The 55,411-nt window shown below is 63.2% G+C and carries 55 protein-coding genes, 1 other RNA gene and 2 pseudogenes (1 of these 58 cut by a window edge); 37 read left to right on the top strand and 21 right to left on the bottom strand.

The window, feature by feature from the left end:
- Positions 1 to 130: the 3' end of an FAD-binding oxidoreductase gene (locus tag C7I87_RS00280; protein ID WP_149902307.1), read on the top strand. The gene continues 1,289 nt to the left of window position 1, outside the view; the window shows 130 of its 1,419 coding nt (coding positions 1,290–1,419); the start codon falls outside the window, past its left edge; the stop codon is at positions 128 to 130.
- A 186-nt stretch (positions 131 to 316) separates the two neighbouring features.
- Here the strand turns inward: C7I87_RS00280 and C7I87_RS00275 are convergent, their stop codons facing one another.
- Entirely contained in the window at positions 317 to 1,711 is a 1,395-nt protein-coding gene (locus tag C7I87_RS00275) for an FAD-binding oxidoreductase (protein WP_246696115.1), read from the bottom strand.
- Positions 1,712 to 1,831: 120 nt separating this feature from the next.
- On the opposite strand from C7I87_RS00275, the gene C7I87_RS00270 reads away from it, so the two are divergent.
- Entirely contained in the window at positions 1,832 to 2,740 is a 909-nt protein-coding gene (locus C7I87_RS00270; protein WP_149902306.1) for a LysR substrate-binding domain-containing protein, read from the top strand.
- A gap of 154 nt (positions 2,741 to 2,894) precedes the next feature.
- A complete protein-coding gene (locus C7I87_RS00265) occupies positions 2,895 to 3,413 on the top strand; it encodes a hypothetical protein (RefSeq protein ID WP_149902305.1) in 519 nt (172 codons plus the stop codon).
- A gap of 29 nt (positions 3,414 to 3,442) precedes the next feature.
- On the opposite strand, the gene C7I87_RS00260 is transcribed toward C7I87_RS00265, so the two are convergent.
- Positions 3,443 to 4,405: a Dyp-type peroxidase gene (locus tag C7I87_RS00260; protein ID WP_149902304.1), complete on the bottom strand. Its 963-nt coding sequence runs from the start codon at positions 4,403 to 4,405 to the stop codon at positions 3,443 to 3,445.
- Positions 4,406 to 4,538: 133 nt separating this feature from the next.
- Between C7I87_RS00260 and C7I87_RS00255 the strand changes: the two genes are divergently transcribed.
- Complete coding sequence (locus tag C7I87_RS00255) at positions 4,539 to 8,531, top strand: AsmA family protein (protein WP_149902303.1); 3,993 nt, start codon at positions 4,539 to 4,541, stop codon at positions 8,529 to 8,531.
- A 46-nt stretch (positions 8,532 to 8,577) separates the two neighbouring features.
- Here C7I87_RS00255 and C7I87_RS00250 read toward each other — a convergent pair whose 3' ends face one another.
- The 3 genes from C7I87_RS00250 to C7I87_RS00240 all read right to left on the bottom strand — a co-directional run bounded on the left by C7I87_RS00250 (position 8,578) and on the right by C7I87_RS00240 (position 10,333).
- The gene (locus tag C7I87_RS00250; protein WP_149902302.1) at positions 8,578 to 9,459 is read right to left on the bottom strand and encodes a sigma-70 family RNA polymerase sigma factor; all 882 of its coding nucleotides are present in this window, start codon (positions 9,457 to 9,459) and stop codon (positions 8,578 to 8,580) included.
- 33 nt (positions 9,460 to 9,492) lie between these two features.
- On the bottom strand, positions 9,493 to 9,798 hold the full coding sequence (locus tag C7I87_RS00245; RefSeq protein ID WP_149902301.1) for a hypothetical protein: 306 nt from the start codon (positions 9,796 to 9,798) through the stop codon (positions 9,493 to 9,495).
- A 103-nt stretch (positions 9,799 to 9,901) separates the two neighbouring features.
- A complete protein-coding gene (locus C7I87_RS00240; protein WP_188393664.1) occupies positions 9,902 to 10,333 on the bottom strand; it encodes a MarR family winged helix-turn-helix transcriptional regulator in 432 nt (143 codons plus the stop codon).
- Positions 10,334 to 10,497: 164 nt separating this feature from the next.
- On the opposite strand from C7I87_RS00240, the gene C7I87_RS00235 reads away from it, so the two are divergent.
- Positions 10,498 to 12,297, top strand: coding sequence for a chloride channel protein (locus tag C7I87_RS00235; RefSeq protein ID WP_149902300.1), 1,800 nt, complete (start codon positions 10,498 to 10,500; stop codon positions 12,295 to 12,297).
- On the opposite strand, the gene C7I87_RS00230 is transcribed toward C7I87_RS00235, so the two are convergent.
- The 4 genes from C7I87_RS00230 to C7I87_RS00215 all read right to left on the bottom strand — a co-directional run bounded on the left by C7I87_RS00230 (position 12,294) and on the right by C7I87_RS00215 (position 14,096).
- Positions 12,294 to 12,521 carry a ribbon-helix-helix domain-containing protein gene (locus C7I87_RS00230; RefSeq protein WP_149902299.1) on the bottom strand — a complete coding sequence of 76 codons (228 nt, stop codon included), beginning with the start codon at positions 12,519 to 12,521 and terminating at the stop codon, positions 12,294 to 12,296. The two genes, C7I87_RS00235 and C7I87_RS00230, sit on opposite strands and share 4 nt — an antisense overlap.
- Positions 12,518 to 12,715: a DUF4169 family protein gene (locus C7I87_RS00225; RefSeq protein WP_149902298.1), complete on the bottom strand. Its 198-nt coding sequence runs from the start codon at positions 12,713 to 12,715 to the stop codon at positions 12,518 to 12,520. Before C7I87_RS00225 ends, C7I87_RS00230 begins: the two co-directional genes overlap by 4 nt.
- A 10-nt stretch (positions 12,716 to 12,725) precedes the next feature.
- The gene (locus tag C7I87_RS00220; protein ID WP_149902297.1) at positions 12,726 to 13,262 is read right to left on the bottom strand and encodes an SspB family protein; all 537 of its coding nucleotides are present in this window, start codon (positions 13,260 to 13,262) and stop codon (positions 12,726 to 12,728) included.
- A 144-nt stretch (positions 13,263 to 13,406) separates the two neighbouring features.
- Positions 13,407 to 14,096 (bottom strand): TetR/AcrR family transcriptional regulator, encoded by a 690-nt coding sequence (locus C7I87_RS00215; protein ID WP_149902296.1) that lies wholly within the window; start codon positions 14,094 to 14,096, stop codon positions 13,407 to 13,409.
- Between the two features lie 181 nt (positions 14,097 to 14,277).
- On the opposite strand from C7I87_RS00215, the gene C7I87_RS00210 reads away from it, so the two are divergent.
- Complete coding sequence (locus tag C7I87_RS00210) at positions 14,278 to 15,483, top strand: multidrug effflux MFS transporter (protein ID WP_149902295.1); 1,206 nt, start codon at positions 14,278 to 14,280, stop codon at positions 15,481 to 15,483.
- Positions 15,484 to 15,629: 146 nt separating this feature from the next.
- Here the strand turns inward: C7I87_RS00210 and C7I87_RS00205 are convergent, their stop codons facing one another.
- From C7I87_RS00205 to ssrA, 3 genes and pseudogenes are all read right to left on the bottom strand, one after another.
- A complete protein-coding gene (locus C7I87_RS00205) occupies positions 15,630 to 16,067 on the bottom strand; it encodes a VOC family protein (RefSeq protein ID WP_149902294.1) in 438 nt (145 codons plus the stop codon).
- A gap of 100 nt (positions 16,068 to 16,167) precedes the next feature.
- Positions 16,168 to 16,691, bottom strand: a pseudogene (locus C7I87_RS00200) (AAA family ATPase).
- A 110-nt stretch (positions 16,692 to 16,801) separates the two neighbouring features.
- Positions 16,802 to 17,162, bottom strand: a transfer-messenger RNA (tmRNA) gene (ssrA, locus tag C7I87_RS00195).
- A 168-nt stretch (positions 17,163 to 17,330) separates the two neighbouring features.
- Between ssrA and C7I87_RS00190 the strand changes: the two genes are divergently transcribed.
- Positions 17,331 to 17,642, top strand: coding sequence for a DUF2853 family protein (locus C7I87_RS00190; protein WP_149902293.1), 312 nt, complete (start codon positions 17,331 to 17,333; stop codon positions 17,640 to 17,642).
- Between the two features lie 177 nt (positions 17,643 to 17,819).
- Positions 17,820 to 18,614, top strand: a complete 795-nt coding sequence (locus C7I87_RS00185) for a thymidylate synthase (RefSeq protein WP_149902292.1) — start codon at positions 17,820 to 17,822, stop codon at positions 18,612 to 18,614.
- An 11-nt stretch (positions 18,615 to 18,625) separates the two neighbouring features.
- On the opposite strand, the gene C7I87_RS00180 is transcribed toward C7I87_RS00185, so the two are convergent.
- Positions 18,626 to 18,835, bottom strand: coding sequence for a TOBE domain-containing protein (locus C7I87_RS00180; RefSeq protein ID WP_149902291.1), 210 nt, complete (start codon positions 18,833 to 18,835; stop codon positions 18,626 to 18,628).
- Positions 18,836 to 19,001: 166 nt separating this feature from the next.
- On the opposite strand from C7I87_RS00180, the gene modA reads away from it, so the two are divergent.
- The 4 genes from modA to C7I87_RS00160 all read left to right on the top strand — a co-directional run bounded on the left by modA (position 19,002) and on the right by C7I87_RS00160 (position 22,051).
- Positions 19,002 to 19,796 carry a molybdate ABC transporter substrate-binding protein gene (gene modA, locus C7I87_RS00175; RefSeq protein ID WP_149902290.1) on the top strand — a complete coding sequence of 265 codons (795 nt, stop codon included), beginning with the start codon at positions 19,002 to 19,004 and terminating at the stop codon, positions 19,794 to 19,796.
- A gap of 25 nt (positions 19,797 to 19,821) precedes the next feature.
- Positions 19,822 to 20,526, top strand: coding sequence for a molybdate ABC transporter permease subunit (gene modB, locus C7I87_RS00170; RefSeq protein WP_149902289.1), 705 nt, complete (start codon positions 19,822 to 19,824; stop codon positions 20,524 to 20,526).
- A complete protein-coding gene (gene modC / locus C7I87_RS00165) occupies positions 20,523 to 21,635 on the top strand; it encodes a molybdenum ABC transporter ATP-binding protein (RefSeq protein WP_149902288.1) in 1,113 nt (370 codons plus the stop codon). Before modB ends, modC begins: the two co-directional genes overlap by 4 nt.
- A gap of 74 nt (positions 21,636 to 21,709) precedes the next feature.
- Positions 21,710 to 22,051, top strand: coding sequence for a winged helix-turn-helix domain-containing protein (locus tag C7I87_RS00160; protein ID WP_127279684.1), 342 nt, complete (start codon positions 21,710 to 21,712; stop codon positions 22,049 to 22,051).
- A gap of 47 nt (positions 22,052 to 22,098) precedes the next feature.
- Here C7I87_RS00160 and cobF read toward each other — a convergent pair whose 3' ends face one another.
- Positions 22,099 to 22,860 carry a precorrin-6A synthase (deacetylating) gene (gene cobF, locus C7I87_RS00155; RefSeq protein WP_149902287.1) on the bottom strand — a complete coding sequence of 254 codons (762 nt, stop codon included), beginning with the start codon at positions 22,858 to 22,860 and terminating at the stop codon, positions 22,099 to 22,101.
- Between the two features lie 182 nt (positions 22,861 to 23,042).
- On the opposite strand from cobF, the gene C7I87_RS00150 reads away from it, so the two are divergent.
- The 5 genes from C7I87_RS00150 (at position 23,043) to C7I87_RS00130 (ending at position 27,040) form a co-directional block, all read left to right on the top strand.
- Complete coding sequence (locus tag C7I87_RS00150; RefSeq protein ID WP_149902286.1) at positions 23,043 to 24,056, top strand: DUF4424 domain-containing protein; 1,014 nt, start codon at positions 23,043 to 23,045, stop codon at positions 24,054 to 24,056.
- Complete coding sequence (locus tag C7I87_RS00145; protein WP_149902285.1) at positions 24,056 to 24,574, top strand: dihydrofolate reductase; 519 nt, start codon at positions 24,056 to 24,058, stop codon at positions 24,572 to 24,574. Before C7I87_RS00150 ends, C7I87_RS00145 begins: the two co-directional genes overlap by 1 nt.
- A gap of 166 nt (positions 24,575 to 24,740) precedes the next feature.
- Positions 24,741 to 25,856: an FtsH protease activity modulator HflK gene (gene hflK / locus C7I87_RS00140; protein WP_149902284.1), complete on the top strand. Its 1,116-nt coding sequence runs from the start codon at positions 24,741 to 24,743 to the stop codon at positions 25,854 to 25,856.
- Positions 25,856 to 26,845, top strand: coding sequence for a protease modulator HflC (gene hflC, locus C7I87_RS00135; protein ID WP_149902283.1), 990 nt, complete (start codon positions 25,856 to 25,858; stop codon positions 26,843 to 26,845). Before hflK ends, hflC begins: the two co-directional genes overlap by 1 nt.
- Before the next feature lie 6 nt (positions 26,846 to 26,851).
- Positions 26,852 to 27,040 (top strand): DUF2065 domain-containing protein, encoded by a 189-nt coding sequence (locus tag C7I87_RS00130; protein ID WP_149902282.1) that lies wholly within the window; start codon positions 26,852 to 26,854, stop codon positions 27,038 to 27,040.
- 30 nt (positions 27,041 to 27,070) lie between these two features.
- Here the strand turns inward: C7I87_RS00130 and C7I87_RS36350 are convergent, their stop codons facing one another.
- A complete protein-coding gene (locus C7I87_RS36350; RefSeq protein WP_281409033.1) occupies positions 27,071 to 27,196 on the bottom strand; it encodes a hypothetical protein in 126 nt (41 codons plus the stop codon).
- Here C7I87_RS36350 and C7I87_RS00125 point away from each other — a divergent pair.
- Complete coding sequence (locus C7I87_RS00125; RefSeq protein WP_149902281.1) at positions 27,186 to 28,703, top strand: DegQ family serine endoprotease; 1,518 nt, start codon at positions 27,186 to 27,188, stop codon at positions 28,701 to 28,703. The two genes, C7I87_RS36350 and C7I87_RS00125, sit on opposite strands and share 11 nt — an antisense overlap.
- A 45-nt stretch (positions 28,704 to 28,748) precedes the next feature.
- Here the strand turns inward: C7I87_RS00125 and C7I87_RS00120 are convergent, their stop codons facing one another.
- Positions 28,749 to 29,321, bottom strand: coding sequence for a GNAT family N-acetyltransferase (locus C7I87_RS00120; RefSeq protein WP_149902280.1), 573 nt, complete (start codon positions 29,319 to 29,321; stop codon positions 28,749 to 28,751).
- Positions 29,318 to 30,205 carry a phosphoserine phosphatase SerB gene (gene serB, locus C7I87_RS00115; RefSeq protein WP_149902279.1) on the bottom strand — a complete coding sequence of 296 codons (888 nt, stop codon included), beginning with the start codon at positions 30,203 to 30,205 and terminating at the stop codon, positions 29,318 to 29,320. Before serB ends, C7I87_RS00120 begins: the two co-directional genes overlap by 4 nt.
- Here serB and miaA point away from each other — a divergent pair.
- Both miaA and C7I87_RS00105 read left to right on the top strand, forming a co-directional pair.
- Positions 30,195 to 31,160: a tRNA (adenosine(37)-N6)-dimethylallyltransferase MiaA gene (gene miaA / locus C7I87_RS00110; RefSeq protein ID WP_149902278.1), complete on the top strand. Its 966-nt coding sequence runs from the start codon at positions 30,195 to 30,197 to the stop codon at positions 31,158 to 31,160. The genes serB and miaA overlap by 11 nt on opposite strands.
- 103 nt (positions 31,161 to 31,263) lie before the next feature.
- Positions 31,264 to 32,058 carry a GGDEF domain-containing protein gene (locus tag C7I87_RS00105; protein WP_149902277.1) on the top strand — a complete coding sequence of 265 codons (795 nt, stop codon included), beginning with the start codon at positions 31,264 to 31,266 and terminating at the stop codon, positions 32,056 to 32,058.
- A 141-nt stretch (positions 32,059 to 32,199) separates the two neighbouring features.
- Here the strand turns inward: C7I87_RS00105 and C7I87_RS00100 are convergent, their stop codons facing one another.
- Positions 32,200 to 34,032, bottom strand: a complete 1,833-nt coding sequence (locus tag C7I87_RS00100; protein ID WP_149902276.1) for an ATP-binding protein — start codon at positions 34,030 to 34,032, stop codon at positions 32,200 to 32,202.
- A 152-nt stretch (positions 34,033 to 34,184) separates the two neighbouring features.
- On the opposite strand from C7I87_RS00100, the gene C7I87_RS00095 reads away from it, so the two are divergent.
- Genes C7I87_RS00095 through C7I87_RS00085 form a run of 3 tightly spaced genes read left to right on the top strand, consistent with a single transcriptional unit; the run spans position 34,185 to position 35,637 of the window.
- Positions 34,185 to 34,748, top strand: a complete 564-nt coding sequence (locus C7I87_RS00095) for a helix-turn-helix domain-containing protein (RefSeq protein WP_149902275.1) — start codon at positions 34,185 to 34,187, stop codon at positions 34,746 to 34,748.
- 4 nt (positions 34,749 to 34,752) lie between these two features.
- Positions 34,753 to 35,061: a hypothetical protein gene (locus C7I87_RS00090; RefSeq protein ID WP_149902274.1), complete on the top strand. Its 309-nt coding sequence runs from the start codon at positions 34,753 to 34,755 to the stop codon at positions 35,059 to 35,061.
- A gap of 45 nt (positions 35,062 to 35,106) precedes the next feature.
- Positions 35,107 to 35,637 (top strand): GNAT family N-acetyltransferase, encoded by a 531-nt coding sequence (locus tag C7I87_RS00085; RefSeq protein WP_149902273.1) that lies wholly within the window; start codon positions 35,107 to 35,109, stop codon positions 35,635 to 35,637.
- A 6-nt stretch (positions 35,638 to 35,643) separates the two neighbouring features.
- Here the strand turns inward: C7I87_RS00085 and C7I87_RS00080 are convergent, their stop codons facing one another.
- Positions 35,644 to 36,531, bottom strand: coding sequence for a LysR family transcriptional regulator (locus tag C7I87_RS00080; protein WP_149902272.1), 888 nt, complete (start codon positions 36,529 to 36,531; stop codon positions 35,644 to 35,646).
- A gap of 118 nt (positions 36,532 to 36,649) precedes the next feature.
- On the opposite strand from C7I87_RS00080, the gene C7I87_RS00075 reads away from it, so the two are divergent.
- Positions 36,650 to 37,801, top strand: coding sequence for a 2-trimethylaminoethylphosphonate dioxygenase (locus C7I87_RS00075; protein ID WP_149902271.1), 1,152 nt, complete (start codon positions 36,650 to 36,652; stop codon positions 37,799 to 37,801).
- On the top strand, positions 37,798 to 38,382 hold the full coding sequence (locus tag C7I87_RS00070; protein ID WP_149902270.1) for a (R)-1-hydroxy-2-trimethylaminoethylphosphonate oxygenase: 585 nt from the start codon (positions 37,798 to 37,800) through the stop codon (positions 38,380 to 38,382). Before C7I87_RS00075 ends, C7I87_RS00070 begins: the two co-directional genes overlap by 4 nt.
- A 224-nt stretch (positions 38,383 to 38,606) precedes the next feature.
- Here the strand turns inward: C7I87_RS00070 and C7I87_RS35705 are convergent.
- Positions 38,607 to 38,797 (bottom strand): annotated as a pseudogene (locus C7I87_RS35705) (NAD(P)/FAD-dependent oxidoreductase); the annotation flags it as partial.
- Between the two features lie 316 nt (positions 38,798 to 39,113).
- On the opposite strand from C7I87_RS35705, the gene C7I87_RS00065 reads away from it, so the two are divergent.
- The 9 genes from C7I87_RS00065 (at position 39,114) to C7I87_RS00025 (ending at position 49,864) form a co-directional block, all read left to right on the top strand.
- Positions 39,114 to 40,910 (top strand): acetolactate synthase 3 large subunit, encoded by a 1,797-nt coding sequence (locus C7I87_RS00065; protein ID WP_149902269.1) that lies wholly within the window; start codon positions 39,114 to 39,116, stop codon positions 40,908 to 40,910.
- A 76-nt stretch (positions 40,911 to 40,986) separates the two neighbouring features.
- Complete coding sequence (gene ilvN, locus C7I87_RS00060) at positions 40,987 to 41,562, top strand: acetolactate synthase small subunit (protein ID WP_149902268.1); 576 nt, start codon at positions 40,987 to 40,989, stop codon at positions 41,560 to 41,562.
- 119 nt (positions 41,563 to 41,681) lie between these two features.
- Entirely contained in the window at positions 41,682 to 42,278 is a 597-nt protein-coding gene (locus tag C7I87_RS00055; protein ID WP_149902267.1) for a LysE family translocator, read from the top strand.
- Between the two features lie 212 nt (positions 42,279 to 42,490).
- The gene (locus C7I87_RS00050; protein ID WP_149902266.1) at positions 42,491 to 43,750 is read left to right on the top strand and encodes an efflux RND transporter periplasmic adaptor subunit; all 1,260 of its coding nucleotides are present in this window, start codon (positions 42,491 to 42,493) and stop codon (positions 43,748 to 43,750) included.
- Positions 43,747 to 46,908 carry an efflux RND transporter permease subunit gene (locus C7I87_RS00045; RefSeq protein WP_149902265.1) on the top strand — a complete coding sequence of 1,054 codons (3,162 nt, stop codon included), beginning with the start codon at positions 43,747 to 43,749 and terminating at the stop codon, positions 46,906 to 46,908. The genes C7I87_RS00050 and C7I87_RS00045 overlap by 4 nt, the downstream gene beginning before the upstream one ends.
- A gap of 78 nt (positions 46,909 to 46,986) precedes the next feature.
- Positions 46,987 to 47,592 (top strand): nitrile hydratase subunit alpha, encoded by a 606-nt coding sequence (nthA, locus tag C7I87_RS00040; protein ID WP_149902264.1) that lies wholly within the window; start codon positions 46,987 to 46,989, stop codon positions 47,590 to 47,592.
- Positions 47,589 to 48,248, top strand: a complete 660-nt coding sequence (gene nthB / locus C7I87_RS00035; RefSeq protein ID WP_149902263.1) for a nitrile hydratase subunit beta — start codon at positions 47,589 to 47,591, stop codon at positions 48,246 to 48,248. Before nthA ends, nthB begins: the two co-directional genes overlap by 4 nt.
- A complete protein-coding gene (locus tag C7I87_RS00030) occupies positions 48,235 to 48,600 on the top strand; it encodes a nitrile hydratase accessory protein (protein ID WP_149902262.1) in 366 nt (121 codons plus the stop codon). The genes nthB and C7I87_RS00030 overlap by 14 nt, the downstream gene beginning before the upstream one ends.
- A 136-nt stretch (positions 48,601 to 48,736) precedes the next feature.
- The gene (locus C7I87_RS00025; RefSeq protein WP_149902261.1) at positions 48,737 to 49,864 is read left to right on the top strand and encodes an ATP-dependent DNA helicase; all 1,128 of its coding nucleotides are present in this window, start codon (positions 48,737 to 48,739) and stop codon (positions 49,862 to 49,864) included.
- 30 nt (positions 49,865 to 49,894) lie between these two features.
- On the opposite strand, the gene C7I87_RS00020 is transcribed toward C7I87_RS00025, so the two are convergent.
- Positions 49,895 to 50,323, bottom strand: coding sequence for a SpoIIAA family protein (locus C7I87_RS00020; protein WP_149902260.1), 429 nt, complete (start codon positions 50,321 to 50,323; stop codon positions 49,895 to 49,897).
- Between the two features lie 161 nt (positions 50,324 to 50,484).
- Here C7I87_RS00020 and C7I87_RS00015 point away from each other — a divergent pair, with 161 nt between their 5' ends.
- From C7I87_RS00015 to C7I87_RS00005, 3 genes are all read left to right on the top strand, one after another.
- The gene (locus tag C7I87_RS00015; protein ID WP_149902259.1) at positions 50,485 to 51,225 is read left to right on the top strand and encodes a pyridoxine 5'-phosphate synthase; all 741 of its coding nucleotides are present in this window, start codon (positions 50,485 to 50,487) and stop codon (positions 51,223 to 51,225) included.
- Positions 51,226 to 51,322: 97 nt separating this feature from the next.
- A complete protein-coding gene (locus tag C7I87_RS00010) occupies positions 51,323 to 53,236 on the top strand; it encodes a potassium transporter Kup (protein ID WP_149902258.1) in 1,914 nt (637 codons plus the stop codon).
- Between the two features lie 190 nt (positions 53,237 to 53,426).
- Entirely contained in the window at positions 53,427 to 55,346 is a 1,920-nt protein-coding gene (locus tag C7I87_RS00005; protein WP_149902257.1) for a potassium transporter Kup, read from the top strand.
- The last annotated feature ends 65 nt before the right edge of the window (positions 55,347 to 55,411 follow it).

Below are 55,411 nucleotides of genomic sequence, written 5' to 3'. Positions count from 1 at the left end.
CCAGGGCAAGATCGGCTTCCTGCGCCATGAACTCGGCCATGGCGTCGACATCATGCGCACCATCAAACAGGCGCTCGATCCGCTCGATATCATGAACCCCGGCAAGATACTGCCGGGCGCCGGCCATTAAATGCCGACCGCCGAGACATTGCTGCCGATCGACATGCCACCGTCGTCTGCTGGCGCCGCTCCCTCAGGTCTTTGCGGACGAGGCTGCTCATTGCCTATCGTCAGCGCTCCGGATTCATTATTCGACGGCACGATCCGGGCTCGGTTTCACTGATAACAGGCAGCCAGGCTGTCGCCATGCTGACTACTATGGCGCCGGCCTGACGTTCTGGTTCTGTCGGAAGAAATTGGTAGGATCATATTTGTTTTTCAAAGCGGCCAACCTGGGATAGTTCTCACCGTAGGCCGCGAGAACCCGGTCCACTCCTTCCTCGCCGAGGTTGTTGGCATAAACTCCCCCGGTCGAGAACGGTCTCATCGCATCCCATAGGTCCCGCGCCCAACGGATGTGCGTCTCGTCATCGGCCGGATCGTCCCAGATCGAGATCGGGAAGCAATCGTAAAGCGCATCCCTGTTTGCGTAGGGGGTTTCGGTTCTTGGTACACGCGAGATGGCGCCGCCAACCTGTTGAAAGACAAGGAGCGACTCGCTGGGTGCGATCGCGAAAGCCGCGAGCAGCGTATCGATCGCCTGGTCCGTGATTTCGCGCATGAACTGCGCCTTCCAGTAATAGCGCCGCCCGCGCGGAAAGATGCTGTCCCCGGCCGATTGGATTTCAAGATACGAGACGGGAGCAATCCGGTCTTCTACCGGCCTGCCGTAGTCTCTCAACGGTTGGACTATTTGCTCGCCCTCGGCGAGCGGACCAATGTAACACGCCGAGATGCTGAAGAAGCGTTCGCCCGTGGGCGCCGTCACAAGCGCTGCGTCGAGGCTCAGCTCATCGGGAGCTTCGCTTGAAAACGCTCGATAGAAGCGCATGGCTTCACGCGCATCATCGTAGCGGTGCAGCACGGACCCTGCCACAAGCAGGGGGCCGACGGGATGAAGCTTGTATTCGAAAGTTGTAACGATTCCGAAATTGCCCCCGCCGCCCCGGATGCCCCAGAACAAATCCGCGTTTTCGGCTGCGTCTGCTCTGAGCAACCTGCCATCCGCCGTCACGATTTCGACGGCTACGAGATTGTCGCAGCTCAGCCCATATTTTCGGCCAAGCTTGCCGAACCCGCCGCCGAGTGTCAGTCCTGAAATGCCGGTGTCGCCATTCACGCCCATGGTCGTTGCGAGGCCATGGGCTTGTGTGGCAGCGTCGAATTCTCCCAGGTTCATGCCGGCCTCCGCGCGCGCAATCCGGCGCACCGGGTCGACTTCGATCCTCTTCATGCGCGACACATCGATCACCAGACCGCCGTCGCACACCGAACTTCCCGCGACGTTGTGGCCACCGCCGCGAACGGCGACCAGAAGGTTTTGCGATCGGGCAAAGCCGACCGCCGCGACGACGTCGCCGGCTTGGGCGCAGTAGATGACCGCGGCTGGTCGCTTGTCGACCATTCCATTCCAGACCCGGCGTGCCCGGTCATAGCCGGCATCGCCGGGAAGGATCAGATCTCCGCGAATTGCCTGTCTCAGCCGCGCGATTTCCGACGCCTGCAGGACTCGCCCCACCCTCGGATCGTCCGCCAGCATGAGCGTGCTCATCAAAGATCCTCCTTCGTGATCTGGTCTACAGGCTGGATGTGATGATCTCATGAACCCTCGTTTGCCGCAAAATCGAATATCTCAGTCGCCAGATGAGCTGGATTCATCTAGACTGCATGAATGAGAGAGCTTCCGCCGCTTGGATCCCTTCGCGCGTTCGAGGCTGCTGCCAGGCGGATGAGTTTCAGGGAGGCTGCGGCCGAATTGGGCGTGACACCCACAGCCATCAGCCACCAGATTCGAATGCTCGAGGTCATTTGTGGGCAACCGTTGTTTCGGCGGCGCCCCCGGCCGCTCGTGCTTACCAGTGCGGGCGAACGGCTGTTCCCGGGAGTTCGTAACGGCTTTGACACCTTCGCCACCGCAATTGCATCGGCATCGGCACGCGCTAGCCCACGTCCGTTGCGGGTGACGACCCCAAACGCATTTGCCAGCCGGTGGCTGGTGCCGCATCTGCCACATTGGCGAGCGCAGCATCCGGAAATTCCACTGGAGATAGTCGGAACGGACTCAGTGCTCGATCTGCGCTGTGGTACTGCGGACCTAGCGATCCGCTACGCCCGCAGGATGCCTCCGGACCTTGCCGCCCAGGAACTCTTTCGAGACACGTTCTTTCCGGTATGCAGTCCGCAGTTGCTGGCGAAAGACGTCCGACCGATCGAGCGGGCCGCCGATTTGCTGCACTATCCGCTCATCCATTTTGATTGGATGACCCGTGATCGCGAGGCGCCGACCTGGTCGCGATGGCTGGCGATGGCACGCTCTGTCGATCCCGGCATTCCTGATATCAACAGGGCGTGGGATCTAAGCTTTCGCGAAGAACTGCATGCGGTCGATGCGGTCGTGGCGGGCCAGGGTATCGCAATCTGCAGCGACGTCGTCGTCAGCCGCGAGCTCAAAAGCGGGGCGCTGGTCAAGGCACATGGCCTCTCTCTTCCGGGCTACGGCTTTTATCTAGCGTATGTGCCTGATCACCCTTTGCGGGCGCATGTCGAGGCCTTCGCCGCCTGGATGAGGTCGATAGTGTAACGTTTGCAATCAATCATGCCATGTGAGTGATTGGTCCGCCAGTTGTCCGACTGAGGCAGCAACGGAAAATAGCGCGTCTTGACCGCGCGGCCATTCGGGTCGAGGCTCCTGCAGTGGCAAGCTTGGACAGGCGTGCCGGTTGAGGAGGATTTTTATGGCCATTTCACGTAAGGAAGAAGCGCGCGCGCTGAGCGTCGATGAAAAGGAATTGGTGGAGAAATCGCACCACCCGGCGGTGCAGGAGCTTTCCGACTCCGACCTTTCCGGCCTGGTCAAGCTGTTGCGGGAACGGCGCGACAAGGCACAGGCCGAAGCGCATCGCAGGCGGCGCGAGATACGCGGCAAGGGAGCGGCGAAGGGCGCTACGCCGTCAAAGGCCGACGGCGGTTCGCAGCTGAAGCTCGCGGTGCTGGCCATGGCGATGCGGCGGCTGAACGGCGAGGCCGAACGGCGCCGCCAACTGGCGGCCCGTATTTCGCTGGTCGACAATGCGCGCAAGGCTCTGGCCTTGAAGCAGAAAGCCCCTGACGGTCCCACGCACAATTCGCGCACGGCGCACAAGGGGATGCGGGCCGTGGCCAACCAGAAGGTTGCAAGTCTTGTTCGACCGGCTGAACTCGGCCGGCAGCGCAAGGCGGCCAAGGTGGCGCAGGCAAAGCGCGACGCACGTTGAGGGTTCGGCCGTGCAGTGGAAGGCTTCTCTCACTTCGCCTGCACAAGCGTCTGCAGCATGGGGCGGGTCGGGGCGAAGAAGGTCGTGCCGGTCTGCGGCGTCGAGACGTCGAGCAGCCGGTCGTAGGCACCCGGCGGATCGCCGACATACATGCGCTGTAGCATCTTTTCGGTGACCCAGAGATATCTGCTGTAGCCGATGAAGTAGGTGCCGAACTCGTTCTGCCCGGGCCTGCCGAACGGCATGTTGTCGCGCAATATGTCGTATTCGTTGCCGTCGGCATCCTCGATGGTGGCCAGCGACTTGTGCGATTTGCGCGGCGCGTCGTCGTCGTCGATTTCGATATTGTCGATCTTGGTGCGGCCGATGATCGCCTCCTGCTCGGGCGTCGGAATGCGCGCCCAGGCCTGCATGTCGTGCAAATATTTCTGGACCACGACATAGCTGCCGCCGGCAAAGTCGGGATCCTCGTCACCGACCAGCGCCGAGGCGGGCAAGTCAAGGCCGGCCGGGTTGGCGGTGCCGTCGACGAAGCCGAGCAGGTCGCGGGCATCGAAATAGCGAAAGCCCGTCACTTCGTCGACGACGGTCACGCCGGGACCAAGCCTGTCGAGCAGGATACGTTCGAATTCGAAGCACATGTCGGGCCGCTCGGCGCGGATGTGGAACAGCAGGTCGCCCGGTGTCGTTGGCGCCGAATGGACCGCGCCCTTAATCGGCGCGAACGGCTTCAACTCCAGCGGCCGCCGGCCGGGGCTGAGCCGGTCCCAGAGATCGCGGCCGATGCCGGCGATGCAGGACAGGCGCCCGCCAAGGTCGCGGAATCCGACAGTCTTGACCAGATCGTCGAGTTCGCCGAGCACGGAACAAACCCTGGCCAGGGCCGGCTGTTCGCCGGCGACTGTGACGACAAGGAAAATCGCCGACTGCGATAGCGGGGCATCGACGCTCTGCGCATCGATCGGCACTCGATCCCAGTTCTTGCCCGACATCCAAGAATCTCCGCTTGTTCACGGATTTGTTTCAGATCGTCCGACATGACGCAACACCGGATGAATTGCCTCTTTATCGACACGCGGATGCGGGTAGAGTGCGACAGAATTTCAATCAACCTGTTCGGAGCGGATGCTCGCACGCCTGTTCGTGATCTTCGGTGGCCTGTTCGTGCTGGTGCTGCTTGCGGCGCTGGTGGTGCCGTACTTCGTCGACTGGACCGGCTACCGGGCCGAGTTCGAGCGTGAGGCAAGCGCCATCCTCGGCCGCAAGGTGACCGTGCAGGGCGACGCCACCGCAAGGCTGTTGCCGTTCCCCTCCGTGACCTTCTCGAATGTTGCCGTTGCCGGTGGCCCGAACGGCCAGCCGGCCATGACCGTCGAGACGTTTTCGATGGACGCCGAACTGGCGCCCTTCCTCCGCGGCGAGGTGCTGATCTTCGACATGCGGCTGGTGCGACCGAAGGCGACCATCGACATCGCCGCCAATGGTACCGTCGACTGGGCGATGCGTCCGTCCTCGCCCTTCGATCCGGGCCAGATCTCGATCGAGAAGCTGACGGTGACGGAAGGGCAGGTCGAACTGCGCCATGCCGCCGGCGGCCGCAGCCACATCTTTTCCGAGATCAACTCGACCATTTCGGCAAAATCGCTCGCCGGTCCGTGGCGCATGGATGGCACGCTGCGGCTGGACGGGTTGCGCACCACGGTCGCGGTCTCGACCGGCAAGGCCGAACCTTCCGGGCAGTTGCGGCTTCGGGTGAAGGCGGACCCTGATGCCTATCCGTTGGCCATCGAGACCGACGGCAATGCCGGCATCGTCAACGGTGCGGCCGCCTATTCCGGCCAGTTCAAGATTTCGGGTGCCGACAAGAATTCAGCCGAACTGCGCGGCACGGATGGCGAGACGGTGAAGGTCAGCGCCGGCAAGCCCGATCCGGGATTCCGGCTGAACGGCAAGTTCTCGCTCGACCATCAGAAGCTTGGCGTTGACGAATTCCGTTTCGAGACCGGTCCGCTCGACAATCCATACACCGCCGACGGCAAGGCCTCGGTCGATCTCGGCCAGAAACCGAGCTTTGCCATCGAGGCCAATGGCGCGCAGGTGCAGCTAGACGAGGCGGTGGGGGGGCAGGCCGGTGCGGGCCTGACGCTGGACCAGCGTATCGCGGGGCTGGAACAGGCGCTGCTCGATCTGCCGAAGCCGACCATTCCCGGCACGGTCGAGGTCAAGCTGCCGGCGGTGGTGGCCGGCGACACGACGGTGCGCGACGTTCATCTTTCCGCCGAACCGGTCGATGACGGCTGGTCGGTAAAATCGCTCGCCGCGACCTTGCCAGGCCGCACCAAGCTGGAAGCCGATGGCAAGGTCATGCTCAACGTGCAGGGCCATTTCGGCTTCACCGGCTCTTTACTGCTCGCCGTGGCGCAGCCCTCCGGTTTTGCAGCCTGGCTGTCGAAGGATGTCGACGAAGCGATCCGCCGTCTGCCTGCCGCCGGTTTCAAGGCCAAGGTCGATCTCTCGGAAAACCATCAATCCTTCAGCGATCTCGAATTGATCTTGGGCAAGGCGAAGTTTTCCGGCCGCATCGATTCCAGCCAGCCTGACGACGCAAAGCCATCGGTGCTGATGCGGCTCGAGGGCGGTGACCTCGATGTCGACGGGCTGGCGGCCTTCGCCTCGATCTTCGTCAGCGACAAGGGCGCCAACCGTTTTGCCAGCAGCGACCTCGATTTCCAGATCAAGGCCGGCCCGGTCAACGCTGGCGGCTTGACAGCCGATACCGTCGACACCGCGCTCAGGCTGCGGGATGGGCTGCTCGAAATCGACCGGCTGTCGGTCGGCGGACTGGCCGGCGCCTCGATCAGCGCCACCGGCCGGATCAAGGATTTTCCGGCGAGCCCGACCGGCAAGCTCGATGCCTCGGTGGTCGCGGTCGACCTGAAACCACTGATCGACGTCGCCGCGCAGCACTATCCGGACAATGCCGTGCTGAAGGGGCTGGCCGGTCGCGCCGCCGCTTATCCCGACCTGTTCCAGGATGCGCGCATCGACCTCGTGGCCAGTGCCGCCGACAATGGCGACGGCTCCACGGGCCTGGCGGTGAGCGGGCAAGGCAAGGCCGGCGGCTCGTCGTTTTCGGCGTCGCTGTCGGGGAAGGGCGCGGTGGACAAGCTGGCCGACGCGCCGGTGATACTGACTTTCAATGCCAAGAACCCAGACGCAACCGCCTTGCTGGCGCTCTACGGCCTGCCGGCCCTACCGCTCGGCATGCTGGGCGAGGCAAGCACCGATATCCAGGCCAAGGGCACGTTCGGCGGCGGCCTGACGACGAGCTTCAGCCTTGCCGGCAACGACTTCAAGGCCGGCTTCGAGGGAACGGTCGCCGACACGCCGCAAGGTCCGACGGCGAAGGGCAAGGTCAACCTCGACGCCTCCGACATCGAGCCATGGCTGATGACGACGGGCATCGGCCTGCCCGGCATGGGCGCCGGCATGTCGACATCGCTGGCCGCGCAGGCCGACTACGGCAACGGCCTGCTGGTTCTCTCCGGGCTCAGCGGCGCCATCAACGAGGCTGCCGTGTCCGGCGACATCAATCTCGATGTCAAGCAGGGGGTTGACGGCAAGGACGGCGTGCCGCATCTGGCCGGCGCGCTGGCGCTCGACGAACTCGACCTCGATCCGATGGCGGTGGCGCTGTTCGGCGATTCCGCTTTTTTGGTGGACAAGAACGGGGCCGACAAGAGCGACAAGGCCGGCAAGAGTGACAAGGCCAACAGGACCGGTGCGTGGCCGTCGGCGCCGTTCAGCCAGAAGTCCAGCCTGCCGTTCACCGCCGATCTCGACCTGACCACGGCTTCGCTGGCCGCCGGCCCGTTGGCCACCGCCTATGATGCTGCTTTCTCGCTCAAGCTCGACCCGGAAGGCATTCGGGTCGCCGATCTCAAAGCCAAGTTCCTCGGCGGTGCGCTGACCGGCCTGTTCGAATTGAAGAACAATGACGGCACCGGGCTTCTCACCGGACAGATGAAACTGGCGGGCGCCGACCTGGCTGATCTATTGCCGAATGCGGGCATCGGCGGCATTGGCAATTTCTCGACGACGTTGTCGACCAGCGGCAAATCGGTCGATGCGATGGTCGCCGCTTTGTCGGGATCCGGCACGGCGACGCTGAAGGGCTTGCAGATCGCCGGGGTCAATCCTGACGCGTTCGGCGCGTTCCTCGCCAAGGCGGATGCGATCGGCCGCGATATCGACGCCGCCAAGACCGCCAGCTTCGCGCCTGACATCGCCGCCGACGGCAGCTTCGCCGCCGGGAATGCCGAGGTCGCCTTCACGATTGCCGGCGGCACGCTGCGAGCGCCGCCGATCAGTCTTGAAAATCCGGCGGCGACCTTGTCGGCCGGCATCACGGCGGACCTCAACGCCAGCACGGTTTCGGCCAAGGGCGCGGTCACCTATCGGCCCGGCGACGAAGCGCTGGTCGGCTCCGAGCCGGCGGTGAATTTCACCGCCGAGGGGCCGTTCGGCGCTGTGAAACGGCAGTTCGACAGCGAGCCGCTGGCGCAGTTCCTGACCCAGCGCGCGCTGGAAAAAGAACAGCAACGCGTCGAGGCTATGCAGGCCGCACTGCTCGAGAAACAGCGGCTGCGGCGCGAGGTGCGCTATTACGCGGCCCTTCAGGATGCCCGCGATAAGGCCGCGGAAGAACTGCGCCAGCAGGAGGAAGCGGCGCGCCTGAAAGCAGAAGCCGACGCCAAGGCGAAAGCGGAGGCGGACGCTCAGGCCCAGGCTGAAGCGGATGCGAAGGCGAAGGCCGACGCGGCAGCGAAAGCCCAGGCGGATGCAGACGTGAAAGCCAAGGCCGATGCCGAGGCCAAGGCGGCGGCGGAACAGCAGGCGGCGGACGAGGCGGCCAAGGCACAGGCCGAGCAGGAGCGCCAGAAGGCGGAGGCGGCGATGCGCATTGCCTCCCAGGAAAAAGCCAGGCTCGAAGCCGAGCGCAAGGCGGCGGAACAGGCACCCAAGGTCGAGCGGGTGCCCGCCAACGACAATCCGCCTCCGGCCAAGCCGAAAGCCAATCCGTTCACGGTCGACAATCTGTTGAAGTCGCTGCAGTAGGCAGTAGGGTTAGGTTTTCCGGCTGCTCGCCCGACAGGCAATCGTTTCAAAGAACAGACGTTTCGGCGCCGTCAGCGACGTATCTGGCGTGGCGGAAGTCGCGAATGGCGGCAAGCCTGCCGCCCTGCCAATCCAGCAGGATAAAGTATGTCGGTGCTGCCGCAGGGTCATTGGGATCGTGCACGAGGATTGCCGGACGGTCTTCGACGAAACCAGGCTGGAAATACCAGTCCTGCACCCGGGAATAATTGCCGAAATAGGTGGCCACCTCCTTGCGACCGCTGAGCCTTGCCCTGGCCACCAGTTCCAGCCGTACTTCATCGGCCAGCATATCCCGCACCGCGTCGAAATCGCGGGCGTTGAAGCGGTCGACATAGGCGTCGAGCAACAGGCGCTCCGATGCACTCAACCTGGGAACAGGACGATCGTCCTGTTCATTGGCGATCTCGCGCAGCCGGCCACGGCCACGATGCAGCGCGGCCTTGATCGCGGGGATGCTGTTGTCGAGCATGGTGCTGATTTCCTGCAGCGAATAGCCCAGGACATCCATCATGATGACGCTGCTTCGTTGCGCGACGGGAAGGCGCATGAAACTGTGCAATCCCGCCGCCGCGGCCTGCCGGTCGGCGATAGAATTAGCCGGGTCGGCGATCATGTCCGGCTCCTCGTCGGAGAAAGTCTTCTCACGGGCGCGGCGGCGCAGGAAATCGAGCGCCGCATTGTGGGCGATGCGAAACAGCCAGCCTTCGGGATTGGCGATCGGCCCGGCGCCGGGCAAGGCCTCGAATGCCTTGGCCAAGGCCTCCTGCAAGACGTCCTCGCCGTCGACGACCGAGCCTGTCATGCGGGCGCGATAGCGATGCAGTTTCGGACGCAATTCGCCGAACAAGCGATCGAAAGGCTCGCGTATTTCGCCTTGGCTGTTCATGCACCGGCCGTTCTTGACATGGTTCTTTTCAGGCTACTCGTCCAGCATCCGATAATGGCCTACCACGGTCATCGCGTCACGATGCGGAGGGTCGATGCAGCGATCCCTGATGCCATTCTGGAAGGCCTCGAAAGCGGCAAGCCCGGAGATGATGTCGGCATGCTCGTCGGTTTCGGTCTCGACGAGATGGACGAAAGTGCCGTCGCCGGAGCGCCAGGTCATGTAGCGAACGCCTTCCGGCGATTTGCCGCGCAGTTCCTCGAACACAGCCTTGACCAGGCGCTCGTTCTCGTCGGCGCGGTCCGGCTTCGTTTTGTAGCGTATCAAATGGTGTTTCATCGCATCGGCTCCTTGGCTGTCGCGTCTCCAAGACGCCGCGGCCAGGCCAAAGGATTCGGGTTCCGAAAAATAGTTCGGTATCGGCCCGCGCAGACGCCGGGCGTCAGTCTTGGCCCCGATCGAGCAGGCGCCGCAGCATGGGTTCTATGCGCGAGAGCTCGTCGAGATGCGCGGCGGACAACTCGGCAAGGCAATCGTCGGCGCGCTCGGTCAGCCGCAGCAGCACGCGGCGGTGGTCGTCCTTGTCCTGGTCGCGTACGACCAATCCTGCCTCGCCGAGGCGGTTGACCAATTCGACGGCGCTGTGGTGGCGGATGCGCAGGCGTTCTGCCAGGTCGCCCACCGTCACCGGTCCGCCGCCGGGAAATCCCTTGATCGCCAGCAGTGCCTGGTGCTGGCGCGGGGTCAGGCCGGCGTCCTCGGCCTGCACCTGGCTGAACTCGAGGAAGCGGCGGATCAGGTAGCGGAACTCGGACAGCCGCTGGTAGTCGGATCGCCTGATGGCGGGGCGTGGTGTCTTGGGCGGCTGCGTCATATCGGAGATGTCTTCGTTTTCCGGTGAAAGCTCAAACGAAATTTCGAGCAAAACCGGCTTGAATAGATATATCGTGTTACGATACATAGCCAGCCGACAATCGGCTGGCCACTTCGACCGTGCCGCAGAACCAGACACGGCCGCCGCCAGGAAGCAGAGCCACCATGAAGACCCACAACTCCAATCCCGGCCATCTCCGGGATTTCACCACGGATGCCAGAGTGTTGCTCGTCGCCGCGATAGCGGTGGTGGTGGCGACCGCCGGGCTGTTTGCCGGCATCGTGCTTCTGAAGCTGATCCGGCTGGCCACCAACATCGCCTATTTCGGCCAGTTCTCGCTTGCCGAACTGAAGCTGCAGGATGCGCCGCTTGGGCTTGCCGCCGTCATCGTTCCGGTCATCGGCGCGCTGATCATCGGCCTGATGGCGCGCTATGGCAGCGAGAAGATCCGCGGCCACGGCATTCCCGAGGCGATCGAGGCGATCCTGCTCGGGCGCTCCAGACTGGACGCCAAGGTAGCAATCCTGAAGCCGCTGTCGTCGGCGATCTCGATCGGCTCCGGCGGGCCGTTCGGTGCCGAGGGCCCAATTATCATGACCGGCGGCGCCATCGGTTCTCTGATCGCGCAGATGCTGCCGGTCAGCGATACCGAACGCAAGACGCTGTTGGTCGCGGGGGCGGCGGCCGGCATGACCACCGTGTTCGGCACGCCGATCGCCGCCATCATGCTGGCGGTGGAACTGCTTTTGTTCGAATGGACGCCGCGCAGCTTCATTCCCGTGGCGGTGGCGGCCATCGTGGCGGAGGTGGAGCGCACGATGCTGCACATGCCGGGGCCGATCTTTCCGTTCCAGGGCAGCATGGCGGTTTCCTTCCTCGGTCTTGGCGGCTGGGTGCTGGTCGGCATCTGCGCAGGTCTTTTGTCGGGACTGCTGACGCAGATGGTCTATGCCTGCGAGGACGGCTTCCAGAAGCTGCCGATCCACTGGATGTGGTGGCCGATGCTCGGTGGCCTGGTGGTCGGCATAGGCGGCCTGATCGACCCACGGGCGCTTGGTGTCGGCTATGACAACATCGCCGACATGCTGGACGGCCGCACGATCGCCACCGCGGCGCTGCTGCTGCTGGTGGTCAAGGCCGTCATCTGGTCGGTGGCGCTCGGCTCGGGAACCTCGGGCGGCGTGCTGGCGCCGCTGCTGATCATGGGTGGCGCAATGGGCGCGGTGCTTGCCGGAATCCTGCCGGCGGCGGACCCGGGCTTCTGGGCGCTGCTAGCCATGGCCGCCACCATGGGCGGCACCATGCGCGCGCCGCTGACAGCTACTTTCTTCGCCGTCGAGCTGACCGGCAACACACAAGTGCTGGTGCCGCTGATCGCGGCCAGCGCGGCGGCGCATGCGGTCACCGTGCTCCTGATGAAGCGTTCGATCCTGACCGAGAAGATCGCCAGGCGAGGGCACCACCTCGTGCGCGAATATCGCGTCGACCCATTTGCCCTGACCAGGGTGCGCGAGGTGATGACGTCAGAGGTCGAGAGCGTGCCGGCGACGATGACGCTGCATGGCGCGGCCGCCTTCCTGACCGCGCCGGAAACCCGGCATCCTAGCTTTCCCGTCGTCGACGAAAACAGGCAGGTGCTCGGCCTCATTGATCCGCCGGCGATCCTGCGCTGGCGCCGTGCCGGCAAGCACCGGACGACGACGCTCGGCGAGCTGCTGGCCGGAAGCAAGGTGACGCTGGCCTATCCTGACGAATATCTGGAAGGCCTGTCGGACAAGCTCCTGATGGCCAATGTATCGCATCTGCCTGTCGTGGCGCGCGAGGATGGAAGGCTGGTCGGCTATGTCGGCTGGAAGGATCTGATGCGCGTGCGCTCGCGCAAGCAGGCTGAGGAGCGTGAGCGCTCGACCTTGCTCGGCTTCGGCAACAGACGCAAGAATGAGGAAGGCACGGTTTCTTCTTAAGTGTTGCCGGCGCCGCGTTTTGCCCACTCCAGGACATAGAGCCTCAGCGCGGAGGAGAGGTTGGTGTCGCGGGGCCGGGTCTCGTCGATTTCGGCGACAAGGGCGGCGAGCGTCAGTTTTCTCAACGCCGCCATCGCGACGAGATCGTCATAGAAGGGCTTTTCGAGGGAATAGCTGGTGCGATGGCCGCGAATGGTCACCGAGCGTTTTTCGACGGCGCTCATTGGTCGTTAGGTCGGCTGGGCTTTTCGCGGTGATGGCCCGCAACGAACCTTTCGCTCTTCTCGGCGATCAGGCGGTCGCGTTCCTTTTCGGCCTTGGTGCGACCGTGCAAGGCGCGATTCTGGCTGGCAGCTTGTTCCTTGTCGTCCCGCGCCTTCTGCTTGCGAGCCTGGCGGAGATTGACGATGTCGGCCACGGACCGGAGCCTATTTCTTGCGGAAGGCGTCGAGCGAGACCACTTCGGCGCCCTTGGCGCCGGCATCCGCGGCGGCGGGCTTCTTCTCGGCTTCGGCGGCGGCCTTCTTCTCGGCCTTCGGCTTCTTCTCGGCGACGATGGTCAGCGGTTCGGGCGCCGGTGCTGCCGGTTCCTCGTCGGGCTGCGCATCGGTCTTGACATCGAATTCGAGTTCGAAATTGACCGAGGGATCGTAGAAGCCGCGCACGGCCGAGAACGGGATCTCGAGTTTCTCCGGCACGTCGGAGAACGAGAGGCCGACCTCGAAGCCGGTGTCCGTCACCTTCAGGTCCCAATACTGGAACTGGATGACGATGGTCATCTGCTCGGGATAGCGCTCGCGCAGGCGCGACGACACGCGCACGCCCGGCGCGCCGGTCAGGAACGTGATGAAGAAATGATGGTTGCCGGGGAGGCCGGTGCGCGCGACCTCGGCCAGGACCTTGCGCATGACGCCGCGCAACGCCTCCTGGGCCAGAATGTCGTAGCGGATGTGGTCGTCGGCCATGAGGTGGTCGGGTTCCGTTGAATCGTCCGCATATGTAATCAAGCTTGAGGGCGGCGTAAACCTGATATAGATCGCTGCGGCGCCGAAGCGAAGACTATTGCCAACGATTTGATCGGCAAGGAGGCTTCGCCGCAACGCCAAATGTTATGCGTTAGCCAGCGCAGTGTGTTTTTTCACCCCGGCCGGGGAAGGGTGCTTGCCGAAAGCGCGCAGGAAGGTGCGCACGCCGTTCGTCGCCGATTGCACCACCTCGTCCTCACACGGCGTGCCGCCAAGCATGAAGGTGGTCTGCAATTCGGCATTGACGAGGCCGAGGAACTGGCGTGCCGCCACGTCGGGATCGTCGATCGTGAGGTGGCCGCCATAGGCCAGGCGGGCGAAGCGGGCGGCGATTGCCGGCCATGTTCGGCCCGGGCCCTGTTCGCGCCACTCGGCGAAGAGTTCGGGATAGCGCTCGCCCTCGGTCTGGATCAGCTTGCGCAGGAATTTTCCGTCGCGGTTGCAGATGCAGTTCTGATTTAGGCGCACGGCAAAACCGATCAGGTCTGCTTCGAGATCCCCGGGTTGATCGGGGAAGGTGGCAATGGTGGCGAAAATGCCGGCGTTGCAGCGCTCGGTCAGGTCGCGCACGACGGCGATGAACAGTTTTTCCTTGTCGCGATGGTGGTTGTAGACGGTCTGGCGAGACACGCCTGCCTCGGCAGCGATCAAGTCGATATTGGCGCCAGCGAAACCTTCTCGGCAGAACACGCCGGCAGCGGCGTCGACGATCGACAGGCGCTTGGCCTCATGGCCGCGTGGCGGGAAAGTGTCAGGAGAAACGCCCGGTCTCATCAAAATCTATATAGAGGCGATTGACCATTTGGACAAGGGTGTCTAAATTTGTGGACAAGATATAAGGGGATTTCACTCCAGAGGGAAAGTTCGCTCCCGGAGTAGGAACCCCGCGGGATGGAACGTCCTAGGGTCAGACGTCGCCTGGCGGCGCCAACCAGATTCGAAAGAAGCCAATATCATGAGTCCCAAATTCCTCCGCATTGCGGTCGTGCTCGGCCTGTTGTCCGCCATCGGCCCGTTCGCCATCGACATGTATCTGCCCGCGCTGCCGTCCATCGGCGCGGATCTGCAAGCCGGCACCGCCGCCGTGCAGATGAGCCTTTTGATCTTCTTCCTGTCGATGGGCTTCGGCCAGATCGTCGTCGGGCCGATCTCCGACATGGTCGGCCGCAAGCTGCCGCTCTATGGCGGCCTGGCGCTGTTCATGGCCGGCGGCATCGGTTCTGCAATGGCGCCGACCATCGAATGGTTGATCGCCTTCCGCTTCCTGCAGGGGCTTGGCGCCAGCGCCGGCATGGCCATTCCGCGCGCAATCGTGCGCGATCTGCACACCGGCAATGAAGCGGCCAAGCTGATGTCGCTGCTGATGCTGGTGTTTTCGGTGTCGCCGATCCTGGCGCCGCTGACCGGCAGCCAGATCATCGAGAATTTCGGCTGGCGTGCCGTGTTCTGGACGGTGACCGGCGCGGCGGTGCTCGCCACCATTCTGCTCGCCACTTCGCTCAAGGAGACGCGGCCGGCGGAAGAACGTGTCGGTTCCTCCTTCGGCACCGCGCTTGCCGGCTATCGCTTCCTGATGGGCGACCGTAATTTCCTTGGCCTGGTGGCGATCGCCGGCTTCGGCATTGCGAGCTTCTTCGTCTATCTGTCGAGCTCGTCCTTCATCCTGATCGACCACTACGGGCTGTCGCCTTCGGTCTACAGCGTGTTCTTCTCGATCAATGCGGTGGCCTTCATCGGCATGTCGCAACTGACCGGCCTGCTTTCCGAACGGTTCGGGCTGAAGCGCGTGGTGTGGGTGGCAGTGACCGGCTATGCCACGACGATGGTTGTGCTGTTCGCCATCATGGCGACGGGGGTCGATCGGCTCGACGTGATGGCGGCACTGCTGTTCGTCGGCTACGGCTTCCTCGGCCTGGTTATCCCGACCACGTCGGTGCTGGCCATGGAAGAGCATGGCGAGATCGCCGGCACTGCGTCGGCGCTGATGGGCACGCTGCACTTTGCCATCGGCGCACTCGCCATGGGCGTTGCCGGCGTGTTTTTCGACGGCACGCCGTTGCCGATGGTCGCCGGCATCACGCTCTGCGCGGTGATCTCGTTCGCGCTGGCGAAGGTCACGCTTGGCCGCTCGCGGGAAGCCGCCGAAGCGCCGGCGGAATAGGAAATCTTCAATGAACCAGGAAAGGCCGGGTCGATCCCGGCCTTTTTGTGCCGGAGGCATCGCGGACGCAAGCTGCAGTCGTTTATCCCGGCGCAAAGCCGGCGTTTGCTCCCGAGTCCCGACTCCTATCTGGCTGCTGACGGCGCTCAGCTGAGTTCCTGGGCGAGTCCAATGAGAAGCCCTTCAGGCCCACGGATATAGCAGAGCCGATACACGTCCTTGTACTCGACCACTTCGCCCACAAGGTGCGCGCCGCGCGTGCGGAGCCTTTCAAGCGTATGGTCGATGTCGTCCACGGTGAACATGACGCGGAGGTAGCCCAGGGCGTTGACCGGAGCGTTCCGGTGATCCGCGACGACAGGCGGCGTGAGGAAGCGGGAGAGCTCCAGCCGGCTATGGCCGTCCGGTGTGCGCATCATGGCGATTTCGACATGCTGATCGCCCAGCCCGGTGACACGTCCGGCCCATTCTCCCTCGATCGTGGCCCGCCCTTCGAACTCGAGACCGAGTTCGCGAAAGAAATCGATCGCCTCTCCGAGGTCTTCGACGACGATTCCCACATTATCCATCCGCTTGAGCGCCATGTTTCCAATCTCCAAGATGTCGTTTCAATCTACAACAAGCGTCGCCCGGTTCCAAAAACGCACATAAACGCACATGAAAGGTCGGACAGGTCCAGCCTCTTTATGTCCGCGATATCAGTGGCAATCCAGCAGCGTCGAGGAGGAAGCGCACGCGCTCCTCGACTGGCGCGAGCGGCAAGGTCACCAATTCGTAGCCGAGTTCGGCATAGACGCCGGCCACCGATTGGCAAGTGCGCTCGGCCTCGTCGAGCGTTTGCTTGCGTTCTTCGTCCTGGGTGAAGATTTCCGGCCGTGGCCGCACTGGTGAGGTGACTCGGCACCGGCAGTCCGCAGAGCCTGAGATAGCCGATCGTGTCCGGCACGCCGCGATCAAAGAAGACCGGTGCGGCCAGCTCGCGGGCCGCGATACGAGCGCATCTCCCAAGACAGCATCAGTTCGGCGAACAATGCGCGATCGCTCCAGGGCAGGGCGGTTCCGCCAATGGCGGATTGGTCGCGGATGATACTGCGTCCGGCCTCGACGGATGTCGCAAAGCCGGCCTGCCGCAAGGCTTCGATCAAGGTGGTCTTGCCGGAGCCGGGGCCGCCCGTCAGCACGAAGAATCGATCGGAATCGTTTTGCATTTTTGTCCATGGGGAAAGAGGCATGCGACGTAGCGGCTTCGCGGCTTATGGGCCGTGCGAAGTCTGACGGCGGGAGCCGTTGGCGTGACGCAAATGAAGAGAGGAGGAGAAGTGGAGGTTTCTGTTGCCAGGTACCTCCGAACCCCGCCTAGAAGTGCGAACCCCTAGGGCTTGATTTGAAGCTATCGCACTGCATTAAGCAGCGAGACGTGCTTCCGCATAGTTGTCGTTGGCAACTATAAGTTTAGCCCGATGACGGTGGTACAATGCCGGGCAAAAGTACGATCTTTACACCTTCGTCGATCCTATTTCGCCCCCAGCAAAAACCGCTCTGTCGTCAACAGCGGCTTTTGGTGGAGGCGCCGGGTACCGCCCCCGGGTCCGAACGGCTTATTTCATCGCCCATTTATCGCCATAGTCGGTCAAGCCGACAAAACGAATATAAGGGGCGTTTGGCGGAAATGAAAGGCCGCAATGGTGCTTTGTCCCTGTGTCAAATTGCGACGCCAAGGGTTGACTTGGGCGCGGTCTCAACCGAAGCTTTGCGAGCGGTGAGGAGTTACCGACCTAGCGCACAAGTTGCGAAGCGCGCCACAGCCCTCATCGATCGGATCCGTGGCGCCGACGAGGGGAATTCTGATGGCCGACTATCTTGCGGATGTGAAGAAATATGACGCCGCGGCAAACGCCGATGCGGTCGAAAAGATCGTCAAGCATCTGGGCATTGCACTGAGGAACCGCGACTCCTCGCTGGTGTCCTGTACGGATCCGAAGGAATTGGCGCGGGTCAAGGAGAGCTGGGTGGCCAAGAAACTCGGCGTCAGCGACGGGGCGAAGGCCGACGCGGCGATCGAGAAAACCTGCAAGGCGATGCACGCCGACAACACCAAGAACCGCGTGACCTTCTACTATCTGGTGGCCAAGGACCTGGGCAAACTCGGTTCGCTCTAACACCTTTTTTCTCACTGCATTCTGGCGGCCGGCAGGCGATTTTCCGCGCTTCCGGTTCGCCAGCGCGAATTCTGACAGAGGTATATTCCCTGTCTGGGTGGGAAGACTTCAGACAGGCGTGGCGTCGGCGCCTACATGCGCTATGATCCGTGAAGTCTCGAATCGAGCCCGGAACCGATGCGCCAGTATCTCGACCTCTTGCAGCATGTGCTGGAAAACGGCGCCGATCGCGGTGACCGCACCGGCACCGGCACGCGCTCCGTCTTCGGCTACCAGATGCGCTTCGATCTGGCGCGCGGCTTTCCGGTCACCACCACCAAGAAGCTCCACCTGAAGTCGATCATCCATGAACTCCTGTGGTTCCTGGCCGGCGACACCAACATCAAGTACCTGACCGACCACGGCGTTTCGATCTGGGACGAATGGGCCGACGAGAACGGCGACCTCGGCCCGGTCTATGGCAAGCAGTGGCGCTCCTGGCCGGATGGCCACGGCGGCTCGATCGACCAGATCGCGAATCTTCTCAAGGAGATCCGCCGCAATCCTCAATCGCGGCGACTGATCGTCTCTGCCTGGAATCCCGCCGAGGTGGAAGCCATGGCGCTGCCGCCTTGCCACTGCCTGTTCCAGTTCTACGTGTCCGAGGGCCGGCTTTCCTGCCAGCTCTACCAGCGCTCCGCCGACATCTTCCTCGGCGTGCCATTCAATATCGCGTCCTACGCGCTGCTGACGCTGATGGTGGCGCAGGTGACCGGGCTGAAGCCGGGCGATTTCGTCCACACGCTCGGCGACGCGCATCTCTACTCCAACCATTTCGAGCAGGCGCGCGAACAGTTGCAACGCACGCCGAGGGCGTTGCCGACGATGTGGATCAATCCGGAGGTGAAGGACCTGTTCGCCTTCCGCTTCGAGGATTTCCGGCTGGAGAACTACGTCGCCGATGCGTCGATCAAGGCGCCTATCGCCGTCTGAGCCGCGGCTTTTCAGTCGACGCCGACCATCACGTCGGAAGCCTTGACCACGGCATAGGCCTGCTTGCCCTTTTCGAGCTTGAGGTCGGCGACGGCTTCGTTGGTGATCGAGGCGGTGACGATGGCGCCGCTGCCGATGTCGATCCTGACATGCGAGGTGGTAGCCCCCTTGATGATTTCGGTGATCGTTCCCTTGAGGACGTTGCGGGCGCTGATCTTCATTGGAGTTCCTTTCGCAGCGGTCGTCTTATCAGAACAATCACGCAGCGCCACTCACAAGACCAGATGGAGTTTCAGCGGGCCAGGCCTTCCCTTGTTATATCCATGCGGATATATCGGTCTGCAGGCTTCGAGCCGATCGGATTTTGGAACCCCAGGAGAGTTTTCGATGACGCGCAAAGGTTTCGGGTTGAGGGCGATCGCCATTGGCGGTCTTGCGGCGGCGTTGATGGCCGCAACGCCGGCAGCGCACGCGGAAGATAAAGTCGTGGTGTTCGCGGCGGCAAGCCTCAAGGATGCGCTCGACGCGGTGAACAAGGCCTGCGAAGCCGATGTCGGCGAGGCCGCGACCGTTTCCTATGCCGCGAGTTCGGCATTGGCCAAGCAGATCGAGGGCGGGGCACCGGCCGACGTCTTCATCTCCGCCGATCTCGACTGGATGAAATATCTCTTCGACAAGAAGCTGACCAAGCCGGATACTGAAGTGAAGTTGCTCGGCAACGAGATCGTGCTGGTGGCGCCGAAGGATTCGACGGTTGAAGCCAAGATCGAGAAGGGCTTCGACCTTGCCAAGCTGGTCGGCGACGGCAAGCTCGCCATGGGCGACTTCAAGGCGGTGCCGGCCGGCAAATACGGCAAGGCGGCGCTTGAATCGCTCGGCGTCTGGTCCTCGGTCGAGGGCAAGGTGGCGCAGGCCGAGAATGTCCGTGCGGCGCTCAAGCTGGTTTCGACGGGCGAGGCGGCCCTCGGTATCGTCTATGCCACCGACGCGCACGCCGAAAAGGGCGTCAAGGTGGTCGGCACCTTCCCGGAGGATTCGCATCCGCCGATCATCTATCCGGTTGCCCAGACCGCCGATTCGAAGGACAAGAATACGCCGGCTTTCCTGAAGTGCCTGCAATCCGCCAAGGCCGGCGCGCTCTTTAGGGAACAGGGTTTTACCGTGCTCACGCCGAGCAACTGAGTTCGAAAGGCCCCGATACCGCACTATGAACTGGCTGCTGGACCTCACTCCCGACGAATGGAATGCGGTCCGGCTGTCCATCAAGGTGGCGACGGTTGCGATGCTCGCCAGCCTGCCGCCCGGCGTAGCGATCGCGCTGCTGCTTGCCCGTGGCCAATTCTGGGGCAAGACGCTGCTCAACGGGCTGGTGCATCTGCCGCTGGTCCTACCGCCAGTGGTGACCGGTTATCTCTTGCTTTTGACGTTCGGCAAGCGTGGCCCGGCAGGTGCCTTTTTGGCCGAGCATTTTGGCATCGTCTTCTCGTTCCGCTGGACGGGTGCCTCCCTTGCCTGCGGCGTCATGGGCTTCCCCCTGATGGTGCGGGCGATCCGGCTGTCGATCGAGGCGGTGGACCGCAAGATGGAGGCGGCCGCGGGAACGCTCGGCGCCAACCCGGCGTGGGTGTTCAGCACCATCACGCTGCCGCTGATCCTGCCCGGGCTGATCGCCGGCGCCATCCTGTCCTTCGCCAAGGCGATGGGCGAATTCGGCGCGACGATCACTTTTGTCTCCAACATTCCTGGCGAGACGCAGACGCTGCCGTCGGCGATCTACACCTTTACCCAGGTGCCGGGCGGCGATGAAGGGGCGCTGCGGCTGACGCTGATTTCCATCGTCATCTCGATGGCGGCACTGGTCGCCTCGGAAGTGCTTGCGCGGCGGGTCGGCCGGCGGATGGACATCGAATGAGCGTCCTTGTCGACATCAGCCACCGGCTCGGCGATTTCGCCATCGATGCCCGCTTCGAGAGCGCCGGACGGCTGACGGCGCTGTTCGGGCCGTCGGGTTCCGGTAAGACGACGCTCATCAACATGATTGCCGGGCTGATTCGGCCGGACAAGGGGTGCATCGAGATCGATGGCCGCGTGCTGGTCGACACCGGCGCCGGCATTTTCGTGCCAAGGCACAAGCGCCGCATCGGCATGGTGTTCCAGGATGCGCGCCTGTTTCCGCATATGAGCGTGATGAGCAATCTGCGCTACGGCCGTTGGTTCACGCCGGCGGCGGAACGCTACGCGGACATGGACAGTGTGGTCGAACTGCTCGGCATCGGCCCTTTGCTCGGGCGCCGACCGGCAAAGCTCTCGGGCGGCGAGAAACAGCGCGTGGCGATCGGGCGGGCGCTGCTTGCCAGTCCGAGGCTGCTGCTCATGGACGAGCCGCTGGCCTCGCTCGACGAAGCGCGCAAGGCCGAGATCCTGCCCTATATCGAGCGGCTGCGCGACGAAACGAAGATCCCGATCGTCTATGTCAGCCATTCGGTCGCCGAGGTGGCGCGGCTGGCCAGCGACGTGGTGATGCTGGCGCAGGGCAAGGTCACCGCCAGCGGCCCGACCGAGGCTGTCATGCAAAGGCTCGACCTGTTGCCGGCCGAAGAGCGCGGCGAGGGTGGCGCCGTGCTGGACACCAAGGTGCTGCGTCACGACGAGACTTTCGGCATGACCGTGCTCGGCTCCGCCGCCGGCGAGATCCGCGTGCCGCGCCTTGCAATGAAGCCCGGGGCTCCCGTGCGGATCCGCATTCGCGCTCGCGACGTGATGATCGCTACGGAAAAACCGACGGGCCTCAGCGCACTCAACATCCTGCCGGGCACGATCGTCGCGATCAGCCCGGGCGAGGGGGCGACGGTCGAAATCGGCATCGATTGCAACGGCGCAACCGTGCTGGCCCGCATCACGGAACAGTCGCGGCAGGTGCTCAAGCTGCGGCTTGGCGGCAAGGTCTTCGCGGTGGTCAAGACTGTGAGCTTCGACCGGGCGAACACCGGCGCCGGCTTGCCGCTCGAGGTCGACGGCTGACAGCGGTGGTGATAGTCGCTATATTGTTTGGGAATAACGGTCGCCGAAGCTGAAGCGATCGCGGAGGAGCAAAAATGCCGTCGCTGAGCCTGCGGATAAATCTCGATCCGGACGGACGGATAGGCCCTGGCAAGATCGAACTTCTGGAGCACATCGCCACCTTCGGTTCGATCTCGGCCGCCGCGCGCGGCATGGAGATGTCCTACAAGCACGCCTGGGATCTGGTCGAGGACATGAACCGGGTGTTCGGCAAGCCGCTGGTCTCGGCGCAGACCGGAGGCCGCAAGGGCGGCGGCGCGCAACTGACGACGGTCGGCCTAGCGGTGGTCAGCCGTTTTCGCGCCATCGAGCGCGCGGCGTCCGCAGCAGCGGCCACACATATGGATGCGTTGCAGGCAGAGATTGAAGCGGGGTAGTCAGTAGTCAGTAGGGAATTAGGCTGGGCTTCACTACTCACTACTCACTACTCCTGCTTCCTTAGCAAATACGTGTCCATGATCCAGCCTTTTTCCCGGCGGGCTTCCTCGCGGCGCTTTTCGATCTCGGCGCAGACATCGCCAAGGCGGCCGGAGATGATGATCTCGTCCGGCGTGCCGAGATAGGCGCCCCACTGGATGAAAAGGTCCTGGTCGGCCAGCGTGTTGAAGGCGCACTTGCCGTCGAGCATGACGACGGCGCTGCCGGCATTGTCCGGCATGCCTTCCTCGGTCAGGCGGCGGCCGGTGGTGATCAGCACGGGATCGCCGATGCGGTTCAGCGCCGTTTTGTGGCTGGCGGCCAGCGCCTGGATGGCAGTGATACCGGGGATCACTTCCAGGTCGAAGGCGACATTGCCCCTCAGGCGCACTCGCTCGAGGATGCGCAATGCGCTGTCATAGAGCGAGGGATCACCCCAGATCAGGAAGGCGCCGCAGCCATTCCCGGCAATCTCGTCGCGGATCAGTCCCTCGTAGATGGAGGCGATGGCTTCGTGCCAGTCGTCAACGGTCGAGCGATAGGAAGAGGTCGGCTCGGCGCGCATCGGCACGTCGAACTCGACCCGGCGTGAGGTCGGGTTGGTGACGAAGCGGTCGCAGATATGGCGCCGCAGGTTGGCAAGATCGGTCTTGTCGGCGCCCTTGTCGGGAATAAACAGGACGTCCGCCCGGTTCAGGCCGGATATGGCTTGGACAGTCATGTGGTCGGGATTGCCGGCGCCGATGCCGATGACGAGAAGCTTGCGCATGGCGCGAACTCCTGCCCGATCGCAACCTGTTAGTCCAGACCGCACGCGTGTCCAGACCGCGTGCGTGTCCAGACCGCATGCGTCTCCAGACCGGTCACGCACGCCCAGGAAGCGGAAGGGCTTTGAAACGCCGCAGTGAAACGGCTAGGGTCATCAGGGCATTCTCGCCGAGGGGGGCTTTCATGCTGCGATCTGTTCTGACCACCTTGCTGGCCCTGTCGGCGGCGCCTGCATTGGCCAACGATTCGGTGGCCGAGCTTGGCACCGGCGGCCTCATCCTGTCGCGCAACGATGCCGTGGCGATGCAAAGCGAGAACCTCGTCATCTCGCCCGAAAAGGTGACTGTGGATTACGTTTTCCACAACAACACCGACAAGGATGTCGACGCGATCGTCGCCTTCCCCATGCCCGACATTTCCGGCGATCCCGAAGAGATGCCGGCGATCCCCGAAAACCAGAGCGACAATTTCCTCGGCTTCGAGGTGACGATCGAAGGCGCGCCGGCAAAGCCGCAACTCGAGCAGAAGGTGATCGCGCTCGGCATCGACATCAGCGCCGATTTGAAGGCACAGAATGTGCCCTTCTATCCGTTCGGAGACGCCGCCAAGGCGGCGCTGGCGAAGCTGCCGCAAGCGGTGGCCGACGACTGGGTCAACCGCGGCATCATCATCGAGGATCCGGGAGCCGACAGTAGCCAGAAACCCGGCTATTCGCCGTTTTGGCAATTGCGCTCGACCTATTGGTGGCGCTCGACTTTTCCGGCCAACAAGGACGTTCACGTCTCGCACCGCTACAAGCCGAGCGTCGGCGGCACGTCTTCCGTCAGCTTTTTCAATGAAGGCCAGTTCCAGAGCTCATACGCGGCCTACAAGACCCGCTACTGCATGGACGACGCGTTCGAGAATGCGGTGCGCAAGGCGGCGAAGGACAATCCGGACGGCTATCCCAAATTCTACGAAAGCCGCATCGCCTATATCCTGACCACCGGCGGCAACTGGGCGGCGGGCACCATCGGCAAGTTCAAGCTGACCGTCGACAAGGGCAATCCGAAAGCCTTGGTCTCGTTCTGCGGCGACACTGTCAAAAAGGTCGGGCCGACGAGCTTCGAGATGACGGCGGACGATTTCTATCCCGAGCACGATATCGACATCCTCCTGCTCGAACCGGCGGACAACAATGGCGGGGACGCAAACTGATGCATGTTGCGATCTATGTCGCCATCGCCGAGAACGGCGTGATCGGGCGGGACGGCGGGTTGCCCTGGCGGCTCTCCACCGACCTCAAGCGCTTCAAGGCCGACACGATGGGCAAGCCCATCATCATGGGCCGCAAGACCTATGAAGGCATCGGCCGTCCGCTGCCGGGCAGGCTGAACATCGTCGTCACCCGCGACAAGGCGTGGCGCGCCGAGGGCGTAGAGGTGGCGCATACTCTGGAAGCCGCGATCCAGCTGGCGACCGTGCGCGGACGCTGCATGGCAGGCGTCGACGAGGTCTGCGTCATCGGCGGCGGCGAGATCTATGCCCAGGCGCTGCCGCTGGCCGACCGTCTGCATGTCACCCATGTGCTGGCAGCCGTCGACGGCGATGCTCATTTCCCGCCGATCGACTCGAAGTCATGGCACGTGGTCAGTTCGCAGGAGGTTCCATCAGGGGAAAAGGACAGCCATGCGACGCGCTATACGGTTTACGAGCGCCGCCGCGAGATAGTTTGAAGATAAAAACACAATTGTAGGACGACAAAGGGTCGCTACCGACCCAAAACGGATGAAGTCGACGGGCATCGCGTTGAAAGCGTGCCGTGGCGTCCCTATAGAAGAACGACACTGGATTTGCGCCGTCACCGCGGCGCTTGAGGGAATTCCAAGCGAAAGGACATTCATGCCCTGGAACGACAAAGGTGGCGGAGGCGGCGGCCCGTGGGGTGGCGGCGGTAACAATCAGGGACCCTGGGGGCAGGGACCGAAGGGACCGAGCGGCCCGCAGGGGTCGCCTCCCGACCTCGAAGACATCATTCGCCGTGGCCAGGATCGGCTCCGGCGTGCGTTGCCCGGCGGCGGTGGCGCCAGTCCGGCCGTGTTCGGGCTGATCGCCGCGGTGCTGGTTGTTCTGTGGGCCTTCCAGGCGGTCTATACCGTGCAGCCCGACGAGGTCGCGGTCGAACTGCGTTTCGGCAAGCCGAAGGCAGAGCTTTCCCAGCCAGGCCTGCATTTCCACTGGTGGCCGGTTGAAACCGTCGAGACGGCCAAGATTTCAGAGCAGCTCGTCGACATTGGCGGTGGCAACACCAGCGGTAACGGCCTGATGCTCTCGGGCGACCAGAATATCGTCAATGTGCAGTTTTCGGTGGCCTACCAGGTGTCCGATCCCCGCGCTTATCTGTTTGATGTCTCCGATCCGGACGGCATGCTGCGGCAGGTTGCCGAGAGCGCCATGCGCGAAGCCGTCGGCCGCCGTCCGGCGCAGGACATTTTCCGCGACGACCGCCAGGGCATTGCCGCCTCGGTGCGCGAGATCATCCAGACGACGCTGGACGGCTACAAGGCCGGCCTGCAGGTCAATGCCGTCTCCATCGAGGATGCAGCGCCGCCACGCGAGGTTGCAGACGCGTTCGACGAGGTGCAGCGCGCCGAGCAGGACGAGGACAAGTTCGTCGAGCAGGCCAATCAGTATTCCAACCAGAAGCTCGGCCAGGCACGCGGCGAGGCGGCCCAGGTCCGCGAAGACGCGGCGGCGTACAAAAATCGTGTGGTGCAGGAAGCCGAAGGTGAAGCCCAGCGCTTCATCTCCGTCTACGACGAATATGTCAAAGCACCCGACGTCACGCGCAAACGTCTTTATCTGGAAACCATGGAGAGGGTTCTGAAGGACTCGAGCAAGGTCATCGTCGAGCAGGGCAACGGACAGGGTGTCGTGCCCTATCTGCCGCTGCCCGCGTTGCTACCGAAACCGCCGGCACCGGCAGCGCCCGCCGCGAAAACGGGAGGTACCCAGTGATGGCCAACCGTCTTCCCATCGTCGTCGTCGTTGCGGCGGTCATCCTGTTCCTGATCTATTCCTCGGTCTTCGTGGTCAATGCGCGTCAGCAGGCGCTGGTGCTCCGCTTCGGCGAGATCGTCGACGTCAAGAGCGAGCCGGGCATCTACTTCAAGGCGCCGTTCTCGTTCTTCGATGCCGACACGGTGCAACTGATCGAGAACAGGGTGCTACGCTTCGATCTCGACAACATCCGCGTCCAGGTGTCGGGCGGCAAGTTCTATGAGGTCGATGCCTTCATCGCCTATCGCATCTCGGATCCGCGTGTCTTCCGTGCGGCAGTGTCCGGTCAGATCGAACTGGCCGAAGCCCGGCTCAGGACGCGTCTCGACGCTGCCTTGCGCCGCGTCTACGGTCTGCGCGATTTCGCGGCCGCGCTCTCCGAAGAGCGTGCCGTGATGATGCGCGAAGTTCGCGATCAGCTCAGGCCCGACGCCACCTCGCTCGGCTTGCAGATCGAGGACGTCCGCATCCGCCGCACCGATCTGACGGCCGAAGTTTCACAGCAGACCTACGACCGCATGAAGGCGGAACGCCTGGCGGAGGCTGCGCGGCTGAGGGCACGCGGCAACGAAGCGGCACAGCGCATCACGGCACGCGCCGATCGTGAAGTGGTCGAGATCGTTGCCGAAGCGCGGAAGGAGTCCGAGATCCTGCGCGGCGAGGGCGAAGCCCAGCGCAGCGCCACCTTCGCGGGAGCCTATCAGCGTGATCCGGCCTTCTTCGATTTCTATCGGTCGATGAATGCCTATGGCACCGCGCTGGACAGCACCGGAACGACGATGGTGCTGTCGCCGAACTCGGAGTTTTTCCGCTTCTTCCGCGATCCCGACGGCAAGGAAGGGCCGGCGAAGCCGACGCCGCCGGCACCTGCCACACCGGCTCCGGCACCTGCCACGCCGACGACGGCACCCGCCGCGCCGACGACACAACCCAGCACCGGCCAGTAACGGCCGGTGCAGGATTTCTTCGCGGCGCTAGGCCTGGTCCTCGTCATAGAGGGCCTAGTCTATGGCGGCTTCCCCGGCTTTGCGAGGAAGCTCGCGGGCGAAGTGTTGTCGATGCCGGAGAATGCCCTGCGGATCGGCGGGCTGGCCGCCATCGCCATCGGTGTCGGCATCGTCTGGCTGGTTCGGGGCGGGTAGAAGCGTGCGGTTTGCGGAATAACGCTCGATTTACACTCTGCCGATAGCCATAGCCGCAAACGTGCCGTATTTCTTGCCATCATGGCGCGACACGGCGTTTTCGTCGAAGCGCTTTTCTCTTTCAGAAATGCCGGGAGGCTTCTCGATGACATCCAACACCCTTTTGCGCGCCGCTCGACGGACGTTGGTCGCCGGCGCGGCAGTGCTTGTCCTGGGCACCGTCGCCGTTCCGTCGTTCGTGACGCCGACATTCGCCGCCGACGGACCCGCCTCGGTCGCCGACCTGGCGGAACGCGTGCTCGGAGCGGTGGTCAACATCTCGACCTCGCAGACGGTGAAGGGCGCCGAAGGTCCGGGCGCCGTGCCGATGCCGCAACTTCCCGAAGGCTCGCCCTTCCAGGATTTCTTCGACGATTTCTTCAAGAACCGCGGTGGCGACAAGGGCGGTGGGTCACAGAAGGTGCAGTCGCTGGGATCCGGTTTCGTCATCGACGCCGAGCAAGGCATCGTCGTCACCAACAACCACGTGATCGCCGACGCCGACGACATCGAGGTCAATTTCTCCGATGGCGTGACCTTGAAGGCGACGCTGGTGGGCACCGACACCAAGACCGACGTCGCGGTGTTGAAGGTCGATCCGAAAGGCCACAAGCTGACGGCGGTGAAATTCGGCGATTCCACCAAGATGCGCGTCGGTGACTGGGTGATGGCGGTCGGCAATCCGTTCGGCCTCGGCGGCACGGTCACGGTCGGCATCGTCTCGGCGCGCAACCGAGACATCAACTCCGGCCCCTATGACGACTTCATCCAGACCGATGCGGCGATCAACCGCGGCAATTCGGGCGGGCCGCTGTTCAACAGCGCCGGCGAGGTCATCGGCATGAACACCGCAATCATTTCGCCGTCCGGCGGCTCGATCGGCATCGGTTTCTCCATTCCCTCGCAGCTCGCCTCGGGCGTCGTCGACCAGTTGCGCCAGTATGGCGAGACGCGGCGCGGCTGGCTCGGCGTGCGCATCCAGCCGGTGACGGACGACATCGCGGAAAGCCTCGGCATGGCGACCGCCAAGGGCGCGCTGGTGGCCGGCGTCATCAAGGGCGGGCCTGTCGACAACGGCACCATCCAGGCCGGCGACGTCGTCATCAAGTTCGACGGCAAGGACATCCATGAAATGCGCGACCTGCCGCGCGTCGTCGCCGAAAGCCCCGTGGGCAAGGCCGTCGACGTGCTGATCGTGCGCAAGGGCGTCGAGCAGACGGTGAAGGTGACGCTCGGCCGGCTCGAGGATGGCGAGAAGCTCGCTAGCGGTGAGAATGGCAACACCGACCAGAACAAGGGCGGCGACAAGGCTCCGGCCGTTTCGACCGCCTCGGTGCTCGGCATGACGGTCGGCGAACTCAACGACGAGACGCGCAAGAAGTTCAGCATCGCCGGCGACGTCTCCGGCGTCGTCATCACCGATGTGGCCAAGGACTCCGCCGCCGCCGAACGCGGTATCCAACCGGGCGAAGTGATAACCGAGATCGCGCAGGAATCGGTCGCCACGCCCAAGGACGTCATGGACCGGATCGGCGCGCTGAAGGAGCAGGGGCGCAAGAACGCGCTGCTGATGCTGGCGTCGAAGACCGGTGAACTCAGGTTCGTGACGATCCGGATGGATTGACGCCCGGCAAGGCCTGTAAAAAACTGATTTTGATGGAAAGGGCGGTTAGAGAGCCGCCCTTTTTCTTGCCTGCCAGTCCCGGCGAGACAGCCGGTAAAACACATGGCGCTTGAGCTTGGGATGGCTGTAGGGAATGCCGGGATGATCGAAATCGGCGGATGGATCGGCGGTCATGCCGAGACGTTCCATGACGGCAATCGAGCGGCGGTTGTCGGCGACGGCGAAGGAAACGATTTCGTCGAGGGCCAATGTCTCGAAACCGTAGGCCAGCCATGCCTCGGCGGCCTCGGTGACATACCCCTTGCCCCAGAATTCGGGCGCCAGCCGCCAGCCGATCTCGATCATGCTGGCCGGCAGGAAGTCGAGATGATCGGTTCCGGTTATGCCGACGAAGCCGATGCATTCGCCCGTGGCAACGATCTCCGCGGCCGCGAAGCCAATGCCGTCGCGATCGATGGCGGCGCGGAACTCATCCATCTTGGCGTCGGCGGCGGCACGGTCGCGGCGAAACGGGAAGAACTCCATAACGCGTTCATCGGAATTGATGCGATGGAACAATTGGCGGTCGCGGTCCTCCCAATTGCGCAGGATCAGACGTTCGGTACGGATTGGTTTCATTGGACGAATTCTTCCTGCCGGTAGCCCTGCAGATAGAGCAGCGCGGTTAGGTCGGCATGGTCGATCCGGACTTTTGCCTGCGCCGCGACGGTAGGCTTGGCATGCAGCGCGACGCCGGTTCCGGCCAGGCGGATCATGTCGAGATCGTTGGCGCCGTCGCCGACGGCGATGGCATCGGCCGGCGTCAGGCCAAGGCGCGCACAGATTTCGAGCAGCGCCTCGGCCTTGGCGGCGCGGCCGAGGATCGGCTCGCCGACCAGCCCGGTGAAGCGTCCGCCCTGGTCGAGCAGGCTGTTGGCGCGGTTTTCCTGAAAGCCGAGCATCGCGGCGATACGCGTGGTGAACACCTCGAAGCCGCCCGAGACGAGCGCCGTCCAGGCGCCGTTGGCGCGCATGGTCTGGACCAGCGCGCGGCCGCCCGAGGCCAATGTCAGCCGATTGGCGACGATGCGGTCGACCACGGCGGCATCGAGGCCCTTCAGCAGCGCGACGCGCTCACGCAACGCCGGCTCGAAGGCGATCTCGCCATTCATCGACCGCGCGGTGATGGCCGCGACGCGATCCTTGACGCCGATCTCGTCGGCCAGTTCGTCGATGCACTCCTGGTCGATCATGGTCGAATCCATGTCGGCGAGAAGGATTTTCTTGCGGCGTGTTTCAGCCTGCTGGACGATCACGTCGACTGGTTCGGCGCCCAATGCCGCCCGCAGGGCAGCGGTGACACCGGCGGCCTCAGCCTCTTGCGGCAACGCAAGATCGCAGGCAATCCCCTCGGCCAGCCAGACGACAGCGCTTGCGTCCACCGACCGTGAGGCCATATTCGCAAGCGACGGCGACAGAGCGCGGTCAGCGGGACGGGAAACAAGCGTGGCAATGAGCGGCATCGAGAATTCCGGCGCGGATGCGGGCGAAGGCCGCGTGAAGAACGCGATCCTGATAGCCGGGCCGACCGCCAGCGGCAAGTCGGCGCTGGCGCTCGAACTGGCCGAACGCACCGGCGGCGTCATCATCAACACCGATTCCATGCAGGGCTATTCTGTTCTCGACGTTCTGACCGCGCGGCCGGAGGCGGCCGAGCTCGCTCGGGCGCAGCATTTTCTCTATGGGCATGTCCATCCCGGCTCCGCCTACTCGACCGGCGCCTGGCTGCGCGACGTGATGAAACTCATCGATGACGGAGCGCTCTCGCGACGGCCAATCTTCGTCGGCGGCACAGGCCTTTATTTTCGCGCGCTGGCCGAGGGCATTTCGGAAATGCCTGATATTCCGCAGCGGATACGTGATCGCTGGCGCTATGAGTTGAAGGAGCACGGCGCGGTCAAATTGCATGGCATCCTGCTGCGCGAAGATTCGAAAGCCGCCATGCAGTTGAAGCCGACCGACAGCCAGCGCATCGTGCGGGCGCTCGAGGTGCTCGACGCGTCCGGCCGGTCGATCCTGGAATGGCAGGCCGAGCGCGGCCGGCCGCTGATCGACAGGCAGAGCGCACATTTCCTGGTCATCGAGCCGGATAGGGCGGCGCTGGTCGACCGCATCGAAAGGCGTTTCGACCGGATGCTGGACAAGGGCGCGCTGGAGGAGGTCAAGCAGCTTGCGGCCCTTCGTCTCGATCCGGACCTGCCGGCGATGAAGGCGATCGGGGTTCGCGAGCTGCAGGCCGCAATGGCAGGGCAATCGAGCTTTCCCGAGGCGATCGAACGCGCCAAGATCGCAACCAGGCAGTATGCCAAGCGGCAGGCGACCTGGTTTCGACATCAGCTGGGGCCGGAATGGCAGAGATTGCGCCCCGATGACAGTCTCGAAACCAAGATCCAAACACTTGTTGCTAATGCAACTTAAAAAGTTGACCTTGAGGGCAGGGTTCTCGCCGAAGTTGCCGGAATTAACGCTCCGTAAGGCGGTCGGTGCCATAAGGTCGTGGGTACTTTTCATCGGGGAGCAGATGCGTTTCCATAAGGCGGAATCCGCTTTTTTCGTCTTTATCTTCGTGATCCTGGCCGCTGGCCTGGTGACGCTGCACGCCTACGGGCTCTTGCAATCCTTCGCCACGGAACTCCACACGCAGTCGGGTCTGGACAAGGTCATCTACCTCAACAAGCTGTTGTTCGCGACGGGCGTACTGCTTGCGACCGCGCTGTTTTTCGGCATCTTCTTCATCTACCCGCTGATCCGCAAACAGGCGACGGAAGAAGGCAAGCTGCGCGCCATGACGGTTTCGCTCAGCGCCCGCTCCGAAACGCTCGAACACGCCGCCCTGACCGACGGCCTGACCGGCATGCAGAACCGGCGCTATTTCGACGACGCGCTGACGGAATATCTCGAGGAGTTCCGGCGCATCGAGAAGCCGGTCGGGCTGATGATCCTCGATCTCGACCATTTCAAGCAGGTCAACGACACGCATGGCCACGATGTCGGCGACGAGGTGCTCAAGGCTGTCGCCAGATGCCTTAGGGACATGACACGTTTCCACGATGTGGTGGCGCGCCTGGGCGGCGAGGAGTTCGCCGTGGTCACGCCCAACATGGAGGCGGACCTTCTGGCCAAATTCGCCGAGCGCATCCGCAAGGCGATCGCCAACATGTCGATCCTCTCCGGCAACAATGTCCGGCTCAAGATCACCACCAGCGTCGGGCTCGCCGTCTGGGACCGCAAGGAAACCGCCGAGGAGTTTTACCGCCGCGCCGACCGCCAGCTCTACGAGGCAAAAAGGCAAGGCCGCAATCGCGTCTGCGCCTAAAATCCCATCACTGAATTCGTGAGGCCTGCCGTCTGCTGCCGTTTTCTGCGTCTTCCGGTGCTCACGGACTGGATGTCCGCTCCGCTCCGGTCCTCGAAACCAACACCAGCCACGGAAATTTGACGCAAGTAGCGGCTATACTCAATCGCTCTGCGGGCGCAGGCCGAAGGTTGCAGGTTTGAGGCCGTAGCGCGTGTCGAAATCTTCGTCCGACTGCACGCGCGCCGCCCCTGCGGGTTTGCGGTAGTCGGGGTCGCCGGCCTGGCGGCCGGAATCGACCACTTCGGCGAAGGCCATCGCCTGGCTCTGTGGTTTCGGCACGTTGCGCAGCCGCTCGACGATCGCCACGAGATCGACCTCGCCGGGTTTTGATGTCATCTCTTCCTCGCGCTTGGCCGTACCGGGCAGCAAGTGAGCGGGCAGTCTTTCGAATTTCAGCCGCATGGTCGTCGCCACGCCTTCGCCGAAGGCGATCGCTTCGCGCTGGCCCATGGACGACAGGAACGCGAGCGTTGAGGCGGACGAGTCGGCGATTGCCGAGCGGATGATCGCCTGGTCCTGCTCGTTGGCGAGCCGCATGGCGAAGAAGGTCGAGCATTGCGACAGGATGGTTGGGTCCAACTCGCCCGGGCGCTGGGTGACGACGCCGAGATAGCAGCCATATTTGCGGCCTTCCTTGGCGATGCGCGACAGCGCGTGCCGGGTCGGCGCGAAGCCGAGACGCGGATCGGCCGGCATGTAGCGGTGCGCTTCCTCACATAAAAACAGGAGCTGCAGCTTGCCTTCGCTCCACAGAGCGAGGTCGAAGGCCAGGCGCGCCAGCACCGAACAGACGGAATTGACCACTTCTGAGGGCATGCCGGCCATCTCGAAGCAGGTCACCGGGCGGCCATGATGCGGCACGCGGAAGATGTTGCCGATCGTCTCGTGGATGGTGTCCTCGATCAGGCGCGAATTGAACATGAAGCGGTAGCGCGGATCGGCAGCCGCGGATTCGATGCGCGTCTTCAGCGATTTGAGCGTCGGGCGATCGTTCTTGCTTTCGAGCATGCCCATGCGCTCGTCGATCTGCTTGAGCAGGTCGGCGATGCGATAAGGCACCGGCGTATCGGCGGTCAACGCGTCGCTGCCGCGTCTGAGGTAAGTGCCTGAGCCTGGGTTGCGATAGAGGTTCTTGGCCAACGGAATTAGGTCGCGCAAGGCATCGATCTCTTCCGGCTCCGTTTCGCGTCCGCGGAACAGCACCTCGGCGAATTCCTCGAGCTTGAACATCCAGAACGGCAGGTCGAGCGTCTTGGAATCGACCCTGACGCAATATTCAGGCAGCGAGGCCGCGAATTCATTGTGCGGATCGAGGATCAGGATGCGCAGGTCCGGCCGCGCTGCGATCGACTTGCGCAGCAGCAGCGACACGGCGGTCGACTTGCCGACGCCGGTCGTGCCGACAATGGCGAAATGGCGCGCCAGCGTATCGTCGATGGCGATGTTGGCGGCGATAGCCTCGTCCTGCGCCAGCGAGCCGATGGTAATGGAATGGCGACCGGCCAGGTCATAGACTGCCTGTAGGTCGCGGGTACGGATGCGGTGCGCGACGGCGCCGATATGCGGATAGCAGGTGATGCCGCGGTCGAAGATCGGCTTGGCGCCGGGTTCGGCGCCGTCACGGACCTCGCCGATCAACTCGATGCTGACCTCGATGGCGTTCTGGCCTTCATTGCTCCAGGCGCGATCCGACTTGCCGATCGCATAGACCAGGCCAACGGTGCGCGTCGTGCCCAGATTGATGGAGATCATCTTGCCCACCGTCCACAGGCCGGTGACCGCGCCGTCGATATCGTCGGCATAGGCGCTGATGGTGGCGCGCGCGCCGTCGCATTGCACGACGTTGCCCAGGATGCGCCGGTCGTTCTGCTCTGCGTTGCGGCGCTCCTGCGATGTCGGTTCTCTGACGGAAGCTTCGCGTTCGACATACATGGACGCCAATCCCCATTTCCCTGGAGATCGGACCCTACAGGAACGGGGTTAAGGTCGGATGAGGTCGGATGGTGTAGAGAGGATTAAGGACCCGGTGAAAATTATCGCGAGAGGGCTCTTCACCCGTCTTGTTGCTTCGCTATAATGGACGAATGGCTGATATAGCGAACGATATTTCCTCGACCATCGGCAAGCGGATCCACGCCGAGAGGATCATGCGGGACTGGGCGTTGGCCGAACTCGCCGAACGGTCCGGTGTTTCCAAGGCGATGCTGAGCACGATCGAGCGCGGCATGACCAGTCCGACGGCCGCGCTTCTGGTGCGTATTGCGGCGGCCTTCGGCATGACGCTCTCGACCCTCATCGCGCGCGCGGAATTGCAAGGCGGCGGGCTGCTGCGCGCGGCCGGCCAGCCGGTGTGGCGCGATCCCGATACAGGCTATGTCAGGCGGCATCTGTCGCCGGCCTGCGACATGCCGCTCGAGCTGATCAAGGTCCATCTGCCGGCGGGTGCGAAGGTCAGCTTGCCGGCGGCTTCCTACGCCTTCATCAAGCAGCAGATCTGGCTGATCTCGGGAAAACTCGAATTCACCGAGGGTGATCAGGTGCACAGGCTCGAGCCAGGCGACTGCCTGGCGCTCGGGGCGCCGTCGGACTGCACGTTCCATGCACTGGAGCCGGGCGCCGACTATCTCGTCGCCCTGGTCAGGGGCTGACATCATGGCAAGACGGCCAAAGCGCTCCCACAATGGGGGGCCGCCTCTCGACGACTACAAGGGGCCGCCATGGGGCAAGGGCGATCCTTATATCTTCCTGGCCTGGCAGGCGGCGCACGCCAAGGCGTGGAAGGCGCCGAGCCGCGAGGTCATGCTGATGCGCATGGACAAGGCTGAACGGCTGGGCCTCACCTATGAGGAATACACGCTCGAAATCCTGGAGCGCGGTCGGCATCTCAGGGAAGAAGACATCGAACGCATCAGCGCCATCAAGGCCGCGCGCAAGCGGCGGCGTGTGCGCCATCTCGACTGACGCCGGCGCTATCGAACCCCGGCAATCGTTTCCGGAGGAACAAGTATGAATGCCATAGAAATCAAGCCGTTGACCGTCAACCAGAAAACACTCGCACTGCTGACTGATCTGCTGGTCGAAACGGTTGCCGCCGGCGGATCGGTCAGTTTCATGCATCCGCTGGCGCCTGAGGCGGCAAAGGCATTCTGGGAGACGTCGCTGGCCGCGGCGGCACGAGGGGAAAGAATGGTGCTTGGGGCATGGGACGGCGGGGCTCTGGTCGGCACCGTCACCTTGCTGCTCGACTGCCCGCCCAACCAGCCGCATCGGGCTGAGATGGCCAAGCTGATGACATCGGTCGAGCAGCGGGGCAAGGGTGTCGGGACCCGGCTGATGCGGGCCGCCGAACGCCTCGCGGCGGAGAAGGGACGCACGCTGCTGGTTCTGGATACGGCGACGGAGGAGGGTGCGTCGGGACTTTATGAGAAGCTTGGCTTCACCCTGGCCGGCGAGGTCCCGGATTATGCGCTGAAGCCGCATGGCGGGCTGACAGGCACGCTGATCTACTGGAAACGTATCGGCGGAGCGTCGCGGTAACGCCGGTCAGGTCCGGGCCTTTCCGGCAAGGCGCTTCAGCAGCCAGTGGCGGAAATCCTGCTCGGCACCGGTCAGCTGCGCGGTCGACGGCCTCGTTAGAAAATGCCCCGACGTGCTGGCGAGCTCAAAATCGGAAAGCGGGACCAGCGCTCCACCGTCGAGCGCCGCGTCGATCAAGGGGCGGGACCCCAGAAGCACGCCGGCGCCGGCGCTCGACGCCTCCATCGCGGCGACGAAACTGTCGAAGCGGTGCGACCGCTGGGAATGCCCCGCCAATCCGGCCGCCGCGAACCATTCCGCCCACATCTCGCGCGCGCCGGCCACGAGAAGCAGCGGCAGCGATGTCCAGTCGGCGGCACTGGCCAGGGCCGGACTTGCCACCGGTACAAGCCGCTCGGCGGTCAGCCTCTCGGCCTCGCGTCCAGGAAAGGATCCATTGCCGAAACGGATGTCGAGCGCCGAGCCCGGCAGATCGTAGTCGGTCGGCCGATGGATCGTCACCAGATCGAGCTGGATGCGCGGCAGCGCCTCGGCGAGATCGGGCAGCGCCGGGACCAGCGCGAGCAAGGCAAATGAGATCGGCACCCGGATGGAGACCGTCCGGACGGCGCGTGGTTCGAACAGTTCCGCCGTGCTGCTGCCAATGGTGGCGAAGGCCGACTGGATGTGGGGCAGGTAGGCTGCGCCCTCCGACGATAGCGCGACCCCGCGCGCCAGCCGCGAGAACAGTCGCGTCTTCAGCCGTTCCTCGAGCAGCCGGATGTGCTGGCTGACGGCCGCCTGGGTCAGGCCGAGTTCGGCTGCCGCCGCGGTGAAATTCGACAGCCGTGCCGCAGCCTCGAAACTGCGCAGCCAGTCGAGTGGAGGCAAGGCAGGCATGGTACGTCGAGCCATTAGCTAATCGGCGTCATTGGCCAAAATATGATAATTTGAATTATGCCTATCGTGAGCTCAACATGCAATCGAAACCCACGGAACATGCCGTGGACAACAGCGGACAGGACGGATTTCCATGCTCACCCACGCGCTGGTCGGCGACGAAGGCAGAACAATCGAACTTGGCTGGCAGGGCGGGAAGCGAACCCGCTTTCACGCCGTATGGCTGCGCGACAACGCGCTCGACGACAAGACGCGCAGCGCCGGCAATGGCCAGCGGCTCATCACCATCCTCGATATTCCCGCCGAGACGCGGATCGGCGCTGCTTCCATAAAGGCCGGAGTGCTGGAGATCAGCTTCGTACCGGAGGGAAAGACTGTCAGCTTTCCCGCCCAATGGCTATGTGCAAACGCCTATGATCGCGACGAGACACGCCAGCCCGGTTGGACAGGCGATGTCATCCAGCGCTGGACCCGGGCGACGATGCAGAACTCGGTGCCGCGCGCCAACTATCCGGCGGCCTTCCATGGCCGCGGTGTCCTGCGCGAATGGCTTTCGGCGGTGAGGACTTATGGCTTTGCGGTAATGGACGGGTTGCCAACCGAATCCGGTTCGCTTTGCAAGGTGTCCGACCTTTTCGGCTACATCAGGGAAACCAATTACGGGCGCTGGTTCGAAGTGCGCGCCGAGGTCAACCCGAACAACCTCGCCTACACCAATCTCGGCCTGCAGGCGCACACCGACAATCCCTATCGCGATCCAGTGCCGACGCTGCAGATCCTGTCCTGCATCGAGAACACGGTGGAGGGCGGCGAATCCAGTGTCGTCGACGGCTTTGCCGTCGCGGCAGCCCTGCAGGCGGAAGACACCGAAGGTTTTCGGCTGTTGAGCTCCCATGCGGCGCGGTTCGAATATGCAGGTTCATCCGGTGTGCGCCTGCAGTCCAAACGACCGATGATCGAGCTTGGACCCGACGGCGAACTGATCTGCATCCGCTTCAACAACCGCTCGCTGGCGCCGACCGTCGATGTGCCGTTCGCCGATATGGATCGCTACTATGGCGCCTACCGCCGCTTCGCCGAGCTGATCGAGGATCCATCCTTCGAAGTCACCTTCAAGCTTGAGCCCGGCCAGGCCTTCATCGTCGACAACACCCGCGTCATGCATGCCCGCAAGGCGTTTTCCGGCACCGGCAAGCGCTGGCTGCAGGGATGCTACGCCGACAAGGACGGCCTCTTGTCGACGCTCGCCGCGATCGAACACGGCTTCAAGGAGGCGGCGGAATGAGCGGCCAGGATCTGAATGCGGACACCATCGTCGAGTTCATCGCCGACATTTTCGAGCGCCGGGGAGCGGAATCCTACCTCGGCGAGCCGGTGACGATGTCCGAGCACATGCTGCAAGGAGCTTGGCTGGCGGAGCAGGATGGAGCGTCCGAGGTGCTGGTGGCCGCCGCGCTGCTGCACGACATCGGCCACTACACCAGCGAGTTCGGCACCTATTCGCCCGACGATATCGAGGACAAGCACCATGACGAGGCCGGCGGCGAGGTGCTGGCGCCGTTCTTCCCGCCGGTCATCGTCGAATGCGTCCGGCTGCATGTCGCCGCCAAGCGCTATCTCTGCGCCACGGACCCGACTTATTTCTCCAGGCTGTCGCCGGCTTCGGTTCACACCTTGTCGCTGCAGGGCGGACCGATGAGTGCCGACGAGGTCGCTGCGTTCCGCAAGAACCCGTTCCACGAGGAAGCGGTGCGGGTTCGCATCTGGGACGAGGGCGGCAAGGTTGCCAACATGCGGACGCGGGCGTTTCGCGACTATGTGCCGTTGCTGCAGCGCGTCGTGCACGACTTCGCCGATCGCGCCTGACGCAATCAGTCACCGGAGGAGACAGCCCATGTGTTTCTGCTTCGATGGCGCAAACGCAGTGGCCGCATACCGGCCGGAGAACTGCCGCGAGCGCTTGGCTGACGCAAGTGCTCTCGCCCCGGGTGCCGATCATCCGAGCGGCGGGCGCAGCCGGCCCGCCGCCGCGGTTTCGTTCAAACCCTCGAAGCAGGACAGGCTCACCAAGTCCATGCGGGGAAAGCGAACTAAGCCTTGTGATGGACTTGCTGCAGCCGTAGACCGGTGTGGGCAAGCCAAATTGCCTGGCCTTCAGTTGCAGCGACAGATATTGCGAATAGTGGCGCGACTGATGGAGGTTGCCGCCATGGAACCACAGCGCCTCCTGCTGGGTCGGCTTCCACATGTTGCGCTGCTCGCCTTCCCAGGGACCGGGGTCGTCGTCAGCCCGGCATAGTGGTGCGTCGATGGCACCGGCTCAACTGTACTATGGTAGCGCGTGGCGAGGCCCATCTCACAGGCGAGTGAATTCGTGCCGTACCCCATTGACGACCCCGCGACTTCGCCTTTATGGTCCGCCACCATGAAAACGGCACTCATTCTCGTAGGAAGGCGCGTGGGCAAGGCGGTGTAACCGCCGGGCGAAAACCCCCCCCATGCGCAGACACAGGCTCCCTCGGGGGCCTTTTTTATTGCCTGAAACACGACTAAACGACCAGCAAACGCCCAAATGGCGACAGTACGGGACCAGACCGATGAGCAATGGACAGAGTGAGCGGCGCGAGATGCCAAGTAGGGAAATGACTGGCGCCGAAATGGTGGTGCAGGCGCTGAAGGACAATGGCGTCAAGCATGTCTTCGGCTATCCGGGCGGCGCGGTTCTCCCGATCTATGACGAGATCTTCCAGCAGGACGAGGTCGAGCACATTCTCGTGCGGCACGAGCAGGGCGCCGGCCACGCAGCCGAGGGCTATGCGCGGTCGACCGGCAAGGCCGGCGTCATGCTGGTGACATCGGGCCCCGGCGCCACCAATGCGGTGACGCCGCTGCAGGACGCATTGATGGATTCGATCCCGCTGGTCTGCCTGACTGGCCAGGTGCCGACCTCGCTCATCGGTTCCGATGCGTTCCAGGAATGCGACACGGTCGGCATCACGCGGCCCTGCACCAAGCACAACTGGCTGGTGAAGGACGTCAACGAACTCGCCGCCACCATCCACGAGGCCTTCCATGTCGCCACGACCGGCCGTCCCGGTCCGGTGGTGGTCGACATTCCCAAGGATGTGCAGTTCGCCAAGGGGATCTACGTCCCGCCGCAGATCGCTCCGCGCACCAGCTACCAGCCGAAGGTCCAGGGCGACCTGGAGAAGATCAAGGCGGCGGTCGAACTGATGGCCACCGCCAGGAAGCCGGTCATCTATTCGGGTGGCGGTGTCATCAATTCCGGTCCGGAAGCGAGCCATCTCCTGCGCGAACTGGTCGACCTCACCGGTTTCCCGATCACCTCGACGCTGATGGGGCTCGGCGCCTATCCGGCCTCGGGCAAGAACTGGTTGGGCATGCTGGGCATGCACGGCACCTACGAAGCCAACATGGCCATGCATGACTGCGACGTGATGATCTGCATCGGCGCGCGTTTCGACGACCGCATCACCGGCAGGTTGAATGCGTTCTCGCCGAACTCGCGCAAGATTCACATCGATATCGATCCGTCCTCCCTCAACAAGAACGTCCACACCGAGGTGCCCATTATCGGCGATGTCGGCCGGGTGCTGGAAGACATGGTGCGGCTGTGGCGGGCAACCGCCAAGACCGACAAGAAGGCGCTCTATCCCTGGTGGGAGCAGATCGCCAAATGGCGCGCGCGCGATTCACTCGCCTTCAAGATGAACAACGACGTGATCATGCCGCAATACGCCATCCAGCGGCTCTACGAACTGACCAAGACCATGGACACCTACATCACCACCGAGGTCGGCCAGCACCAGATGTGGGCGGCGCAGCACTATCATTTCGACAAGCCGAACCGCTGGATGACGTCGGGCGGGCTGGGCACGATGGGCTACGGCCTGCCGGCCGCGCTCGGCGTGCAGATCGCGCATCCCGACGCGCTGGTCGTCGACATCGCCGGCGACGCCTCGGTGCAGATGACCATGCAGGAGATGAGCGCGGCGGTGCAGTATGACGCACCGATCAAGATCTTCATCCTCAACAACCAGTATATGGGCATGGTGCGGCAGTGGCAGCAGCTGCTGCACGGCAACCGGCTGTCGCATTCCTACACCGAGGCGATGCCGGACTTCGTCAAGCTGGCCGAGGCCTATGGCGGCCACGGCATTCGCTGCGACAAGCCCGACGAGCTGGACGACGCCATCAAGGAGATGATCTCAGTCAGGAAGCCGGTGCTGTTCGACTGCCGCGTGGCGACGCTCGCCAACTGCTTCCCGATGATCCCATCAGGCAAGGCGCACAACGAGATGCTTTTGCCCGACGAGGCGACCGACGAGGCCGTGGCCAACGCCATCGACGCCAAGGGCAGGGAACTGGTGTAGACGCGAGCCAAGGCAGGGCTTGTTAAAGAAGCCGTGCGAAAACAGATAATTAGATCCAGAATTTGAGATACATGTCATGAACGCACAGCACCTTCAGCCCACCGGTTCCGCCTACTTCATAGCCAAGGAGACGGAGAAGCCTGAGATCCATACGCTTTCCGTCCTGGTCGACAACGAGCCCGGTGTGCTCGCCCGGGTGATCGGCCTGTTTTCCGGGCGCGGCTACAACATCGAGAGCCTGACCGTCTCGGAGACCGAACATGAGAAGCATCTGTCGCGCATCACCATCGTGACGCGTGGCACGCCGCATGTGATGGAGCAGATCAAGAACCAGCTCGAACGGATCGTGCCGGTGCATCGTGTGGTCGATCTAACCGTCCGCTCACACGAGCTTGGCCAGGAGCGGCCGCTGGAGCGGGAACTGGCGCTGGTCAAGGTTGCCGGCACCGGCGAGGCCCGCGTCGAAGCGCTGCGGCTGGCGGACGCCTTTCGCGCCAGCGTCATCGACGCCAACACCGAGCATTTCATCTTCGAGATCACCGGCAAGGGCTCCAAGCTCGACCAGTTCATCGCCATCATGAAGCCGCTCGGCCTGGTCGAGATCTGCCGCACCGGCGTGGCGGCCATGAACCGCGGCCCGCAGGGCATGTAGGCCGACTTACCTATCCAAAATTTCCAAAAGTGCAGGGACTGGCGTGACCAACGGTCGGCCCTGGCCTTTGTGCAGCTGTCGGAAAAAGACAACAGTGCTGACGTATCTGGGAGGATATCATGTCACTCGATGCATTCCTCGCACTGCTCGTCTACGCCTTCGTGACCTCGATCACGCCGGGGCCGAACAATCTCATGCTGCTGGCCTCCGGCGTCAATTTCGGCATCGCCAGGACAGTGCCGCACATGCTGGGCATCAGCATCGGCTTTCTCGTCCTGCTGCTCGCCGTCGGCTTCGGGCTTGGCGCGGTACTGACCGCGTTTCCGGCGCTGCATACCGGGCTGAAGATAGCCGGTGCCGTCTATCTGCTCTACCTCGCCTGGAAGATCGCCATGTCGCGCTCGCTCAGCGGCAAGGGTGAGACGGAGGCGCGGCCGATGCGCTTCATCGATGCAGCGGCTTTCCAATGGGTCAACCCCAAGGCCTGGGTGATGGCCATCACCGCGATGGCCGTCTACACCAATCCGGAACGGCCGTTCCTGTCCGTCATTCTGATTGGCGTGGCTTTTACCGTGGTCAATCTTCCCAGCGTCTCGGTCTGGGCGGGATTCGGTACGGCGCTGCGCGGTTTCCTGTCGGATCCGCTGCGTCTGAAATGGTTCAACATCGCCATGGGCGTGCTGCTGGCGGCGACGCTTTGGCCGATGCTGCGTTAGATCATAGGGCTCCATCCGACGTCCGGCCCTGAACGATAGCCCGCTGCACAGCTATTGTGCAGTGCACATTAAATCTTCGTAATGCCGTGTTTTGGCCCTTTTCCGACAAACCAGCATCCTATCTATTCGGCGAAATCGCGGCAATGAGCCGTGAATTGCGCTAGAATACGACCACCTGGCTATGGCGTGTCGGACGGAGAGGTCTTTTGTCGATGCGTGGAAAAGTCATTCTATCATTGCTTGCGGTCGCATGTGTCGGCGCGGCCTGGCTCTATCTGTCGCCGGACGCGCTGAACAAGGCACAGCAGATCATCGGCGCAAAGCAGGTCGCCGCGACAGACAAGCCGGCGGTCGACAAGCCGGCAGGCGGCAAACAGACCGGTGGCGGCAATGGCGCCCGTTCGGCCTCGATCGTTTCGGCGACGGCAACGACCGCCGATTTCCCGATCCGCCGTTATGCCATAGGCTTCGTCTCCTCTCCAGCCGTGGTCAACATCAACGCGCGTATCTCCAGCCAGATCGTGTCGATCGACGTCAAGGACGGGCAGATGGTGAAGGCAGGCGACCTCCTGTTCTCGCTCGATGACCGGGCGTTGAAAGCGCAGCTGGCCAAGGACCAGGCAGCGCTTGCCAAGGATCAGGCGTTGCTCGCCAGCTCGAATGCCGACCTTCAGCGTGCCAAGGACCTTGTCGCCAAACAGGCCGGTACGCAGCAGACCTATGACCAGGCCGTTGCCGCGCAGAAGGCGGCGGCGGCGACCGTCGATGCCGACAAGGCGACGATCGACGCGGACAATGTCCAGCTTGGCTTTGCCGCCATCACCGCGCCGATCGCCGGTAGGCTGGGTGCCGTGAATGTCGCCGTCGGCGACTTGGTGACCGTCAGCAACGGCAACAGCAGCACGGCGACGCCACTGGTGACCATCACCCAGATGGACCCGCTGCAGGTCAACTTCAATCTGCCGGAAAGCAACCTTGCGCTGCTGCACAAAGCGCTTGCCAATCCGCAGCAGAACGCGGTGACGTTGACCCAAAGCGGCGACCCGACGCCGATCGGCAAGGGCACGCTCGATTTCGTCGATTCCAGCGTCGACACCGCGTCGGGCACAATCGCCACACGGGCAAGCATCCCCAATGCCGATCTTTCGCTATGGCCCGGCCAGTACGTGAATGTCGTCCTCGACGCCGGCATCATGCCGCAGATGACCTCGGTTCCGACGGTGGCGGTCCAGCCCAGCCAGAAGGGACCGTTCGTCTATGTGGTCAAACCGGACAACACCGTCGAGATGCGGCCGGTGCAGGTGGCGCTGACTGAAGGCCAAAACAGCGCCATCAGCCAGGGGCTGAAAAGCGGCGAGAAGGTTGTCACCGAAGGCCAGACAAGGCTGAAGGACGGCGCCGCGGTGCATGAAGGCAAGGAGGCCCCGCCCAAAGTGGCCCAGGCGACCAACGCCGGCGAGGCGGCCCAATGATCTCCGAATTCTGCATTCGCAGGCCGGTCGCCACCCTTCTGATGTCATTCGCCCTCGTGCTGGGCGGGCTGTTCGCCTACAAGTTCCTGCCGGTCGCCGCATTGCCGAGCGCCGAATTTCCGGTGGTCAACGTCTCGGCATCGCTGCCTGGCGCATCGCCGGAAACCATGGCCACATCGGTGGCGACGCCGCTGATCAAGCAGTTCGCCACAATTGCCGGCATCGATTCCATTTCGACCACCAACTCGCTTGGCCAGACCTCGATCGCCATCCAGTTCGTCCTCAACCGCAACATCGACGCGGCCGCGGCCGACGTGCAGGCGGCGATCGCGCGCACGCAGAAATCTCTGCCGCCGCAGATGACGTCGCCGCCGAGCTATCGCAAGGTCAATCCGGCCGATGCGCCGATCCTTTTGATGTCGCTGGTCAGCGATACGGTTCCGCTGACCGACCTCGATGCCTTCGCCGAAAACGTGATCTCGCCGTCGCTGTCGACCATTGACGGCGTCGCGCAGGTCTCGATCTTCGGCCAGCAGAAATACGCGGTGCGCATCCAGATCGATCCGACCGCGCTTGCCGCGCGCGGCATCTCGATCGATCAGTTGCAGGCGGCCGTGGCCTCGGCCAACAGCAACACGCCGCTCGGCGTGCTCCAGAACAACAAGCAGCAGCTGACCATCACCGCCAACACGCAGCTTACCAACGCCGCCGGATTTTCCAATCTGATCATCGCCACCAAGAACGGTCACCCGGTGCGGCTGGGCGACGTAACCCGTGTCGTCGATTCCGTTCAGACCACCACGACCGCGAGCTGGTACGACGGTACCCGCGCGATCATCATGGCCGTGCAACGCCAACCCGACGCCAATACGGTCGACGTCGTCGACAGGGTCAAGGCGATGCTGCCGTCCTTCCAGGACCAGATGCCGGCCGCCGCCCAGATCAAGCTGCTCAACGACCGTTCGATCTCGGTCCGTCAGGCCGTCAACGACGTGCAGTTCACACTGCTCCTGACCATCGCGCTGGTGGTCATGGTGATCTTCTTGTTCCTGCGCCGGGTGACGGCGACCATCATCCCGGCCGTGGCGGTGCCGATCTCGCTGATCGCCACGCTCGGGGCGATGTTCCTGTTCGGCTTTTCCATCGACAACATATCGCTGATGGGCCTGACGCTTGCCGTCGGCCTCGTCGTCGACGATGCCATCGTGATGCTCGAAAACATCTTCCGCCACATGGAAGAGGATGGGCTGTCGGCCTTCGATGCGTCGCTGAAGGGCGCACGCGAAATCGGCTTCACCATCATCTCGATCTCTGTCTCGCTGGTGGCGGTGTTCATCCCCGTGCTCCTGATGGGCGGCGTGATCGGGCGCATCTTCAACGAGTTCGCCGTTGTGGTGACCGTGGCCATCCTGGCCTCCATGTTCGTGTCGCTGACGCTGACACCGATGCTGTGCTCGCGGCTGCTGTCGGTGACCAAGGCCGACCGCGAGGCGCACAGCGCCGGCCACAAGCGCGATTTCATGACGCGCGGCTATGATCGGCTCCTGAGCTTCTGCTTGCGGCATACCTTCCTTGTGTTCCTCGTCTTCATCGGTACCGCGGCAGCCTCGGTATGGCTGATCGATATCTCCCCGAAGGGCTTTTTCCCGCAGGAGGATATCGGCCAGATTTCGGTGACCACCATCGCGCGCCAGGACATCTCGTTCGACGCCATGGCCAAGCTGCAAGGGCAGGTCGCCAGCGTGTTCTCGAAGTCGCCCTATGTCGACCATGTGGCGTGGTCGGCGGGCAGCGGCAACAATGCGCTCAACCAGGGACAGCTGTTCGTCCAGCTCAAGGGCAAGGACCAGCGTCCCGACATCGACAAGGTGCTTTCGGATCTGCGCAAACAACTGGCCGGCGTTGCGGGCATCGAGACCTACATGCAGCCAGTGCAGAACCTGAGACTCGGTTCCAGGTCGTCGGCCAGCGCCTACCAGCTCGTGGTTCAGGGCCTCGACACCGGACAAACCGATATCTGGGCGCAGAAGATGAATGACGCGATGGCGGCCGACCATGCGACCTTCACCGATGTCACCAGCGACTTGCAGAATAATGCGCTGCAGGCGTCGCTGGTGGTGGATCGCGACAAGGCCGCGCAGCTCGGCATCGACACCGACACGCTGCGCTCCGCCCTTTATGGCGGGTTCGGCACCGACCAGGTTTCGACGATTTTCGGTTCGGCCGACAGCTACGAAGTCATTGCCGAGCTCGATCCGAAGATCGAATGGTCGCCCGAGCGGATGCTCGCCATCCAGATGAGGACGGCGAGCGGCAGCCTGGTGCCGCTCGGCGCTTTCGCCCGCGTCGATCGCACGGCCGGCGCCCTGACGGTCAACCAGCTCGGCCAGCTTCCGGCAGTGACCATCTCCTACAATCTGCCGCAAGGCGTGGCGCTCGGCGACAGCGTGACGCGCATCAACGCGATCAAAGAGCAGATCGGCATGCCGAAGGCGATCTCGACCAGCTTTGCCGGCACGGCCAAGACCTTCCAGGATTCACTTGCCAACCAGGGCCTGCTGATCGGCGGCGCGATCCTGACCATCTATATCGTGCTCGGCATCCTGTATGAGAGCTTCATCCACCCGCTGACGATTCTCACCGGCCTGCCGTCGGCGGTACTCGGCGCCGTCGTTGCGCTGCGTTTCGCCGGTATGGACCTGTCGGTCATCGCGGTGATCGGCATCCTGATGCTGATCGGCATCGTCAAGAAGAACGGCATCATGATGGTAGACGTCGCGCTTGAACTGCGACGAGAAGGCATGTCGGCCACGGACTCTATCCACAAGGCCTGCCTTATGCGTGTCAGGCCGATCATGATGACGACGCTGGCGGCGCTGATGGGCACGTTCCCGATCGCGCTCGGCACCGGTGCCAGCGCCGAGCTGCGCCAGCCGCTAGGCGTTGCCGTTGTCGGCGGCTTGCTCGCTTCGCAAGCGCTGACCTTGTTCGTGACGCCGGTGATCTATGTCTACATGGAAAACTTCTCGGGCTGGCTGGTCGGGCTCATGCCGAAGCGCAAGGCCGAGTTGCACCTGGTCGAAGAAGGCGATCAGCCTTCGCTGTTCGGCACCAACGACGACATCCCGGGCGAGCCGCAGAAGACGGCCGCCGAGTAGCAGCCGGACAAGGCTCCGGTCCCGTTGGCCCAAGCCATGGAGCTTGCGGCCGGCGGGTCGGAACCGTAATTTGCCGTCATGTCCCACGATCATGACCACGACAACGAACTCGATCCGTTTGCCGCGCGGGTGCGGGCGCTGGAAACCATCCTGACCCGCAAGGGGCTGATCGATCCGGCTGCGATCGACGTTATCGTCGATACCTACGAGACGAAGATCGGCCCGCGCAACGGCGCCAGGGTGGTGGCCAAGGCCTGGAGTGATCCCGCTTATGCCGAGTGGCTGAAGCGCGACGCGACGGCGGCGATCGAATCCCTGAGCTATACCGGTCGCCAGGGCGAGCACATGCAGGCGGTGTTCAACACCGGGGATACCCACAATCTCGTCGTCTGCACGCTGTGCTCCTGCTATCCATGGTCGGTGCTTGGTTTGCCGCCGGTCTGGTACAAGGCGCCGCCCTATCGGTCGCGAGCGGTGATCGATCCGCGCGGCGTGCTTGAGGAATTCGGGCTGGTGCTGCCGGCCGGGACGAAGATACGCGTTTGGGATTCGACGGCAGAGTTGCGCTATCTCGTCGTGCCAATGCGGCCGGAGGGCACCGAAGGCTGGAGCGAAGAGCGGCTGGCCGATCTGGTGAGCCGCGATGCGATGATCGGCACGGCGCTGGCTAGGCAATCGGCATGAACGGGCCGCAGGATCTCGGCGGACAGATGGGGTTCGGGCCGGTCGCGCCTGAGAAGGACGAGCCTTATTTCCATGCCGATTGGGAGCGGCGGGCGCTCGGTGTCACGCTCTGTGCCGGCGGCATGGGTGCCTGGAACATCTACGAGAGCCGGCACGCGCGGGAATCGCTGCATCCGGCCGATTATTATGGCTCCAGCTACTATCAGATCTGGATCAAGGCGCTCGAGATCCTGCTCAAGCGCCATGGTTTCGTCAGCGAGCGCGACCTCACGGCAGGCGAGGCGATCGATCCGGCGGCGACGCCCAAAAGAGTGCTGAAGGCCGAGAATGTCCCGGCCGTGCTGGCCAAGGGCGGTCCGTGCGACCGGCCGGTCAAGACAGCGCCGCGCTTCAAGGCTGGTGATTCGGTGCGGACCAAAAACTTCAACCCGACCGGTCATACTAGGCTGCCGCGTTACGCGCGCGACAAGCAGGGCACGATCGAGGCGGTGCGCAACGGCTTCGTCTTTCCCGACAGCAACGCGCATGGGCAAGGCGAGAATCCGCAGTGGGTCTATACCGTGGCTTTCGATGGCAGGGAAATCTGGGGCGAGGGCGCCGACCCGACACTGACCGTCTCGATCGACGCCTGGGAGAGTTATCTTGAGCCGGCCTGAGGCGAAGGAGACTGTCGGCGGTTTACCCGCCGGCTTCGACGCACCGGTTTTCGCCGAGCCATGGCAGGCCGAAGCCTTCGCCATGACGGTGGCGCTGCACGACAAGGGCCTGTTTTCGTGGACCGAGTGGGCGGATGCCCTATCGGCCGAGGTGAAGAAGCCAGGTGCCGCGGCGGACGGCCATGATTATTATGAGCATTGGCTGGCGGCGCTTGAAGGGCTGCTTGCCTCCAAGGGGCTGGCCGCCAAGCCTGATGTCGATGCGATGGCGCAGGCCTGGGAACGTGCCGCGCATGCCACGCCACATGGAAAGCCGATCCTGCTGGAGAACGATCCGCGCGCTGCAGACTGAAGATGCAGGGCTGCGTTTTTCGTTCCCTTTACGTTCTTATTTGCGGCTGATAGCATGAACCGCGGTCGCCACCGGCTGTGTCGACGGTGGTGGCGGCTATCTTGTGTTTGCCTCGCGAATCCGGTCACACGATCAGATGGAATTTTCACCCCAACAGGATGAGGCGCTGCAAGCGGTCGCCCGCTGGCTGAAGACCGGCAAGCCGCAGCTGTTCCGGCTGTTCGGCTATGCCGGCACCGGCAAGACGACGCTGGCGCGCTATTTCGCAGAACATGTCGACGGCCAGGTGCAGTTCGCCGCATTCACCGGCAAGGCGGCGCAAGTGCTCCGCTCCAAGGGCGCGGTCAACGCCCGCACCATCCATTCGCTGATCTACCGGCCCAAGGGCGAGGAATCGGTGGCGGACGAGGTGACCGGCAAGACCTCGATGTCGCCAACCTTTTCGCTCAACCGGCAAAGCCCGATCTCGCGCGCAAAACTGGTCGTCATCGACGAATGCTCGATGGTCGACGAGCAGCTTGGCCGCGACCTGATGAGTTTCGGCACGCCGATCCTGGTGCTGGGCGATCCCGGCCAGTTGCCGCCGATCTCGGGCGGCGGCTTCTTCACCGATCACGAGCCTGATTTCCTGCTCACCGAAATCCACCGGCAAGCACGCGACAATCCGATCCTGCGGCTTGCGCTCGATGTGCGCGAGGGCCGCGAATTCATGCGCGGTGACTATGGCACCGCGCAGGTGATCGGCAAGGAAGACGTCAACCAGGAACTGGTGCTCAGGGCTGACCAGGTGCTGGTCGGCACCAACCGCACGCGGCGGCGCTACAACCAGCGCTTGCGCGAACTCAAGGGATTCAACGCCGATTACCCACAGGCAGGCGACAAGCTGGTGTGCCTGCGCAACGATCCCGCCAAGGGCTTGCTCAACGGCTCGCTGTGGAAGGTGATGACCTCGTCGCGTGAGACGGTGAAGCCCGGCATCAACCTGCTGGTTTCGCCCGAAGAGGACGATCCGGACCGCGGCGTCGCCAAGATCAAGCTGCTCAAGGCGGCGTTCGAGGATCCGGATGCCGATATCCCCTGGCAGCAGAAGAAGCGCTTCGACGATTTCGACTATGGCTACGCGCTGACCGTGCACAAGGCGCAGGGCTCGCAGTGGAACGAGATCGTTCTTTTCGACGAAAGCTGGGCCTTCAAGGAAACGCGCCAGCGCTGGCTTTATACAGCCATCACCAGGGCCGCCGAACGACTGACCATCGTCAGATAGAAGGGGCCGGCGGTAGCCGGGAAAACCGTTTCATCCTCTTTCCGGAGCGGCGGTCGCCTCCTCGCTCGTCGGCCGCGCGCCGAGCCACTCCCAGGCAGCCGCTTCGTCCTCGAGCTTGAAATGCCTGAATTCGACGGGCGCCGAAGCGGGCAAGGCGCGTCGTGCGTTCGGCGTCCAGTCAGGGGCACCGATGGCCGCGCAACGGCCAATATGTTCCAATGCGTGGACGGCACCCTTCTTGATGGTTTCATCGGAGATATCCGCCCAGTCGACGCCTTCGTGATCGACTATCCGGACGGCCACGTCGATTCTCTGATGGAGCAAATAGGCCGCCTCCAGCAGGCCGAACAGATTCTCGGCATCGGCGGCCGAGACGTGGCCGACCACATCGATGGCAAAGAGGTCGTCGCGGCTGGTGTCGATACGGCGAATCGCCGGCACGGATTGGAGGAAATTCAAGGTGGTGCCTCCCTTTCGCGGAAGATGTTGGTCTTCTGGAACACCGGAAAGGCCCTATCTGTTCCCGTCAAAGACGCTATAGATGCGCCGTCTCAAATGCGCCGTGCCGGAACGAATGAGCGTGGCGCGCCTCGGTAGCCTTGTTTCACGGACGCCAGCCCATGCCCGCCAAGCTTTCCGTCAACCTCAACGCCATCGCCATGCTGCGCAACCGGCGCGACCTGCCGTGGCCAAGCGTGATCGGTGTCGGCCGCCTGGCCCTTGCCGCCGGAGCGCATGGGCTGACGGTCCATCCGCGCCCCGATGAACGTCACACCCGGCATTCCGACCTGCCCGAGATCAGGGCGCTGATCGACGATGAGTTCCCGCAGGCGGAATTCAATATCGAGGGCTACCCGAGCGAGGATTTCCTGGCGCTGGTGGAGAAGCACCAGCCTGAGCAGGTGACGCTGGTGCCCGACGATCCGGCACAGGCAACCTCCGACCACGGCTGGAACTTCGTTGACGATGCGGCGTTCCTGACGCCGATCGTCAGGCGTCTGAAGAAGGGCGGTTTCAGGGTCTCGCTGTTTTCCGACGCGGATCCCGCCGGCATAGGGGCCGCGCGCGATACCGGCGCCGATCGGATCGAACTCTATACCGGTCCTTATGGGGGCTACCATTCCGATTCTGGTAAGGCGGCCAAAGAACTGGAAAGATTGGGGAAAACCGCTGACGCGGCATTGGCCGCCGGCCTCCAGGTCAATGCCGGACACGATCTGACGGTGGCCAATCTGCCTCCTCTGGCAAGGCGCATCCCTGCATTGGCCGAAGTGTCAATCGGACATGGGTTGACAGCCGACGCATTGGAGTATGGCATGGCCAGCACGGTGGGCCGGTTTCTCAGGGCTTGCGGCTGGTAGGGGGAAATGCTTCGTCTTGGTATGGCAGCCAATCGCGTGCACTTGATATCGTATCACAGCATGCATAGAGCAGCGCGCGCTTGTCGGGGAGTGGCCGATGGCCCTTGCCAATAGCGGGAGCGAGGCCGAGACCGTCGAGCAATCGAGCCATTCCGGGGTCGAGCAGCACAGCACCAAGGTTCTGATGCTGGGCGCGCTCGGCGTCGTCTATGGCGATATAGGTACGAGTCCGATTTACGCCTTTCGCGAGGCGCTTCACGCTTCGCCCGGCATCGATACGCGCGTTCACGTGCTTGGCGTGTTGTCGCTGATCGTCTGGGCGCTGACGATCATCGTGACCATCAAATACGTCGCCTTCGTGCTTCGCGCCGACAACAAAGGCGAAGGTGGCACGCTGTCGCTGATGGCTTTGGCGCGCAGCGCCTATCCCAAGGGCGCTCGACTGATCCTCATGATCGGTCTTTGCGGCGCGGCGCTGTTTTTCGGCGATTCGATCATAACGCCGGCCATCTCGGTGCTGTCGGCGGTCGAAGGCCTGACGGTGGTGACCCCGACGCTGGACGCCTACGTCGTGCCGATCACGCTGATCATCCTTGCCATCCTCTTCTCCGTGCAGCGCTTCGGCACGGGAAAGGTGGCGGCGGTGTTCGGGCCGGTGACGGCGCTGTGGTTCCTGGCCATCGGCGTTGCGGGGCTCTGGCACTTGATGGATGACCCATCGATCCTGCTGGCCATCAATCCCTATTATGCGGTTGCCTATCTGGCCAGCACACCCACAGCCGCCTTTGTCACTGTCGGCGCCGTGTTCCTGGCGGTAACCGGCGCCGAGGCGCTTTATGTCGATCTCGGCCATTTTGGACGCAAGCCGATCGTGCTGGCGTGGTTTTCCGTGGTGTTTCCTTGCCTGCTGCTCAACTATTTCGGGCAGGGCGCCTTTGTGCTGGCCAATGACGGAAAACCGACCAATCCATTCTTCCAGATGTTGCCTGAGTGGGCGCTGATGCCGATGGTGGGACTTGCAACGGCCGCGACGGTCATTGCCAGCCAAGCGGTCATCTCGGGTGCTTTTTCGCTGACCCGGCAGGCGGTGCAGCTCAACCTTCTGCCACGTATCGAGGTGCAGCATACGTCGGAAATGCAACTCGGCCAGATCTACATGCCCCGCGTCAACCTGCTGATCGCGCTGGGGGTGATGTTGCTGGTGGTCGGTTTCGGCAGCTCGAGTTCGCTGGCGTCCGCCTACGGCATCTCGGTGACCGGCGAAATGCTGATGACGACGATCCTGCTGTTCGTGGTGATGCGCAAGATGTGGAAATGGAAGCTGGCGCTCGCCCTGGCGCTGACCTTGCTGTTCGGCATCATCGACAGCGGCTTCTTCCTGGCCAATGTCGTGAAGATCGTGGAAGGCGGCTGGGTGTCGATCACCGTTGCCTGCCTGATGGGGCTGATCATGTGGACGTGGATTCGCGGCAGCCGCTATCTCTTCGACAAGACCCGCCGCAATGAGATCCCGCTCGATTTCCTCGCCGGCAATCTGTTGAAGAAGAAGCCGCAGCTGGTGTCGGGCACGGCCGTGTTCCTGACCAGCGATCCGCTCAGCGCACCGACCGCGCTGATGCACAGCCTGAAGCACTACAAGGTGCTGCACGAGCAGAACGTCATTCTTTCAGTGGTGACGGCGCCGCAGCCCGTGGTGCCCGACAGGGAGCGGGTCAAGATGGAGACGGTCAACGAGCTGTTCATGCGGGTGACGCTGACCTTCGGCTATATGGAACAGCCCAACATTCCGCGCGCGCTGGCGATCTGCCGCAAGCAGGGCTGGAAGTTCGACATCATGACGACGTCCTTCTTCCTGTCGCGGCGCTCGCTCAAGGCTTCGCCCAATTCCGGCATGCCGGTATGGCAGGACCGGCTGTTCATCGGCCTGGCGCGCACGGCGGCTGATGCGACCGAATATTTCCAGATCCCGACTGGACGCGTCGTTGAAATCGGCACGCAGGTCGCCATTTAACAGACACGTGCTCGCCGGGCTGGGTTTTGCCATGGTTCCGGACATGAGCCTGCGAAATCGCAGGGACCGACGTCCGCGAGAAGTCGCCACAGAAAGCCGCGCGCCGCTAACATAAGTGCCATAACGTTACGGCACTTGATATTGCATCGCAGCAAGCGTAGAGCACCGCGCGTTTATCGGAGTGTCGTACATGGCCCTTGCCAATGCTGGTAGTGAGGCAGAACCCGTCGACCAATCGAGCCATCCCGAAATCGAACAGCACAGCACCAAGGTGCTGATGCTGGGCGCGCTCGGCGTGGTCTATGGCGATATCGGCACCAGCCCGATCTATGCGCTCCGGGAGGCATTGCACGCTTCGTCCGGCAGCGATGTCGCCACCCGTGCCGATATTCTCGGCGTGCTGTCGCTGATCATCTGGTCGCTGACCATTACCGTCACGGTAAAGTACATCATGTTCGTGTTGCGTGCAGATAACCGCGGCGAGGGCGGCGTGCTGTCGCTGATGGCGCTGGCACGCGGCAGTTTTCCGAAGCGCTCGGCGGTGATTCTCGGCATTGGCATCGTCGGCGCCTCGCTGTTTTTCGGTGACGCGGTCATTACGCCGGCCATTTCGGTGCTTTCGGCGGTCGAAGGCATGAATGTCGTCACGCCCACCTTCCAGCCCTATGTCGTGCCATTGACGCTGGTCATCCTCGCCGTCGTGTTTGCCGTCCAGCGCTTCGGTACCGGTGGCGTTGGGCTGGTGTTCGGCCCAGTGACCGCGGTGTGGTTCCTGGCCATCGGCCTATCCGGCATCAATCACATCATCGTAGATCCGGAAATTCTGTGGGCGGTCAGCCCACACTATATCGTCGCTTTCCTGATCAATTCGCCCGACGTCGCCTTCGTGACGATCGGCGCTGTCTTCCTTGCCGTGACCGGCGCGGAGGCCCTTTATGCCGACCTCGGCCATTTTGGGCGCAAGCCGATCGTGCTCGCCTGGCTGGCGATCGTGTTCCCCTGTCTGCTGCTCAACTATGCCGGGCAAGGCGCCTTCATACTGGCCAATGGCGGCGTGGTGGGCCATCCATTCTTCGAGATGAACGAGGGGTGGACGCTGATCCCGATGGTGGTGCTTGCGACGGCCGCGACGGTCATCGCCAGCCAGGCGGTTATCTCGGGTGCTTTTTCACTGACCCGGCAGGCGGTGCAGCTCAACATGCTGCCACGGCTCGAAATCCTGCACACATCGGAAAAACAGTCCGGCCAGATCTATATGCCGCGCGTCAACCTGCTGCTGGCCCTTGTGGTGATGATGCTGGTGGTCGGCTTCGGCGAGTCCAGCAAGCTGGCCTCCGCCTACGGCATCTCGGTGACCGGCAACATGGTGGTGACGACGGTGCTGCTCTACGTGGTCATGACCCGCATCTGGAAGTGGAAGCTGTCGGTGGCGATCCCGCTGACCGCGCTGTTCGCCTTCATCGACGTCGGCTTCTTCGCCTCCAACATCGTCAAGGTGTTCGAAGGCGGCTGGGCTTCACTGGTCGTGGCTTTCACCATCGTGCTGGGCATGTGGACCTGGGTGCGTGGCAGTCGCTATCTCTTCGACAAGACCCGCCGCAACGAAATCCCGCTCGATTTCCTCGCCGGCAATCTGTTGAAGAAGAAGCCGCAGCTGGTGTCGGGCACGGCCGTGTTCCTGACCAGCGATCCGCTCAGCGCACCGACCGCGCTGATGCACAGCCTGAAGCACTACAAGGTGCTGCACGAGCAGAACGTCATCCTTTCGGTGGTGACCGCCCCCCAGCCCGTGGTGCCCGACAGCGAGCGGGTCAAGATGGAGACGGTCAACGAGCTATTCATGCGGGTGACGCTGACTTTCGGCTATATGGAACAGCCCAACATCCCGCGCGCGCTGGCGATCTGCCGCAAGCAGGGCTGGAAGTTCGATATCATGACGACGTCCTTCTTCCTGTCGCGGCGCTCGCTCAAGGCTTCGCCCAATTCCGGCATGCCGGTATGGCAGGACCGGCTGTTCATCGGCCTGGCGCGCACGGCGGCCGACGCGACCGAATATTTCCAGATCCCGACCGGACGTGTGGTAGAAATCGGCACGCAGGTGGCGATCTGACGAGGCTGATCGCCTCGGCCTGAAGAGGGAGGCGGCATGAGACTTCCTGTGTCAACCTGTTGTGA

The sequence above is a fragment of the Mesorhizobium sp. SARCC-RB16n genome (assembly GCF_008520305.1).
Taxonomy (GTDB): domain Bacteria; phylum Pseudomonadota; class Alphaproteobacteria; order Rhizobiales; family Rhizobiaceae; genus Mesorhizobium.
This window is presented reverse-complemented; position numbering and strand designations above follow the sequence as displayed.

Coding starts and splice junctions, on each gene's coding strand:
- C7I87_RS00275 (WP_246696115.1), bottom strand. CDS start 1,711: ATGAGCACGCTCATGCTGGCGGACGATCCGAGGGTGGGGCGAGTCCTG.
- C7I87_RS00270 (WP_149902306.1), top strand. CDS start 1,832: ATGAGAGAGCTTCCGCCGCTTGGATCCCTTCGCGCGTTCGAGGCTGCT.
- C7I87_RS00265 (WP_149902305.1), top strand. CDS start 2,895: ATGGCCATTTCACGTAAGGAAGAAGCGCGCGCGCTGAGCGTCGATGAA.
- C7I87_RS00260 (WP_149902304.1), bottom strand. CDS start 4,405: ATGTCGGGCAAGAACTGGGATCGAGTGCCGATCGATGCGCAGAGCGTC.
- C7I87_RS00255 (WP_149902303.1), top strand. CDS start 4,539: ATGCTCGCACGCCTGTTCGTGATCTTCGGTGGCCTGTTCGTGCTGGTG.
- C7I87_RS00250 (WP_149902302.1), bottom strand. CDS start 9,459: ATGAACAGCCAAGGCGAAATACGCGAGCCTTTCGATCGCTTGTTCGGC.
- C7I87_RS00245 (WP_149902301.1), bottom strand. CDS start 9,798: ATGAAACACCATTTGATACGCTACAAAACGAAGCCGGACCGCGCCGAC.
- C7I87_RS00240 (WP_188393664.1), bottom strand. CDS start 10,333: ATGACGCAGCCGCCCAAGACACCACGCCCCGCCATCAGGCGATCCGAC.
- C7I87_RS00235 (WP_149902300.1), top strand. CDS start 10,498: ATGAAGACCCACAACTCCAATCCCGGCCATCTCCGGGATTTCACCACG.
- C7I87_RS00230 (WP_149902299.1), bottom strand. CDS start 12,521: ATGAGCGCCGTCGAAAAACGCTCGGTGACCATTCGCGGCCATCGCACC.
- C7I87_RS00220 (WP_149902297.1), bottom strand. CDS start 13,262: ATGGCCGACGACCACATCCGCTACGACATTCTGGCCCAGGAGGCGTTG.
- C7I87_RS00215 (WP_149902296.1), bottom strand. CDS start 14,096: ATGAGACCGGGCGTTTCTCCTGACACTTTCCCGCCACGCGGCCATGAG.
- C7I87_RS00210 (WP_149902295.1), top strand. CDS start 14,278: ATGAGTCCCAAATTCCTCCGCATTGCGGTCGTGCTCGGCCTGTTGTCC.
- C7I87_RS00205 (WP_149902294.1), bottom strand. CDS start 16,067: ATGGCGCTCAAGCGGATGGATAATGTGGGAATCGTCGTCGAAGACCTC.
- C7I87_RS00190 (WP_149902293.1), top strand. CDS start 17,331: ATGGCCGACTATCTTGCGGATGTGAAGAAATATGACGCCGCGGCAAAC.
- C7I87_RS00185 (WP_149902292.1), top strand. CDS start 17,820: ATGCGCCAGTATCTCGACCTCTTGCAGCATGTGCTGGAAAACGGCGCC.
- C7I87_RS00180 (WP_149902291.1), bottom strand. CDS start 18,835: ATGAAGATCAGCGCCCGCAACGTCCTCAAGGGAACGATCACCGAAATC.
- modA (WP_149902290.1), top strand. CDS start 19,002: ATGACGCGCAAAGGTTTCGGGTTGAGGGCGATCGCCATTGGCGGTCTT.
- modB (WP_149902289.1), top strand. CDS start 19,822: ATGAACTGGCTGCTGGACCTCACTCCCGACGAATGGAATGCGGTCCGG.
- modC (WP_149902288.1), top strand. CDS start 20,523: ATGAGCGTCCTTGTCGACATCAGCCACCGGCTCGGCGATTTCGCCATC.
- C7I87_RS00160 (WP_127279684.1), top strand. CDS start 21,710: ATGCCGTCGCTGAGCCTGCGGATAAATCTCGATCCGGACGGACGGATA.
- cobF (WP_149902287.1), bottom strand. CDS start 22,860: ATGCGCAAGCTTCTCGTCATCGGCATCGGCGCCGGCAATCCCGACCAC.
- C7I87_RS00150 (WP_149902286.1), top strand. CDS start 23,043: ATGCTGCGATCTGTTCTGACCACCTTGCTGGCCCTGTCGGCGGCGCCT.
- C7I87_RS00145 (WP_149902285.1), top strand. CDS start 24,056: ATGCATGTTGCGATCTATGTCGCCATCGCCGAGAACGGCGTGATCGGG.
- hflK (WP_149902284.1), top strand. CDS start 24,741: ATGCCCTGGAACGACAAAGGTGGCGGAGGCGGCGGCCCGTGGGGTGGC.
- hflC (WP_149902283.1), top strand. CDS start 25,856: ATGGCCAACCGTCTTCCCATCGTCGTCGTCGTTGCGGCGGTCATCCTG.
- C7I87_RS00125 (WP_149902281.1), top strand. CDS start 27,186: ATGACATCCAACACCCTTTTGCGCGCCGCTCGACGGACGTTGGTCGCC.
- C7I87_RS00120 (WP_149902280.1), bottom strand. CDS start 29,321: ATGAAACCAATCCGTACCGAACGTCTGATCCTGCGCAATTGGGAGGAC.
- miaA (WP_149902278.1), top strand. CDS start 30,195: ATGAGCGGCATCGAGAATTCCGGCGCGGATGCGGGCGAAGGCCGCGTG.
- serB (WP_149902279.1), bottom strand. CDS start 30,205: ATGCCGCTCATTGCCACGCTTGTTTCCCGTCCCGCTGACCGCGCTCTG.
- C7I87_RS00105 (WP_149902277.1), top strand. CDS start 31,264: ATGCGTTTCCATAAGGCGGAATCCGCTTTTTTCGTCTTTATCTTCGTG.
- C7I87_RS00100 (WP_149902276.1), bottom strand. CDS start 34,032: ATGTATGTCGAACGCGAAGCTTCCGTCAGAGAACCGACATCGCAGGAG.
- C7I87_RS00095 (WP_149902275.1), top strand. CDS start 34,185: ATGGCTGATATAGCGAACGATATTTCCTCGACCATCGGCAAGCGGATC.
- C7I87_RS00090 (WP_149902274.1), top strand. CDS start 34,753: ATGGCAAGACGGCCAAAGCGCTCCCACAATGGGGGGCCGCCTCTCGAC.
- C7I87_RS00085 (WP_149902273.1), top strand. CDS start 35,107: ATGAATGCCATAGAAATCAAGCCGTTGACCGTCAACCAGAAAACACTC.
- C7I87_RS00080 (WP_149902272.1), bottom strand. CDS start 36,531: ATGGCTCGACGTACCATGCCTGCCTTGCCTCCACTCGACTGGCTGCGC.
- C7I87_RS00075 (WP_149902271.1), top strand. CDS start 36,650: ATGCTCACCCACGCGCTGGTCGGCGACGAAGGCAGAACAATCGAACTT.
- C7I87_RS00070 (WP_149902270.1), top strand. CDS start 37,798: ATGAGCGGCCAGGATCTGAATGCGGACACCATCGTCGAGTTCATCGCC.
- C7I87_RS00065 (WP_149902269.1), top strand. CDS start 39,114: ATGAGCAATGGACAGAGTGAGCGGCGCGAGATGCCAAGTAGGGAAATG.
- ilvN (WP_149902268.1), top strand. CDS start 40,987: ATGAACGCACAGCACCTTCAGCCCACCGGTTCCGCCTACTTCATAGCC.
- C7I87_RS00055 (WP_149902267.1), top strand. CDS start 41,682: ATGTCACTCGATGCATTCCTCGCACTGCTCGTCTACGCCTTCGTGACC.
- C7I87_RS00050 (WP_149902266.1), top strand. CDS start 42,491: ATGCGTGGAAAAGTCATTCTATCATTGCTTGCGGTCGCATGTGTCGGC.
- C7I87_RS00045 (WP_149902265.1), top strand. CDS start 43,747: ATGATCTCCGAATTCTGCATTCGCAGGCCGGTCGCCACCCTTCTGATG.
- nthA (WP_149902264.1), top strand. CDS start 46,987: ATGTCCCACGATCATGACCACGACAACGAACTCGATCCGTTTGCCGCG.
- nthB (WP_149902263.1), top strand. CDS start 47,589: ATGAACGGGCCGCAGGATCTCGGCGGACAGATGGGGTTCGGGCCGGTC.
- C7I87_RS00025 (WP_149902261.1), top strand. CDS start 48,737: ATGGAATTTTCACCCCAACAGGATGAGGCGCTGCAAGCGGTCGCCCGC.
- C7I87_RS00015 (WP_149902259.1), top strand. CDS start 50,485: ATGCCCGCCAAGCTTTCCGTCAACCTCAACGCCATCGCCATGCTGCGC.
- C7I87_RS00010 (WP_149902258.1), top strand. CDS start 51,323: ATGGCCCTTGCCAATAGCGGGAGCGAGGCCGAGACCGTCGAGCAATCG.
- C7I87_RS00005 (WP_149902257.1), top strand. CDS start 53,427: ATGGCCCTTGCCAATGCTGGTAGTGAGGCAGAACCCGTCGACCAATCG.